At 39.0% G+C, this 57,671-nt stretch carries 45 protein-coding genes and 2 pseudogenes (1 of these 47 running past the window's edge); 29 read left to right on the forward strand and 18 right to left on the reverse strand.

Translation table 11 applies throughout. From position 1 onward, the window contains the following. Positions 1-126: 126 nt before the first annotated feature. The 7 genes and pseudogenes from HEQ36_RS18710 to purC form a co-directional block, all read right to left on the reverse strand. Positions 127-363, reverse strand: a pseudogene (locus HEQ36_RS18710) (hypothetical protein); the annotation flags it as partial. A gap of 191 nt (positions 364-554) precedes the next feature. Then, a complete protein-coding gene (gene lpxB, locus HEQ36_RS18715) occupies positions 555-1,721 on the reverse strand; it encodes a lipid-A-disaccharide synthase (protein ID WP_053540688.1) in 1,167 nt (388 codons plus the stop codon). A 229-nt stretch (positions 1,722-1,950) separates the two neighbouring features. Then, positions 1,951-2,766 carry an acyl-ACP--UDP-N-acetylglucosamine O-acyltransferase gene (lpxA, locus tag HEQ36_RS18720; RefSeq protein ID WP_053541378.1) on the reverse strand — a complete coding sequence of 272 codons (816 nt, stop codon included), beginning with the start codon at positions 2,764-2,766 and terminating at the stop codon, positions 1,951-1,953. Between the two features lie 132 nt (positions 2,767-2,898). Further along, positions 2,899-3,408, reverse strand: a complete 510-nt coding sequence (gene fabZ / locus HEQ36_RS18725) for a 3-hydroxyacyl-ACP dehydratase FabZ (protein ID WP_168636267.1) — start codon at positions 3,406-3,408, stop codon at positions 2,899-2,901. A gap of 163 nt (positions 3,409-3,571) precedes the next feature. Further along, positions 3,572-4,420: a UDP-3-O-acyl-N-acetylglucosamine deacetylase gene (lpxC, locus tag HEQ36_RS18730; RefSeq protein ID WP_053540689.1), complete on the reverse strand. Its 849-nt coding sequence runs from the start codon at positions 4,418-4,420 to the stop codon at positions 3,572-3,574. Between the two features lie 145 nt (positions 4,421-4,565). After that, positions 4,566-6,926: a BamA/TamA family outer membrane protein gene (locus HEQ36_RS18735; RefSeq protein ID WP_168636268.1), complete on the reverse strand. Its 2,361-nt coding sequence runs from the start codon at positions 6,924-6,926 to the stop codon at positions 4,566-4,568. 51 nt (positions 6,927-6,977) lie between these two features. Then, positions 6,978-7,721: a phosphoribosylaminoimidazolesuccinocarboxamide synthase gene (purC, locus tag HEQ36_RS18740; protein WP_053540691.1), complete on the reverse strand. Its 744-nt coding sequence runs from the start codon at positions 7,719-7,721 to the stop codon at positions 6,978-6,980. A 200-nt stretch (positions 7,722-7,921) separates the two neighbouring features. Between purC and metH the strand changes: the two genes are divergently transcribed. From metH to HEQ36_RS18760, 4 genes are all read left to right on the forward strand, one after another. After that, on the forward strand, positions 7,922-11,464 hold the full coding sequence (metH, locus tag HEQ36_RS18745; RefSeq protein WP_168636269.1) for a methionine synthase: 3,543 nt from the start codon (positions 7,922-7,924) through the stop codon (positions 11,462-11,464). An 85-nt stretch (positions 11,465-11,549) separates the two neighbouring features. Next, positions 11,550-12,026: a hypothetical protein gene (locus tag HEQ36_RS18750; RefSeq protein WP_053540693.1), complete on the forward strand. Its 477-nt coding sequence runs from the start codon at positions 11,550-11,552 to the stop codon at positions 12,024-12,026. Between the two features lie 55 nt (positions 12,027-12,081). Next, positions 12,082-12,720 carry a transaldolase family protein gene (locus tag HEQ36_RS18755; RefSeq protein WP_168636270.1) on the forward strand — a complete coding sequence of 213 codons (639 nt, stop codon included), beginning with the start codon at positions 12,082-12,084 and terminating at the stop codon, positions 12,718-12,720. A 130-nt stretch (positions 12,721-12,850) separates the two neighbouring features. Beyond that, on the forward strand, positions 12,851-13,105 hold the full coding sequence (locus HEQ36_RS18760; protein WP_205748548.1) for a hypothetical protein: 255 nt from the start codon (positions 12,851-12,853) through the stop codon (positions 13,103-13,105). 607 nt (positions 13,106-13,712) lie between these two features. Here the strand turns inward: HEQ36_RS18760 and HEQ36_RS18765 are convergent. Continuing rightward, positions 13,713-14,426, reverse strand: coding sequence for a rubrerythrin family protein (locus HEQ36_RS18765; protein WP_053540696.1), 714 nt, complete (start codon positions 14,424-14,426; stop codon positions 13,713-13,715). Positions 14,427-14,589: 163 nt separating this feature from the next. On the opposite strand from HEQ36_RS18765, the gene HEQ36_RS18770 reads away from it, so the two are divergent. Further along, positions 14,590-15,975: an aldehyde dehydrogenase gene (locus HEQ36_RS18770; RefSeq protein WP_027404837.1), complete on the forward strand. Its 1,386-nt coding sequence runs from the start codon at positions 14,590-14,592 to the stop codon at positions 15,973-15,975. A gap of 420 nt (positions 15,976-16,395) precedes the next feature. Here HEQ36_RS18770 and rpmF read toward each other — a convergent pair whose 3' ends face one another. After that, positions 16,396-16,572 (reverse strand): 50S ribosomal protein L32, encoded by a 177-nt coding sequence (gene rpmF, locus HEQ36_RS18775; RefSeq protein WP_039202630.1) that lies wholly within the window; start codon positions 16,570-16,572, stop codon positions 16,396-16,398. Positions 16,573-16,962: 390 nt separating this feature from the next. Next, a complete protein-coding gene (locus tag HEQ36_RS18780; protein ID WP_053540698.1) occupies positions 16,963-17,409 on the reverse strand; it encodes a hypothetical protein in 447 nt (148 codons plus the stop codon). A 443-nt stretch (positions 17,410-17,852) separates the two neighbouring features. On the opposite strand from HEQ36_RS18780, the gene HEQ36_RS18785 reads away from it, so the two are divergent. Both HEQ36_RS18785 and HEQ36_RS18790 read left to right on the forward strand, forming a co-directional pair. After that, positions 17,853-19,700 (forward strand): caspase family protein, encoded by a 1,848-nt coding sequence (locus HEQ36_RS18785; protein WP_168636271.1) that lies wholly within the window; start codon positions 17,853-17,855, stop codon positions 19,698-19,700. A 25-nt stretch (positions 19,701-19,725) separates the two neighbouring features. Further along, entirely contained in the window at positions 19,726-19,845 is a 120-nt protein-coding gene (locus tag HEQ36_RS18790) for an alpha/beta hydrolase (RefSeq protein ID WP_290708269.1), read from the forward strand. Here HEQ36_RS18790 and HEQ36_RS18795 read toward each other — a convergent pair. Further along, positions 19,842-20,219: a Mo-dependent nitrogenase C-terminal domain-containing protein gene (locus HEQ36_RS18795; RefSeq protein WP_168636273.1), complete on the reverse strand. Its 378-nt coding sequence runs from the start codon at positions 20,217-20,219 to the stop codon at positions 19,842-19,844. The two genes, HEQ36_RS18790 and HEQ36_RS18795, sit on opposite strands and share 4 nt — an antisense overlap. Before the next feature lie 1,655 nt (positions 20,220-21,874). Here HEQ36_RS18795 and HEQ36_RS18800 point away from each other — a divergent pair. Together HEQ36_RS18800 and HEQ36_RS18805 are read left to right on the forward strand one after the other, a co-directional pair. Then, on the forward strand, positions 21,875-22,762 hold the full coding sequence (locus HEQ36_RS18800) for an IS982 family transposase (RefSeq protein WP_053540817.1): 888 nt from the start codon (positions 21,875-21,877) through the stop codon (positions 22,760-22,762). A 162-nt stretch (positions 22,763-22,924) separates the two neighbouring features. Next, positions 22,925-23,080, forward strand: a pseudogene (locus tag HEQ36_RS18805) (ABC transporter substrate-binding protein); the annotation flags it as partial. A gap of 196 nt (positions 23,081-23,276) precedes the next feature. Here HEQ36_RS18805 and HEQ36_RS18810 read toward each other — a convergent pair. The 3 genes from HEQ36_RS18810 to HEQ36_RS18820 all read right to left on the reverse strand — a co-directional run bounded on the left by HEQ36_RS18810 (position 23,277) and on the right by HEQ36_RS18820 (position 27,317). Next, positions 23,277-25,043, reverse strand: coding sequence for a ribonuclease J (locus HEQ36_RS18810; protein WP_027404845.1), 1,767 nt, complete (start codon positions 25,041-25,043; stop codon positions 23,277-23,279). Positions 25,044-25,251: 208 nt separating this feature from the next. Next, complete coding sequence (dapA, locus tag HEQ36_RS18815; RefSeq protein WP_053540702.1) at positions 25,252-26,154, reverse strand: 4-hydroxy-tetrahydrodipicolinate synthase; 903 nt, start codon at positions 26,152-26,154, stop codon at positions 25,252-25,254. Positions 26,155-26,303: 149 nt separating this feature from the next. After that, positions 26,304-27,317, reverse strand: a complete 1,014-nt coding sequence (locus HEQ36_RS18820; protein ID WP_039202646.1) for an aspartate-semialdehyde dehydrogenase — start codon at positions 27,315-27,317, stop codon at positions 26,304-26,306. A gap of 1,139 nt (positions 27,318-28,456) precedes the next feature. On the opposite strand from HEQ36_RS18820, the gene tig reads away from it, so the two are divergent. The 9 genes from tig to HEQ36_RS18865 all read left to right on the forward strand — a co-directional run bounded on the left by tig (position 28,457) and on the right by HEQ36_RS18865 (position 37,866). After that, positions 28,457-29,854, forward strand: a complete 1,398-nt coding sequence (gene tig, locus HEQ36_RS18825) for a trigger factor (protein ID WP_168636274.1) — start codon at positions 28,457-28,459, stop codon at positions 29,852-29,854. A 318-nt stretch (positions 29,855-30,172) separates the two neighbouring features. Next, complete coding sequence (gene clpP / locus HEQ36_RS18830) at positions 30,173-30,850, forward strand: ATP-dependent Clp endopeptidase proteolytic subunit ClpP (RefSeq protein ID WP_039203649.1); 678 nt, start codon at positions 30,173-30,175, stop codon at positions 30,848-30,850. Between the two features lie 30 nt (positions 30,851-30,880). Further along, positions 30,881-32,224, forward strand: a complete 1,344-nt coding sequence (clpX, locus tag HEQ36_RS18835) for an ATP-dependent protease ATP-binding subunit ClpX (RefSeq protein WP_053540704.1) — start codon at positions 30,881-30,883, stop codon at positions 32,222-32,224. Between the two features lie 90 nt (positions 32,225-32,314). Then, positions 32,315-33,151 carry an alpha/beta hydrolase gene (locus tag HEQ36_RS18840; RefSeq protein ID WP_168636275.1) on the forward strand — a complete coding sequence of 279 codons (837 nt, stop codon included), beginning with the start codon at positions 32,315-32,317 and terminating at the stop codon, positions 33,149-33,151. A gap of 92 nt (positions 33,152-33,243) precedes the next feature. Continuing rightward, positions 33,244-33,705 (forward strand): DUF29 domain-containing protein, encoded by a 462-nt coding sequence (locus tag HEQ36_RS18845; protein ID WP_168636276.1) that lies wholly within the window; start codon positions 33,244-33,246, stop codon positions 33,703-33,705. 41 nt (positions 33,706-33,746) lie between these two features. After that, positions 33,747-34,193: a DUF29 domain-containing protein gene (locus HEQ36_RS18850; RefSeq protein ID WP_168636277.1), complete on the forward strand. Its 447-nt coding sequence runs from the start codon at positions 33,747-33,749 to the stop codon at positions 34,191-34,193. 79 nt (positions 34,194-34,272) lie between these two features. Then, a complete protein-coding gene (locus HEQ36_RS18855) occupies positions 34,273-36,024 on the forward strand; it encodes a DNA methyltransferase (protein ID WP_205748549.1) in 1,752 nt (583 codons plus the stop codon). A gap of 39 nt (positions 36,025-36,063) precedes the next feature. After that, the gene (locus HEQ36_RS18860; RefSeq protein WP_205748550.1) at positions 36,064-36,456 is read left to right on the forward strand and encodes a hypothetical protein; all 393 of its coding nucleotides are present in this window, start codon (positions 36,064-36,066) and stop codon (positions 36,454-36,456) included. A 9-nt stretch (positions 36,457-36,465) separates the two neighbouring features. After that, positions 36,466-37,866, forward strand: coding sequence for an Eco57I restriction-modification methylase domain-containing protein (locus HEQ36_RS18865; protein WP_205748551.1), 1,401 nt, complete (start codon positions 36,466-36,468; stop codon positions 37,864-37,866). A gap of 258 nt (positions 37,867-38,124) precedes the next feature. On the opposite strand, the gene HEQ36_RS26060 is transcribed toward HEQ36_RS18865, so the two are convergent. Then, positions 38,125-38,298, reverse strand: coding sequence for a hypothetical protein (locus tag HEQ36_RS26060; protein ID WP_367272415.1), 174 nt, complete (start codon positions 38,296-38,298; stop codon positions 38,125-38,127). Further along, the gene (locus HEQ36_RS18875) at positions 38,291-38,533 is read right to left on the reverse strand and encodes a hypothetical protein (protein WP_168636278.1); all 243 of its coding nucleotides are present in this window, start codon (positions 38,531-38,533) and stop codon (positions 38,291-38,293) included. The genes HEQ36_RS26060 and HEQ36_RS18875 overlap by 8 nt, the downstream gene beginning before the upstream one ends. A 172-nt stretch (positions 38,534-38,705) precedes the next feature. Here HEQ36_RS18875 and HEQ36_RS18880 point away from each other — a divergent pair, with 172 nt between their 5' ends. After that, a complete protein-coding gene (locus HEQ36_RS18880; protein WP_168636279.1) occupies positions 38,706-39,596 on the forward strand; it encodes an Rpn family recombination-promoting nuclease/putative transposase in 891 nt (296 codons plus the stop codon). Positions 39,597-39,711: 115 nt separating this feature from the next. Further along, positions 39,712-43,131: a helicase-related protein gene (locus tag HEQ36_RS18885; RefSeq protein WP_168636280.1), complete on the forward strand. Its 3,420-nt coding sequence runs from the start codon at positions 39,712-39,714 to the stop codon at positions 43,129-43,131. A 4-nt stretch (positions 43,132-43,135) separates the two neighbouring features. Here HEQ36_RS18885 and HEQ36_RS18890 read toward each other — a convergent pair whose 3' ends face one another. Then, positions 43,136-44,122 carry a GntR family transcriptional regulator gene (locus tag HEQ36_RS18890; RefSeq protein ID WP_053537876.1) on the reverse strand — a complete coding sequence of 329 codons (987 nt, stop codon included), beginning with the start codon at positions 44,120-44,122 and terminating at the stop codon, positions 43,136-43,138. 263 nt (positions 44,123-44,385) lie between these two features. Here HEQ36_RS18890 and HEQ36_RS18895 point away from each other — a divergent pair, with 263 nt between their 5' ends. From HEQ36_RS18895 to HEQ36_RS18910, 4 genes are all read left to right on the forward strand, one after another. Next, a complete protein-coding gene (locus tag HEQ36_RS18895) occupies positions 44,386-45,135 on the forward strand; it encodes a dienelactone hydrolase family protein (protein ID WP_168636281.1) in 750 nt (249 codons plus the stop codon). A 334-nt stretch (positions 45,136-45,469) separates the two neighbouring features. Next, positions 45,470-46,372 (forward strand): S1 RNA-binding domain-containing protein, encoded by a 903-nt coding sequence (locus HEQ36_RS18900; protein ID WP_039201540.1) that lies wholly within the window; start codon positions 45,470-45,472, stop codon positions 46,370-46,372. A 375-nt stretch (positions 46,373-46,747) separates the two neighbouring features. After that, positions 46,748-47,014: a type II toxin-antitoxin system Phd/YefM family antitoxin gene (locus tag HEQ36_RS18905; protein ID WP_039201541.1), complete on the forward strand. Its 267-nt coding sequence runs from the start codon at positions 46,748-46,750 to the stop codon at positions 47,012-47,014. Positions 47,015-47,159: 145 nt separating this feature from the next. After that, entirely contained in the window at positions 47,160-49,403 is a 2,244-nt protein-coding gene (locus HEQ36_RS18910) for an FdhF/YdeP family oxidoreductase (RefSeq protein WP_168636282.1), read from the forward strand. Positions 49,404-49,803: 400 nt separating this feature from the next. Here the strand turns inward: HEQ36_RS18910 and HEQ36_RS18915 are convergent, their stop codons facing one another. After that, complete coding sequence (locus tag HEQ36_RS18915; RefSeq protein WP_168636283.1) at positions 49,804-50,868, reverse strand: mannose-1-phosphate guanylyltransferase; 1,065 nt, start codon at positions 50,866-50,868, stop codon at positions 49,804-49,806. 369 nt (positions 50,869-51,237) lie between these two features. Between HEQ36_RS18915 and HEQ36_RS18920 the strand changes: the two genes are divergently transcribed. From HEQ36_RS18920 to HEQ36_RS18940, 5 genes are all read left to right on the forward strand, one after another. Beyond that, positions 51,238-52,743, forward strand: coding sequence for an LCP family protein (locus HEQ36_RS18920; protein ID WP_053537871.1), 1,506 nt, complete (start codon positions 51,238-51,240; stop codon positions 52,741-52,743). A gap of 86 nt (positions 52,744-52,829) precedes the next feature. Next, positions 52,830-53,336, forward strand: a complete 507-nt coding sequence (locus HEQ36_RS18925; protein ID WP_053537870.1) for a pentapeptide repeat-containing protein — start codon at positions 52,830-52,832, stop codon at positions 53,334-53,336. A 49-nt stretch (positions 53,337-53,385) separates the two neighbouring features. Then, on the forward strand, positions 53,386-54,999 hold the full coding sequence (gene murJ / locus HEQ36_RS18930; protein WP_053537869.1) for a murein biosynthesis integral membrane protein MurJ: 1,614 nt from the start codon (positions 53,386-53,388) through the stop codon (positions 54,997-54,999). Between the two features lie 397 nt (positions 55,000-55,396). Next, positions 55,397-56,746 (forward strand): magnesium transporter, encoded by a 1,350-nt coding sequence (gene mgtE, locus HEQ36_RS18935; RefSeq protein WP_027404869.1) that lies wholly within the window; start codon positions 55,397-55,399, stop codon positions 56,744-56,746. A gap of 92 nt (positions 56,747-56,838) precedes the next feature. Further along, positions 56,839-57,671, forward strand: the 5' portion of a protein-coding gene (locus tag HEQ36_RS18940) for an aspartate carbamoyltransferase catalytic subunit (RefSeq protein ID WP_053541164.1). 166 nt of this gene lie beyond the right edge of the window; only the first 833 of its 999 coding nucleotides appear in the window; its start codon is at positions 56,839-56,841; its stop codon lies beyond the right edge, outside the window.

A 57,671-nucleotide genomic window follows, 5' to 3' on the forward strand; every position in this document is an offset into this window, starting at 1 on the left:
AGCAATATCCATTCCTTTTTGCCAAATTATTAAGTCTTTAAAGTCATTAATATCTGACATTCTTCCTGTTCCCTGTTCCCTCTTCCCTGTTCCCTCCAGTTTAGCATACTAAGTCCGGTAGAGCCGTAATTTTAACAGACAATCACATATTTCTTCCTTTGATGCTGGATTACGGTATGGTTCAAATATAGCGGGTGTTGTGGCTAATTTTCCCAGTAATCCTCATGATTCTAAATTGGCGTTTTGTTCTGGGAATGGTGTAAATAATACATCTATTTCTCGGACTTCTCCAGCTACACGACTGGGTGCTTCAACTTTTCCATAAGAGGGTGTTTGAAAAGTTATGGTTGATGTATCAAATATTTTTACCCCTCCCTAACCCTCCCCTTGTAAAGGGGAGGGAACTGGATTTTTATTGTTTTTCTCCTTGTAAAGGGGGGGTAGCAATGTGATGAAAATTACGGAATACCACTTTTAAAACATCCTCTAAGCTTTTAGTAGTTCTTCTAGGTAATCTTTTGCGAATTGGTCATGGATAAAACGAGTCATTTTAATTAAATGTACATTTCTAGTATTTCTTTAGCTGTCCGATCGCACACTCCCAATTCTCCCAAACAATGGCGCATTTCTTGATAAGCTGTGAAAGTTTGTTGTCTTTTTTCAGGATTTAACAACAATTCCATTGCTGCTTTGGTAATATTCTCGGCTGTGGCTTGTTCTTGCAAGAATTCTGGGACAATTTCCCGCATGACAACTAAATTGACTGGAGAAGCAAAAGGAATTGAACCTTTAAGAATATGACGCGCAATCCAAGCTGTAAGAGGATGAAGCCGATAAACTACAACTTGGGGAACATTTAATAATGCTAATTCTAAATTCACTGTTCCCGACTTATTAATAGCAAAATCAGCCGCTGCTAAAATATCTTGAACGCCTTGTTGTTGACTTGATACTATTGTAGCTTTTAACCCATATTCTTGAATTGCGGCTGTAATTGGTTCTCTAAATGTTTCCAAGGATAGAGGAATCCAAAAATGGACATTTGGTAGTTTAGATTGGATGTTTTGGGCGGCTTGAAAAATTATTGGTAGAAGATATTTTAATTCTTGATGACGGGAAGCTGGTAAAAGTGCGATCGCTATTTCTTCTACTTTAACTCCTAATTTCTCCCTCGCAGTTGTCCGACTAGGCGCATTTGCCATTCTATCAATTAAAGGATGTCCTACCCAAGAAACATTTGCCCCATTTTGTTGATAATATCGAGCTTCTTCTGGGAAAATTGCTAATAGTTTATCTGTAAAACCAACAATGCGGTTAGTATTCTGAAAACTCATAGACCATACCCACTCTTGAGGAGCGATATAATAAGCCACAGGCACATCAGGCAAATTTTCCTTCATGAATGTACCAATGCCCAAATTTGGACCCATATAGTCAATGAGAACCACTAAATCCGGGGGATTTTTCTTCAAGTGAGCGATCGCTTGCCGTTGTACTCTTAAAGTAGGAATAACATAAGGCAAAGACTCAATCAAACCCATTGAACCAATACCGCTGGTATTACCCAAAATTCTTGCCCCGGCTTCCGCCATTTTATCTCCACCCAAGGCAATAATTTCTAATGTCAACCCCGCCGCAACAGCTTGGCGTTGAAGTGCCTTAATTAATAGCGAACCCTGTAGATCTCCAGAAACTTCGCCAGTGCTAATAAATATTCGCATTTTTAGATATTAGATATTAGATATTAGATTTTAGATTTTAGATTTTCATGTCCTTTCCTACCCCATTCCCCCTTACAAATTACCTATTTTCTTCTTCTTCTTCTTCTTCTTCCTTCGTGTTCTTCGCTTCTATCCCTTCGGGACGCTCCGCGAACGTGGTTCATTCAATTTATATTCTGGCGACAAAAACAGAGTAAAATTTGAGGACGGGTAAACCCCGCCCCTATATCTATTCATCACTGACGGATTTTTTACCTTTTCCGGGAATTAAACCTCGTCTTCCCGACATTTGGGAAAGTAACAAGAAACGGCGAAGATGTTTTAATTCTTCTGTATCTCCTAAATTTTCCAACTCCTGCAAAGCATCTTTAAATAAAAACTCAGAACGATAGAGAAGACGGAAAGCCTTTTTAATTAATTGAAAGTCACTCGCAGGCATTCCCGAACGTTTTAATCCTACCAAATTGAGCGATCGCACTTTTGCCGGATTTCCCTCCACCAACATATAAGGAGGTACATCTCTATCAATGCGTGTCATTCCTCCCACCATTGACATCCCCCCAATATGGACAAACTGATGTACACCTAAAACGCCGCTGAGTCTAGCCCGCGATTCAATATGTACATGACCTGCTAACGCCACAGAATTAGCAATAATGACAGAATCCTCAAGCACGCAATTATGACCTACATGAACATAAGCCATCAATAAATTGCCATTGCCGATTACTGTCGCTTCACCCCTACCAGTAGCGCGGTTAATCGTCACATACTCACGAATGGAATTATTATTACCAATTTTTACCCAAGTAGGTTCTCCCACATACTTGAGATCCTGCGGCTGCATACCGATAGCTGCACCGGGGAAAATCTGATTTCCCGTACCAATTTCACAAGGTCCCTCCAGAACAGCATGAGCGCCAATTACAGTGTCTGCGCCAACTCTGACGTTCTCTCCAATCACAGCATAAGCACCGACTTGCACTGTTGGGTGGAGTTCCGCACTAGTATGTATGACAGCAGTTGGATGAATAAGTGTTTTCAACATATCTTTAACTATGATTTTTTTGATTTTTTTGATTAAGATGATTATGGAAATCGCATGATTTTCAACTATGATTCTTTTGATTTAGATCATCATGGCAATCACATTAATCAAATAAATCATAGTTAGGACTTAACTAATCAAAGAAAACATTAGCTCTCCTTCAGCGGCTAGTTGTCCGTCAACTTCCGCTCGTCCTTGCATTTTCCCGAAACGACGCTGTTTTACCCACAACAGTTCCACCGTCATTACCAGTTGATCACCGGGAACAACTTGACGACGAAAACGAACTTTATCAATACCAGCAAATACAAACAGTCCTCCTTTTGATGCTGGCATTTGCGTCATCACAATGCCCCCAACTTGTGCCATTGCTTCAATAATTAACACACCGGGCATGAGCGATCGCCCCGGAAAATGCCCTTGAAATTGGGGTTCATTAAAAGTAACATTTTTAATACCCACAGCCTTTTTACCAGGTACATAATCAATAATCCGATCTACCAGTAAAAATGGATAGCGATGGGGCAAAAGTTCCTGAATTTCCTCAATAGTCAAGGTAGTTTTAATTGTCTGTGTATTGACATTATCCTCACTTGATGTATTCACTTCCTGGGAATTAGGTTCGGTAATAGTGGACATTAGTTGTAAGTTATTTGAATGATTAGACACTAGAAATAGGTATAGCAGGGAACAGGGAACAGAGAACAGGGAACAGGAAATAGAAATAAAAGTATAAATATTATCTTACTTTTTGATTACTGTTCCTCCTTTTCTCTCGGAAACTGCTATCAATTCAGATATTTTAGAACAACTCTAAAATTTTCCGTGCTAGTTGAATGTGTAAATTATGACTAGCTTTGTACGCCAAAAAATGAGCAACAGGGAAAGTTCCCAGTAAACTTAAATCTCCTACTAGATCCAAAATTTTATGACGGACTGGCTCATTTGCAAATCGTAATGGGGGATTTAGCCAACCTTGAACCCCACAAACCAGAGCATTATCCAAACTCCCACCTTTAATTAATCCCGACCTTTGCAGATATTCAATTTGATCCTGTAACCCAAAAGTCCGTGCTGGTGCAATTTCCACCGCAAAATCCGCAGCAGACTTTTCCAAACAGGTCATTAATAACCAACTGTGCCATTGATTACCAATTGCCGCCAAATTAAAATCTATACCATAGCTAAATCGAGTTTCCGGTGCAGGTAGAGCGCAAACAAAAGCATCACCTTCATAAATCCAAATCGGTTCAGTAATCACAACAGGTGCGGGTAAATTATTCGCCATTTGAGCAACTAAACCCACCTCAGCAATTCTTTCACACCAAATCCGCGCCGAACCATCTAAAAGTGGCACTTCCGGTCCATCAATTTCAATTCTGGCGTTATCCACCCCCATAGCCGCCAAAGCTGCCAGTAAATGCTCTACAGTGCGAACACAGACCTCATCCTTACCCAACTGAGTAGAAAGCACAGTCTTACTCACAGCCGCAACCTGAGCAGGAATCATAGGTGAATTTGGTAAATCTACCCGCACAAAAAAGCGGTTACTTCCCGGTAGCGCAGGTAATATTCTCACCTGAGTATTGACACCACTATGCAAACCCACACCAGTCTGAGTAATTTCCCCGCCTAACGTATGTTGTTGCATCGCCCAACAATCCCCATATTGTAGTTACTATTGCTTATTATTAAGGCACAGGAGTCAGGAGGTAGGGGCGCAGGGCCTGCGCCCAAAAAAGATTCAGGAGTCAGGAGTAAAATTCCTAGCCACTGACAACTGACCACCGACCAATTTAAAATCTTTCTCCAATCCCAAAATTGATCCGACTATCACCTTCATCAGTGACACCATAATCTATACGAATTGGTCCAAGTGGAGACTGTATCCGCAAACCCACACCATAGCCATAGCCATTACCATTTTTCTTTAACAATTGTGCAGATTGGGTACTACTTCCCAAATCACTACCATAATCAAAAAATAGTGCGCCACTGACCACAGAGAACACAGGGAAGCGATATTCAACCGCAGCTTGGATATACTTACTACCCGTACCTAATCTGCCTTCGTCATAACCCCGAACCGAGTTACTACCACCCAGAGTAAAGGTTTCATAAGGAGGTACATCGCCAAATATAGTTCCGCCTTGGAGGTTAAATGCTAAAGTTTGCGGTTTTTTGCTAAAGCTAATCAATTTAATCGGTAGATACTGACTATAGTTACCTCGTAACCTAGTCATAAAAATACTACCTGAACCCACAGGTACAGATTGATCAACTCCAAAGCTGAGGAAAGAACCTTTTGTGGGTTGTAAGGCATTATTGCGGAGATCCCTTTGTGCGCCCAGCTTGAATAGTAATAAATCATCTTCCCCAGAAGACGAAAGGGTGAGGGGAATTTTACCACTGATGATTTGACCATTATCATTAAATATTGCCCCTTCCTTCCTTAAATTGCCGTCAGCATCACGACCAGAAACCCGTTGATACTGTAGTCCCGCAGAAGCCAGCCACTCGGAATTTTTGAAAGGATTGGCAGAAAGGGGACGAGTAAAGGTAACACCACCACCTAACCGGGTAATCCGAGGGCGATCTTGTTGATTTGTATCCGTAATATTACCAGGATTAAAGGTTTCAATGTTGTTATCTTTGCCTTCAAAAATTAGAGAAATAGAGCGACGACGGAAAATATTGGTTGTATATGAAGTTCGATAAGGATCACCACCAATCCAGGGATCAGTAAAGCGGAGGTCAAATAGTAGTTCTCGTTCTCCTAACTGTACCTCTGTCCCTAATTTTTGGTTTCTTCCTCCCAAGTTTTGCTGCTGATAGCTGACAGTTCCAAATAAACCACTGGCGGAACTGATTCCCGCCCCGGCAGCAATAGAACCGCTGGTACGTTCAATTACATTGACTAGGACATTTACTTTGCTGGGGTCAGTACCAGGGGCAAGGGATATAGGTTCAGTATCTGGTGGTTCAAACAATCCTAATCCATATATCCGTGCTAAGTCTCTCTGCACTGTATTGCGATTGAATACCGTTCCTGGCTTTAATTCTAATTCTCGCGTCACAACATAATCCTTTGTCCGTCCCCGAATTGGGTTGCCTTTGTCGTCTACGTCCTCACCATCTTTGTTACGGAATCGGACTTTCACGCTTTCTACAACCCCTTCAGCAACTTGGAGGGTAACAACTCCATTGTCTGAGACTTTGGGTGCGCCAATTAAGTTGGCTAGTACATAACCTTGATCTTGATAGCGCTTAGTTAATTGCTTGATGCCTTCGCTTAGTTCCCGCAAGTTAAGAATTTTGCCATACTGATTACTAAATATTTCGTTGGCTGTCTCAGCAGGAAGGACAGAGGCTACACCCGTCCCAGGATTTGCTTCTAATTCTACTTTGGAGAGGATGGGATTGGGGGTAACAATAAAACTGACTCGCACACCAAGAGGGGTATCTTCTGGAAATGCTTGGACGTTGGAGAAAAACCCAGTTCTAAAAATCGCACTAATATCTTCTTGGAGTTGGGAACGGGTTGTTGTTTGTCCGGCTTGGGTACGAATTACTTTATAAACTTCGGTTTCTAGCGCGGGGGTGATTTGTCCTGTTTCTGATTTAATTGCTACCTCTGACACCAGTACACGGGCTTCCGTTGCTTCTGGACTAGATTCAGCCGCAGGAGGTTGGGTCGGTTTTGCTGGGGTAGTTACTGTGGGTTGTGGTGTAACTTCAGATTCCGTCTTGATTGTTGAGGGAGTTGAGTTTTTTTGAGTAGGTGTAGCCGCAGGGGGTCGAGTAGTTCCTGGTTGGGGGACTTGTGCGGTAATGGGAACTATTGTGGTTTTTGGCACAATAACAGATGCTTTGTTTACTGCTACCGAATTGGCTGTGATCACTTTGACAATGGGCGAAAATTGGTTAGATTCTTTTTCTCCAACTATTGGCACTATTAAGGCATGGGATGTCAGATTTTCACTAGCATCACTTTTGACAGGATGCTGTTTTTCTGGCTGGTTTGTTTCTGCTGTCAAAACTTCTGTGGTCTGTGGGTGACTATCAGTAGCTTGGGCGTTTGCTTTGACAGAAATTGCTAAAGGGACTGTAATGGCTACCATAGCCATTAATCCGGGTGTTAAATGTTTTTTAATCATATTTCTCTTCACTACCGCACACCATTATTTGTTAATCACTGGAAAAATTACTTACTCGGTTTTGTAACTTTCTACTACTTTTAATACTCTCTGTAAAACCTCCTGATAAGCATTTTCTACGTTTCCTAAGTCACGACGAAAACGGTCTTTATCCATAACTCGACGGTTAGTATCGGTTTCGGCTATGTCCCATAAACGACAGGTATCGGGACTAATTTCGTCAGCTAATAATACTTGCTGTTGGGAATCTACGCCAAATTCAAGTTTAAAGTCCACTAAGGTAATTTGACACTTTTCCCAAAACTGTTGCAGAAATTCGTTGATTTTCAAGGCAAGATGGGTAATTTGAGCAACTTGTTCCGGTGTGGCTAATTCTAGAAGAAATAGGCGATCGCTTGTCAGTAGAGGATCACCTAGACTATCATCTTTATAATAGAATTCCACCAAAGGCTGTGATAACACAGTTCCCAGTGCTAACCCAGTTTGCTGACACAGGCTACCAGCCGCAATATTTCTGACCACCACTTCTAAGGGGATAATTTTTACAGCCTTAACTCTCATCAAATTCGGGGCTGGACTATCAATAAAATGAGTTTTAATCCCCTGCATTGCCAATTGTTGGAACAGTTGACTAGAAATACTACAGTTAATCATGCCTTTGTTTTCAATGCTGCCCCGTTTTTGAGCATTAAAGGCTGTAGCATCATCTTTAAAATCAGCCAACAAAATCTCTGGATCATCTGTGGCGTAAAGAATTTTAGCTTTGCCTTCGTAAAGTTTAGAATTAACAGACATGGTAGTAGATACTGTTTTCGGTAATGGACTGCTTAAATCTGAAAGTTTCACTATTTTATCTTTGGTTAATCTGTTGTGGTTCTTGAGTAAGATCACATCACTGCATAATACGCAACAATTGAAGCTAGACTACCTCAGTTTGTAAACGGATAATAAATTAAGTCTAGTATTACAAAAATAACTCTATTCTTTCACACAATATGACCCATCCTTTTCTCAAACACCTCTATAGTCCAGAACGCCCCGTTATCGTCTTTGACGGCGCAATGGGAACCAACCTACAAACCCAAAACCTGACCGCTGAAGATTTTGGAGGCGCACAATATGAAGGCTGTAACGAGTATTTAGTTCACACTAAACCCGAAGCTGTCGCCAAAGTTCACCGTGATTTTCTCGCCGCTGGGGCTGATGTCATTGAAACTGATACCTTTGGCTCTATGTCCATCGTTCTCGCAGAATACGACCTAGCAGACCAAGCTTACTATCTCACGAAAAAAGCCGCCGAACTTGCCAAAAGTGTAGCTGCGGAATTTTCCACCCCGGAAAAACCCCGATTTGTGGCTGGTTCTATTGGTCCGACAACTAAACTCCCAACTTTGGGACATATTGACTTTGACACCATGAAAGCCTCTTTTGCTGAACAAGCAGAAGCCTTATTTGATGGTGGTGTGGATTTATTCCTCGTGGAAACCTGCCAAGACGTGCTACAAATTAAAGCCGCACTGAATGGAATTGAGGAAGTTTTTGCCAAAAAAGGCGAAAGACGAGCCTTAATGGTGTCTGTAACTATGGAAAGCATGGGGACAATGCTGGTAGGGACAGAAATCAACGCCGTAGTTACTATTCTCGAATCTTATCCCATTGATATTCTCGGCTTAAATTGCGCCACTGGTCCCGACTTGATGAAACCACACATCAAGTATTTATCAGAACATTCCCCATTCGTAGTTTCCTGTATTCCCAATGCGGGTTTACCGGAAAACGTTGGCGGTCAAGCACATTACAGACTTACGCCCATAGAATTACGCATGGCGTTAATGCACTTCATCGAAGATTTAGGTGTCCAAGTGATTGGGGGTTGCTGTGGGACACGACCAGCACATATTCAACAATTGGCGGAAATTGCTCACGAGTTAAAACCAAAAGTTAGACAACCAATTTTAGAACCATCAGCCGCATCAATTTATACGACTCAACCCTATGAACAAGAAAATTCTTTCTTGATTATCGGTGAACGTCTTAACGCCAGTGGTTCTAAAAAATGCCGTGATTTACTCAACGCTGAAGACTGGGATGGTTTAGTCTCAATGGCGCGGAGTCAGGTAAAAGAAGGCGCACACATCCTTGATATTAACGTTGATTATGTGGGACGTGACGGCGTACGTGATATGCACGAGTTAGTTTCTCGTGTTGTCAATAATGTAACTTTACCTTTAATGCTGGATTCCACCGAATGGGAAAAAATGGAAGCGGGGTTAAAGGTAGCTGGTGGTAAGTGTTTACTCAATTCTACCAACTATGAAGATGGCGAAGACCGATTTTTGAAAGTGCTAGAATTAGCTAAAAAATACGGTGCTGGTGTCATTATTGGGACAATTGACGAAGATGGTATGGCGCGGACAGCAGAGAAAAAGTTTCAAATTGCCCAACGGGCTTACCGTCAAGCTGTAGAATATGGGATTGCGCCTACAGAAATATTCTTTGATACTTTAGCTCTACCGATTTCTACGGGGATTGAAGAAGATCGAGCCAATGGTAAAGCTACCATTGAATCAATTCGCCGTATTCGCCAAGAATTGCCCGGATGTCATGTGATGTTGGGCGTTTCCAATATCTCTTTTGGCTTAAATCCCGCCTCGCGGATGGTACTAAACTCGATGTTTTTGCATGAAGCTATGCAAGCGGGCATGGATTCAGCAATTGTCAGCGCGAGTAAAATTTTACCCCTGGCTAAAATCGAACCGCAACATCAAGAAGTTTGTCGGCAATTAATTTATGATGAACGCAAATTTGATGGTAATGTCTGCGTTTATGATCCTTTGGGAGAACTAACCACAATTTTTGCCGGAGTCAAAACTAAACGGAATACGGGAATTGATGCCAGTTTACCCATTGAAGAACGTTTGAAACGTCATGTTATTGACGGTGAACGTATTGGTTTAGAAACCCAATTAACAAAAGCTTTAGAACAATATCCTCCTTTACAAATCATCAATACTTTCTTGTTAGACGGAATGAAAGTTGTCGGTGAATTGTTCGGTTCTGGACAAATGCAATTACCTTTTGTCTTACAATCTGCCGAAACCATGAAAGCTGCGGTTGCTTATTTAGAACCGTTCATGGAAAAGTCGGAATCTGGCAATAATGCGAAAGGAACTTTTGTCATTGCCACTGTTAAAGGTGACGTTCACGATATTGGTAAAAACCTCGTAGATATCATTTTATCTAACAATGGTTACAAGGTAATTAACCTGGGAATTAAGCAATCTGTAGAAAACATTATTCAAGCTTACGAACAGTATCAACCTGATTGTATTGCCATGAGTGGATTGTTAGTAAAATCTACCGCTTTCATGAAAGAGAATTTACAAACTTTTAATGAAAAGGGAATTACTGTGCCAGTAATTTTAGGTGGTGCAGCTTTAACTCCTAAATTTGTAAATCAAGATTGCCAAGGTACTTACAAGGGTAAGGTTGTCTATGGTAAAGATGCCTTTTCTGATTTGCATTTCATGGATAAGTTAATGCCTGCAAAAACAACAGGTAATTGGGATAATTTGCAGGGATTTTTGGATGAGGTTGTAGAAAATGGACATCAATCTTTTGAGGAAAATATCAGGCAAGATGCCCACCAGACAATAGATAATTCTGATGTTAAAAAAGAGGTTGATACTCGGCGTTCTGATGCTGTAGCTATAGATATTGAACGTCCGCAACCACCTTTTTGGGGAACGCAGTTTTTACAACCTGATGATATTTCTTTGGAGGAATTATTCTGGTATTTGGATTTGCAAGCTTTGGTCGCTGGACAATGGCAATTTCGTAAACCCAAGGAACAATCTAAGGAGGAATATCAGGCATTTTTAGCTGATAAGGTTTATCCAGTTTTGGAAGAATGGAAACAGCGCATTATTGAGGAGAATTTATTACATCCTCAAGTGATTTATGGATATTTCCCTTGTCAATCTGTGGGGAATAGTTTATTGATTTATGAAACGAACCACAGAGGCGCAGAGGACGCAGAGGTAAGAGCTAGTTTTGAGTTTCCGCGTCAGAGGTCTTTGAATAGGTTATGTATTGCGGATTTCTTTGCACCAAAAGAATCAGGAATTACTGATGTTTTCCCCATGCAAGCGGTGACTGTGGGGGAAGTCGCAACGGAGTTTGCCCAAAAGCTATTTGCGAATAATCAATACACTGATTATCTGTATTTTCATGGTATGGCTGTCCAGGTTGCGGAAGCTTTGGCAGAATGGACTCACGCCAGAATCCGCCGGGAGCTAGGTTTTGGTGATTCTGAACCGGACAATATTCGGGATATGTTGGCGCAGCGCTATCAAGGTTCTCGGTATAGTTTCGGCTATCCAGCTTGTCCGAATATCCAAGATCAGTATCAGCAGTTGGAGTTGTTGGGGGTTGATAGGATGAAGATGCACATGGATGAAAGTGAGCAATTATATCCTGAACAGTCGACAACGGCGATTATTACTTATCACCCTGCGGCGAAGTATTTCACGGCTTAATCTATCCCTCAGAATACAATTCTGGGAGTATACAAATAAAGTCCGCGCAGGCGGACTTTATCATAACCATAAGCATTTAGGAACAATGACAAAACTTAGTAGTATTTTTGTTTCTTTATTAGCAGCAGGAACAATTTCTCTGACAACACAAGTTCAAGCACAGACAAATTCAGGTCCCATAAGTGAACCAAATGTTAAGCTAAACGTACAACGCAGCAGTGGTAATTGTCCGCCAACAGTCGGGTTGTGGTGGATAACTCTGCCTTTTGAGGGTGGTGCAGAACATACAGTTGTTGCCAATACAACAGCTTTTGCAGATAGAGTTAAATTAGTTTCTGCTAGTAAGCAGTTCATAGAATTTGTTTCACCTTTACGCAGTAATTATGCTGCCTGTGTCGGTCAAACCCGTAATCAGGAATACAATTTTTACAATGTCCAATTTAAAGATAAAAAAGCTTATTTTCGGGTAGATTTGCGAAAAATCAACGCCCCAGCCCAGACAATTATTTACAACACCATAGCCGGTTCTCGTCCTTATGTCCGTTGGGCAATAGCAGATTAGGAAACATTGTTGAGGTGCTGTAAAGTGATCCAGGTAGGCATTTATCAGGATGATCATGGCGCTTTATTTAGATTCAGCTATTGCCGCAGAAGCCGAAATTGTTAAATATTGGGGTTGGGTGAAAGGTATTACCACCAACCCCACATTATTAGCGCAAGCTAACACCCCACCGGCAACCACCCTCAAAACCTTAGTTTCCTTAACTTCCGGTCCTGTATATTATCAACTCCTAGCTTCAGATCAGGAGAAAATGATCGCCGAAGGGAGAAAAGCCTTTGAAATTATTGGTTCTCAAACCATCTTGAAAATTCCCGCCACACCGCTAGGATTTAAGGTGGTAGCCATCCTTTCCTCGGAAATTACCTGTTCCGTCACCGGCATTTACAGCCCCGCACAAGCCGCTGTAGCTAAGGAAGCAGGGGCAAAAATTGCGATCGCCTATGTCAATCGGGCAGAACGCTTGCTAGGAGACGGTATTGCCTTAGTCCGCGATATGTCCAGTATCCTCAAAGGCAGTGATGTGGAAATTTTAGCAGCTAGTATCAAGTCACCAGCAGAAGCAGCCGCATCTCTCCAAGCCGGTGCAAATCATCTCACCTTACCCTTAACAATGTTGCAAGCGATCGCTACCCATGAATTTTCCCATCAAACCGTGATTGATTTTGCGGCTGGAGGAATTGGTTTAACAGTTTAACTTGATCTCACCTCAATCCTATATAGAGAAGACTGTTAGTGAATCAATGCAGGGTTTCACCCCTCATCCTGAAACCCTGCATTTTGCATAATTAGAATACTTAAAAATCGGGTTTATAGTCATAGACACAATGCCTTTAAAGCCAGTAAAATCAAGCTATGTCAAGGATGATGGGTGTGACCCCCTATTAATTATTCTCGAAAAATGTAGGTTAAAAACTGTTGGAGATGAACAAATAAAAAAGATAAAAATAAATGCCAAATTGGCAACCACGATGAAATTATCCAGGCTAAATTATATTAGACAAGCAAAAAACAAGAGGGTTGTTAAAAAGCTGAATCAATTAACAAAAGGCTCTTGTAGAGGTTGTCTAAAAAATAAATAGAATTAGTATTTGCTGCATAGGAATACCTGCTAAGTATAGACGTTATCGTTAACCTGCAAATTACCCCCCTAATTAGCGGTTCTCGTCTATATGAATAAAGTTCCTAATCGCTTCAGCAGCAAATGGTAGAGTGGGAGAGAAAGGCGCTTGGTAATGCCTCCTCCCACTCTCTTTTTTTGGGTACTTTTTGCCGATTTCTTAAGAATTAAGTAGGTTGGCGTTGAAAATTGTCGTTATAGCAAGGCAAGAGGCAAGAGGCAAGAGGCAAGAGTAAAGAAGCTTTCAGCGATTTTACGTTTCTTTACACAGTTTGGTTTTATTGTGTTCACCTACTTAGGAACTTCCAATTAAAAAAATACCCAAAAATTTCTTGTGGTGCGGGGCGAATTGCCCGCTAATCATCAAGGACGGGCAGGATGTCCATCCCACAAAATTGGGTAATTTATTTTTTGGTGTTCCCTAAATTCACGCCAGACAACAAGCCAGTTTTACCCCTGATTTCTGGCATACAGTACCCACTAGATAACTCCCTCTTCTATATTTTATACATTACTAGAGAAGAGGGAGCATCAATAGATGACGGGGAATTTACTTAGATTAATTTTTGTTAAGCGGCAACTTTTTCCTCAAGGGGTTTAAAAGTTTTCTTGGTTGCACCGCAAATAGGACAATGCCAATCTTCAGGAATATCTGCAAATGCTGTACCTGGTAAAATTCCTGAATCTGGATCACCTGTTACAGGATCATAAATCATGCTGCATTGTCTACAAATCCATTTTTGAGTTTGCGGATTTTCACTAGCAACTCTAGTTACAGCGTCTCCACCGTTCAAGATTTCTAAGGCTTCAGTATAGCGATCTGCGTGATAATTTTCAATGAATTTAAGCAACCCAAATCGGTGGGCGGCAGCACGAAATGTGTTAGCGTGATCACTAGATTCTTGAGCTTGTTGGAGAAATTCTGCTGCTGCGGGATGATCTCGATCATGTTCAGCAGCAGCAGCAAATTCAGGATACATGGTTGTGTATTCATAGGTTTCGCCTGCGATCGCTAAAGATAAACAACGAGAGATGATTTCCCGTTTTTGTTCATCAGTTAAAGCTGTTGCATCTTGAACAACAAGTTCTGGATGTAATAATTCAAAATGTGCAAAAGCGTGTTCGGTTTCTTGATCTGCTGTTTCTTTAAAGAGTTTTGCTAAATCGGAAAACCCTAGTTTACGTGCGACTGCTGCAAAAAATAGGTATTTACGATTAGCCATTGATTCCCCACCAAAGGCTGATTCTAAATTTTGTAGTGTAGTAAAGTTGGATAAATCCATAATTTGCGAATCTCGATGAGAGGTTGTTGCCTAATATTAAAACACATTCGTAAGAATTCAGAAGTTCATAATGAAGCATGAAGGATGAAGAACATTTTTCTTCTATCTTCCCCGGTCTCTGTTGCCTGAATCCTTACACACATTCTTTAAGATTTAATTAACAATGATTACTAACGAATTACCAAAACACGCTGAGATTATTGCTAAACAACGGCAGTTTTTCCAAAGTAGTAAAACGAAAGATGTTACTTTTCGGATTGCCCAACTCAAAGTCCTTAAACAGTTAGTAATTGAGAATAAAGCAGCAATTATTCAGGCATTAAAAGCTGATTTAAATAAACCAGAATTTGAGAGTTATGCTACGGAAATCGGTGTTAATAAAGAAATTGATTATGCCATCAAACATATCAATACTTGGACAAAACCCAAAAAAGCAGCCGTTCCTTTAGATTTATTTCCATACTCGGCTAAAATATGTCCAGAACCCTTAGGAGTAGTTTTAATTATTGGACCTTGGAATTATCCATTTCAGTTAATTATCTCACCTTTGGTTGGGGCGATCGCTGCGGGAAATTGTACTATTATTAAACCTTCAGAACTCGCACCGCGGACTTCGGATTTAATTACAAAACTTATTCATAAATACTTTTCTCCAGAATATATTACAGTTGTCCCTGGTGCAGTGGAAACGAGTCAAAAGTTACTAGCAGAAAAATTTGATCACATCTTTTTTACTGGTGGTACAGCCATTGGTAAAATAGTTATGGAAGCTGCTGCCAAACATCTCACTCCGGTAACTTTGGAATTGGGTGGAAAAAGTCCTTGCATCATTGATACGGACATTAATCTAGAACATACCGTCAAACGCATTATTTGGGGTAAATTTATTAATGCTGGACAAACTTGTATTGCCCCGGATTATTTGTTGGTAGATACGAAAATTAAACCAAATTTAGTCAATGCTTTGCAGAAATGTCTGCAAGAATTTTATGGGGAAAATCCAGCTAACAGTGCCGATTATGCCAGAATTATTCATCAAAAACATTTTGACAGATTAGCAAATTTACTCAAGTGTGGTGAAGTGATTATGGGGGGAGAAACTAAACCTGAAGAACTTTATATTGCCCCCACGCTACTGGAAAATGTTTCTTTAACAGATCCGGTAATGCAAGAGGAGATTTTTGGACCGATTTTACCAATTATTGAATATACAGATATCAATGAAGCTATTACTTTAATTAACTCTAGACCAAAACCCCTGGCTTTATATTTATTTTCCCAAAACAAAAACCTGCAAAAACGGATTTTACAGGAAACATCATCTGGGGGAGTATGTATTAATGACACAGTAATGCAGGTTGCTGTTTCTTCCTTACCATTTGGGGGTGTGGGTGATAGTGGGATGGGTAGCTATCACGGTAAAGCTGGTTTTGATACCTTTTCCCATTACAAAAGTGTCTTACAAAACTCATTTCCTTTGGATATAAACTGGCGATACGCACCCTATCTAGGTAAATTATCGCTGTTGAAAAAAATTATTGGTATTTAATAAAAATTCATTAGGGGCGCAGGGCTTGCGCCCAGTCACTCATACGCCCAGGAGTCAGTCGAAAGGGCTTAATTATTTGATCCTCCATGTGGGGGTCTAGCGCTGCTCATTGGTGTCAACTTAAGCTCAAATCCCTACCACATCTAGTTCCTAGTCTCTGACTAGGAATGCAGTTGATGAGGCTCTGCCTCTAATATTATTGAAGGCAGAGCCTTCTAGAATTCATTCCCAGTCAGAGACTGGGAGTGAGATGACTTGAGTTCTTTGCGGGATAGAGGTTTTACGTTAAGTTGACACCAATGAGCTTTTGCTTTACCCTTACACATTTAGGTTTTTAGTAATCTTGTAAAAATTCAAATCTCAGCCGTCACGAGTATAAATTTATTCTAACTCCTGAATTGGAGACTATTGAATTATTCTCTAAGATTCTTCTGTTTCTTCTTCCTCAATTGCTGGATAGACGAAGTTAGAACGACCACTTAAAATTGATTTACCAAGGGAGATAGCTTTTTGCGCTTCAACAGCAGCTTTGTGTCTCCAGGTGGCGCGGCGTTTATCTCGTTTAGATTTTGATGTTTTCTTCTTAGGAACAGCCATGACAGCGGTATATCGTGATTCTTGACAACCTTCCTATTGTAAGCGATTAATTGACTTTTGACCGGAAATTTTAGATTTTAGATTTTAGATTTTAGATTAAACAAGTTGGCATGGGTTCCCGTTCCTTGAGAACGGAAAAATACTCGCTGCGCTGCGTACGCTTCCCTAACGTAAATCCCAAACCCCAAATTTTCCAACTCTACACGTGGAGTCAATCCAAAATCGAGTGACTTGGGCAAAAGCGGTACGGAAGTAAGTAGGTGAACACAATAAAACCAAACTGTGTAAAGAAATGTAAAATCGCCTAAACCCTCTTCACTCTTGCCTCTTGCCTCTTGCCTTTTGCCTTGCCATAACGACAATTTTCAACGCTCACCTACTTATGTCACTCTACTGATCAATTAACAGTAATAAGCGGGCTGTTTTAAAATAAGTTGTCCAATTTTGGGGATCTGGCAGTTTTTGCCATTGAGGGCGACTGACTTCTAATGATAAGATTGGTGCGATCGCTCCCCGATTTTGTGCTGAAATAATAACAGATACTTCTGTCACCAAAATATCTTGGTCAAAGCTCCGTTGAGTTGCGGCTCTAGCGGTAAATTCTGCCCTTCGTAGCACGGTTTCGTAGCTTTCCTCTGGTAAACGGTCTATCAGCAAATCTACTCTAGCTGTGTAAGCTTGGACAGTCTGCGGAGCGATCGCTTCTGTCGTTAACCATAAAGGAACTGCTAATAACAGCCAGACTCCACTATGAATAATCTGGATTTTTTTGCCAACTTGGCTAATAATTGAAAAGGGGATCACTGAAAATGATTGTATTGTATCAATTCTGAACATAATCTTCTATCTCATGAATGACAGGTCATGGAAATCGAGTGCGAGTATTTTACGATTATTTATGTTGTATCCACTACAACTGATTTCAGCAATAGGTGAAAATTAATTAAACTATAGCAACGGACAAGGTGCAAAAGGACATGAATTAGCAATGAACCGCTGTCTAAAAGAGAGTTTTACTCGATGACTCGGTGACTCCTGCTATAAGTAATTGGACAAAAATATTTACAGTCATTGCGAGCGAAGGGAAGCAATCGCCAGGGTTGTGATTGCTTCATTTCACTTCGTTCCATATGGCTAACGCCACGCCACGCTTACGCAATGACATTGTGTAATTAATTCCGTCTCACTACTTATAAAAAATAAGTTAGCTTTGTGCTTAACGCCCCCGTGCTAAGGGCAATTTTCAGCAAACAACAAACAAACAACCGACTCATAGCGGGATGGTAAATTACTGGGCGATCGCCATCGGCATTGATCAATATCAATTCTTTCAACCTCTCAGTTGCGCTCAAGCCGATGCTGAGGCAATTAAGGATTTTTTGGTAACACAAGCAGGTTTTCTCCCCGAAAAATGCCTGTTAATGACAAATACCTCGCCCCCCATAGGAGAACAATCCTCCTATCCAACAAAAGAAAATATCCTCTTGTTGCTAGAAGAATTAGCAGCGACACTTTGGCAGCCAGGGGACTACCTATGGTTGTTATTTAGCGGCTATGGGGTTAACCACAAAGAACAAGATTATTTAATGCCAGTCGCCGGCAATCCCGATCAAGTTCCCGAAACTGGTATAGAAGTGCGATCGCTCATGCAGAGTCTACAAGTTAGCGGACTCAATGTCTTACTCATCTTAGATATTAACCGCGCTTTTGGGACTCAAGCAGATGCCCCCGTAGGACAAGAAATTATCGAATTAGCCCAAGAACTACAAATGGGCGCAATTATTTCCTGTCAACCCGAGGAATTTGCCCATGAAAGCACAGAATTAGGTCATGGTTTTTTCACAGCAGCATTATTAGAAGCTTTAGGTTCTGGACAAGGATACAACTTTGCTGATTTAGCTGCCTATGTAAGTTATCTTACCCCGAAACTTTGTCAACACCACTGGCGACCAGTCCAAAACCCCATGACTGTCATTCCCTCTCCAGAGCCAGCTATTTTACCCACGTTGACACTAGATGAAAACTCAGAAGCGCTAATTTTCCCAGCCGAAAGTTTTGCTATCACCCGCACCGCACCCCCCATAGAAAATAGCACCTTTAGCAGCATAAACAGAGCTTGGTGGGCAGAAAATGCCTCAGTCGAGACCACTTTAAGCCCCACAACAACCGAGGCAAATTTAGTCCCCCCACTCATATCAAAGTCACTTGTTAGCAACAATCACACCTTAACAACTTCCCCAGAATCCCAGCCCAGTGGCAGATTTATTCCCGCTATTACTACAGCCAATACCTATACTTCCCTGCAATCTGAACGACCAATTTGGCAACAATTTATCATCTGGGGTGGTGGTACTATGGTGATAGTAGGGCTAATCGCTACATTTTTACTCCGTAATCACGAGAGTTTTCGGTTTAAAAATTTCTCAAAAACAGTATCTAGTAATCAGACTAGCAAACTGCAATTTCCCCAAATATTTAAAACTTCTCAAAATCCTAGTAACGCCCAAATTAGTGCCAATACAGACTCTAAAAAACGTAATCAAGCGATTTTAGAGCTAGAAAAAATGTTGCTTGTCCCTACACAACCGAATCATTTAAGCATTGCGATCGCTAAAGCCCAGAGAATTCCCCCGGATGCACCACTATACGCCAAATCTCAGGAAAATATTCAGGTCTGGTGCCAAATGATTTTGGCATTAGCACAGGCACAAGCTCAACAAAAAAAATATCCAGCCGCCATCACAATTGCCAAGTTAATCACCACAAAAGATCCGCTTTATTCCCAATCTCAAACAGTCATTCAAAAATGGCAACTAGAAGCCAAGCAATACGTAAGTAATAAAACTCTCTTAGATGCAGCTAAAAATTTAATTATTCCTGAACAAGCATCAACCTATAATCGCGCCATCGAAGTTGCTAAAAAAATTCAAAAAGGACAACCTGGATTTGAAATTGCCCAAACATTAATTAATGAATGGAGTGAGAAAATTTTAGATTTAGCCAAAATCCGTGCCACTCAAGGAGATTTTCAAGCTGCTGTCGCCACCGCCGCATTAGTCCCACAAGTAACGATTGCCTACGAAGATGCTCAGGATGCTATCCAAAAGTGGCAACAGCAAAAGAATTAGTCAGTTGTCAGTGGTCAGTGGTCAGTTGTCAAACTATTACCCATTACCCATTACCCATTACCCATTACCCATTACCCATTACCCATTACCCATTACCCATTACCCATTACCCATTACCCATTACCTATTACCTATTACCCATTAGCAATACTGAGAAATGTCTTCGCCACAGGTATCAGCTAGATAGCACATTGCTTTAAATCGCAAACCTACTACTTCTTCGTATAAAGGATTAAGTTTACACATTGGCGGAATATGAAACAGTGTTTTACCAAATACTTTGACATCACGCTCAAATGGACACTGAGCCGGAATGTATTTACAGAGACGATGAGCTAATAGGCGATCGCGCACCTGAATATTATCCAACCAATTACGCAAAGGACGTAAAAAGTCCCAAGTCGGCTGGGCTGCAACATGGTGTAACGGAGTCATATTAGCTTCACTAGCGTCTACTGGATGTAGAGAAATCCAACTTGCTAGAAAAATGTTTTTGTTAGTATTTTTAGATACATTCATGGTAATTCCTCTTTTGTTGTGAGGGTATTCACCTCATAGATGAATATGTAATATGACAAGAACCTAAACCGAAAAACAGGATTATTACAGAAATTCCGTAAAAAGTCTAATTAACTGCTTCCTATGGTTGAATTTATTATGTTAATAAGTCACTCTGACCATAATTTCCCAAAAAGCAATACTGTGTTCATTCAATTTTACTAGTAACTTGGCACAGTTAAAATTTTAGTGAAGACATCTGCCTTTGGGTGTGATTTCTGTTAACTGCAACAAAACTTATTATAGCAATAATTATCAATAAATAGGATTAGGAAAAATACTCTCAAACAGCAAACTTTAGACAGTAATTTTTGCTAAATTTGCCACTTACAGCGCATTATCTTTAACCTAACCAGGTTTAGCTCTCAGTTACATCCCATACCTATGGATAAACTTTACCACTATTGCCTTAGTCGGTGCTGCTGTGTTGATAGCTTTGGGTGTCCTGAATTTGCAGGAAGCGTGGTATTCCATAGATGCCAACATCATTGTATTTTTGTATTGTATTTTTGTTAAGCATGATGGTGATTAACGCCAACCTATCCTATGTCGGCTTTTTCCACAAAGCACCGACATTGCTACTGAGATGTAACCGTAGTCCTCTAAGCTTATTGATAGTTATCACTTTCGGCTGTGGCATCTTCTTTGCTTTCTCAATGACACCATAGACCTAATTTTTACACCCCTCACTTTAAGTCTAACTCTATCTTTAGGCTTAAATCCCATTCCCTAGAACTTTTGCGTATTCTTGCTACAGAGACAGTCAATTAAAGAATAACACTTTTATAATTACTTACGGGTATCTAAACTCCAGTTAATACTGATACTTCAATATCTATCTTTAGATGGATTGACATTGATCTTAGTTTTTGCTTGCTTCAAATTTATACCATTTTAAAGAATTTTTTCTGAAATTGGCTGTTTTTGCCATTGCTTTTATCTGGTAATGTAATTTTTATTCAAAAACGGATCATACCTTTTTAGGGGGTGTTTGAAAAGTTTAGTTATTTTTTTGCATAAGGCTACAACCCATTTATACTATGACTTCCAAAATTGTTATTAACGAAATTTCCTTAACTTCGTTAAATTAGCACATACTGAATTACTGATCTGATATAACTTGGAAACAGCGAAACAACGTTATCCCATTAGAGAATGTTTTAAAAGTTGTATCCCGTAATTTTCATCACATTTTTACCCCCCTTTCCCCTTATGAAGGGGGGAAACAAGAAAAACAAGTTCCCTCCCCTTCACAAGGGGAGGGTTAGGGAGGGGTAGAACATTTGATACAGCAATCATGACTTTTCAAACACCCTCTTAGTAAAATTAGCATCTACTAAAATTATGACCATGAAACTTGTTACCACCTGAGTTCGATGTAAGAAAACCAGCTAAAAATGAGTATTCAAAAGGGTTAGAGGCTTTTCTGGAAAGAGCCTATATTCTCAATAAGCCTTAATTATTGAGAATTAATAGGAAACCAGCCTAGATTTAAGTAAATTTTCATAACAAAATCTAAATTTATATTACGAATACTATTTGAATACAAACTCAAAGTACCTCAGATTAGGGACAATAGAAGAGGTTTAATTAAAGAAAATTAATGATTATAACTCATGGAATTAGAAACTATTTTCTGTGAAATTGATGATTTTTGTACCTATTTTGAGCCAATGTTTCAAGCTCAACTTATCCCATCCCAAATAAAAAAAAGAATTAGACCCAGCCGATTATGTCTAAGTGAAATTATGACAATAATTGTGTATTTTCATCGCTCTAGTTACCGCAATTTTAAAGATTATTACCTGAAACATATCTTCAAATATTGCCAAGGTGAATTTCCCAATTTAGTGAGTTATCAAAGATTTGTTGAATTAATGCCAAATGCTTTAATTCCCTTGATGTATTATCTGAATACACGAAAAGGACTCAATACAGGTATAAGTTTTATTGATAGTACCTCTATTCCCATTTGTCATTCTAAAAGAGCCAAGACAAATAAGGTCTTTAAAGATTTAGCTGGCTGGGGGAAAAGTTCTATTTGTTGGTATTTTGGGTTTAAACTTCATTTGATTATTAATGATCAAGGAGAGTTACTTGCGTTTCAAATTACTCCTGGAAATACAGATGACCGAAAACCTGTTCCCACTTTGACTAAGAACTTATTTGGGAAAATATTTGGAGACAAAGGATATATTTCTCAAAAACTCTGGCTTGAACTTTGGTCTAATGGACTCAAATTAATCACTCCTTTCAAGAAAAATATGCGGAATAAGCTCTTGTCCCTGGAGGAGAAATTAATGCTCCGAAAACGCTCTTTAATTGAAACTGTTAATGACCAACTCAAAAATATTTCACAACTTGCTCATTCTCGACATCGAAGTGTTACTAATTTCATGGTTAATGTTGTTGCTGCAATAATAGCTTATACTTGGCAACCTAAAAAACCTTCTTTAAGATTTGATGAAAATGAAATTGAAACCTTACCAGTTTTATTAGCTTAATTACCAATTAAATATCAATATTACCTAATAGTAAATACATTTCAAAAAATTAATTTTTTGAGAACTTTTTGGCGTGGGCTTTAATTCTCAATAACCAATACTTATTGACAGAACTGTTGCTGTTACGTACTTTTAGACTTTTTATTTACATCGAACTCAGGTCAAAATAATTGGGCGCAGGATATAACTTTGGCAGAACTCAAAAAAATCTGGGAACCATCAGCCGAAGGTAAAATTACTACATGGAATCAGATTCGTCCTACTTGGCCGAATAAACCCTTGAACCTTTATGGTTCTGATAAAGATTCAGGCACTTTTGGGAACACCAAAAAATAAATTACCCAATTTTGTGGGATGGGCATCCTGCCCGTCCTTGATGATTAGCGGGCTTTTCGTCCCGCACCACAAGAAATTTTTGGGTATTTTTTTAATTGGAAGTCCCTAAGTTCGGCTGAAAAGCGCAAAGATGCCAAAAAACACCTTTGCGCCTTTGCGCCTTTGCGTGAGCTAACTCTTAAGAAGCAACCGCAGTAGAACGAGTGCGTCGTCTTCTACCATCAGAAACCTTCACAGCAGGTTCTTCAGGGACTTGCATCAACAACGTCAAAGAAGGTTGACATTGCAACTCTCTCCGCATAGAACGCGCCAACTCACGTTCTAGAGTTTCCTGCAATCCACCCCAATCAGTATCAGCGGGTTGTCCTTCTACGGGAGAAAACTCTGTCCAGCGGACGCTAAGAATTTCCTCAATGCGTTGTTGTACCCATTTTTGCAAGAGCGATCGCTCGATGCTTGTCACAACACCCTGCATATGAATTTCCGTTTTTGCCATTAGCTTACCACTCCAATCAATAGCAGCAGCAATAGTCACAGTCCCTTCAGAAGCCATGCGTTGGCGTTCTTGCAACACCTTAGAACTCACCATACCAGAACTAGAAGTATCCACCAATTCAATCCCCGCTGGCACTTTTCCAGCAACACGGATAGAATCTTCCGTTAACTCGATGACATCTCCATTCTGGATAATCACCATATTTTCTGCCGGAATCCCCATACTTTGAGCAGTTTCCGAATGCTTCACCAACATCCGATGTTCACCGTGAAATGGCACAAAGAACTTAGGACGAGTTAAAGCAATCATCAGCTTTTGTTCTTCTTGACAGCCGTGGCCAGAAACGTGAATCCCTTTATCCCGTCCATAGACCACTTTTGCCCCCTGAATCATCAATTTATCAATGGTGTTCACCACAGCAATTGTGTTACCAGGAATAGGGTTAGCGGAGAAGAGAACCGTATCTCCTTGGCGAATTTTGATATGGGGGTGTTCTTTATTGGCAATTCTTGTCATCGCTGCCATTGTTTCACCCTGAGAGCCAGTGGTTAAAATCAGCACTCTCTCATCTGGCATTCCCCGAACCGTATGCAGCGGTTGAAATAGGCTATCTTCGCATTTGATATAACCTAAATTTCGAGCATGGGCGATTAAATTCAGCATAGAACGCCCAACGATTGTCACCACACGATTATGTTTTCTTGCTAGTTGCAGAATCATGTTGATGCGATGGACGCTAGAAGAAAAGGTCGTGACAAATAAGCGTCCAGTAGCGTGAGAAAATTCTCGGTCAAGGTTAGGAAAAACAGCCCGTTCAGAAGGTGTAAATCCTGGCAATTCTGCGTTAGTGGAATCACTCAAAAGGCAAAGTACGCCTTTTTCACCATGTTCTGCCAGACGTTGTAAATCAAACTTTTCACCATCTACAGGAGTATGATCAATTTTAAAATCTCCTGTGTGGATAACTACGCCCAATGGTGTATGAATAGCAACGGTAAAGCTATCAGCAATGGAATGGGTGTTACGGATATATTCGACAAAGAAATGTTTACCAATTCTCACCACATCACGGGGGAGGACTGTTCTTAGTTCTGTGCGATCGCGTACCCCTGCTTCTTCTAATTTACCCTCTAGCATTGCCATTGCTAGTCTAGGTCCATGAATCACCGGAATATCAAATTGCTTTAAGTGAAAGGCAATTCCCCCGATATGGTCTTCGTGACCATGAGTAACGATCATGCCCTTAATTTTGTGGCGATTTTCTCGGAGATAAGTTGTATCTGGCAATACAATATTTACCCCGTGCATGGCTTCTGTGGGAAAGGCTAATCCTGCATCTAACAGGATAATTTCGTCCTCATACTCGAAAACGCAAGTATTTTTACCTATTTCGTGTAACCCGCCCAAAGGAATGATTTTGAGAGCGAGATTAGATTCGTTTTTAGACATTTTCTCCTGGAGATTTTGTTAGTTGTGAATCAGTTGATAGTTCGGTTTCTTGTATGAAAGAAAAGACCAAATTTTCTGTTTAAATTCAGCTTCTATAAAGTCCTATTTGATTTCATTGACATCAAACTGAATAATTTTTATATTGTTCAGTTGTAGCACAAGTGTTAAGACGATAATCTAGTCACCATTTGTACACATTATTTATAAATCACTCACCTATTGGGGCTGAGATTAAATTCAGCTTTTGCATTACTGACTCTAATTTTTTCGATACATCCGTATCAGCTTCATATAAGGGTAGACGAGTTGAACCTACTTCCCAACCTTGCAGTTTGAGTGCTTCTTTGACAGGAATGGGATTTGTAGTTAAAAATAGAGCTTTAAACAATGGAAACAATTGCAAATGAATGTCAGTAGCAAGTTGAGTATTTCCCACTTTCCATGCTTGAATCATTTTTTGGATGTGATTACCCACTAAATGAGAAGCTACACTGACTATCCCTTGAGATCCTATGGCTAACATTGGTAAAGTTAAAGAATCATCTCCAGCGTAAATCTGAAATTCTTTGGGTGTCAAGCGACGGATTTCACTCACTTGATCTAAGTTACCACTGGCTTCTTTAATGGCGACAATGTTATCAATTTCCGCTAATCTTACCACTGTTTCGGAACTGAGGTTTTGTCCCGTGCGCCCAGGAATGTTATACAACATCATTGGCAGGTCAGGACAGGACTGGGCTATTGCCTGAAAGTGTTTGTATAATCCAGCCTGTGGCGGTTTGTTGTAATAGGGAACTACTTGTAAAGAACCATATACTCCTATTTTAGCTGCTTTTTGGGTGGCGGCGATCGCTTCTTTGGTGTCATTAGAACCAGAACCAGCAATTACTTTAGCTTTACCTGATACAGTTTGCAATACCTCAACAAATAATTGATATTCTTCGTCCCAAGTCAGGGTTGGAGATTCGCCTGTTGTTCCACATACCACTATTGCATCTGTACCGTTGTTAACTAGATAATCTGCTAGTTTGGCAACTACATCATAATTAATACTACCGTCTGCCTTAAACGGCGTAATCATAGCAGTTACAATTGTTCCAAAATCTCCCACACTCTTTTCTCTCCTAATTTGTTAGTTGTCAGTTGTCAGTTGTTAGTTGTCAGTTGTTAGTTGTCAGTTGTCAGTTGTTAGTTGTCAGTTGTTGATTATCTAATGATTCATGACAAATGACTGAATTTAAACTTATACTGTAGTCAATTTCAGTAAATTTTTTCTAGTAATAATTCAGCAATTTGCACTGCATTTAAAGCTGCACCTTTACGGATTTGGTCGCCGCATAGCCATAAGTCTAAACCGCAAGCATGAGAAATATCCTGGCGAATTCTTCCCACCAAAACCTCATCTTTACCACTAGCATCTATAGGCATCGGAAAATAATTTGCTTGCCAATCTTCTACTAATTTCACCCCAGGGGATGTTCTTAAAATTTCTCTAGCCTCATCTGGATCAAAAGGTGTTTCAAATTCTAGATTAATGGCTTCAGAATGGGCGCGGAGTACGGGAACCCGTACACAAGTTGCGGTAATTCTGATTTCTTGATTACCAAAGATTTTGCGGGTTTCGTTCACCATCTTCATTTCTTCCTCACAATATCCCCAGGTTGTCATGGGAGAATTATGGGTAAATAAATTAAATGCCAATGGGTAAGGTAAAATCTCCGCTACTGGTTGCTTTCCTTGTAGTATAGCGTCACTTTGGATTTTTACTTCCTCCATTGCCTTCGCCCCAGCCCCACTAGCCGATTGATAGGTGGCAGCGACAATCCTTTTAACTGGTTTAACTTGATGTAATGGCCAAACTGCCAAGGACATGAGAATTGTCGTACAGTTGGGATTGGCAATAATTCCTTGGTGAGTAAATGCGGCTTGGGGATTTACTTCTGGAACTACCAAAGGGACATCCGGGTTCATGCGAAAGGCACTGGAATTATCAATTACCACTGCTCCTTTTTCTACCGCTACACTCGCCCAAGTTTTGGAGATGCTACCCCCAGCACTAGCTAAGACTATATCTAGATTTGCCAAACTGCGATCGCTCACCGCCTCAATTTGGATCTCTTCCCCCTTGAATCTGAGTGTTTTTCCTGCACTGCGTGGCGATGCCAACAATTTTAATTCAGCCAGAGGAAAATTTCGGCTTTCTAGTAATTCCAGCAACTCAGTACCTACAGCACCAGTTGCTCCCAAAATAGCTACACGATAGGACTTAGACAAACTCGACTCCTCCTTTAAGAGGTAACTAGCACTTTTTTTAGGACAACTTAAAAAATCAAATGTTTCTGTTGTTCCTGTCAACAGCAGATTTTCAATAGTAAAATTTGCATATTCTCGTGATTATATCCCAATTTTTGATGACTATTGAGAGATTTGAGACTTTGTTGCTTACAGCGGTCTCCGCTCTTATGAGTTACATCCTAGCCCCCTCATCGCTTGCGGGGAGGGGGTTGGGGGTGGGGTTCTTGTACCTCATAACACCAGGAAGTGCTGTATATTGCAGTTAAAATTAATTTATATCGCACTCTACAGCTATGGAAGTCATAGCAAATCAAATTGTCATAAGAATACTCAGTAAGTGGGAAACTTAGTGTCTTCAAACCTGAGGGGGAAGCGACTCGTGCGGTTTTAACCCCCTTAAATATTTTCTCATTACCGCCTTGGAGTTGGCAAATTCGGGGTACTCTTGTGATGTACTTTCAACGGGACAATTACCGATTCAAATTTCCCAACTCTGTACGCATAATGTGTTGCTCCGAAGAGCCTCCCATTTCTGGGGTAATGTTAGCTTCGTCAATGTTTTAAGAGCTTTTTAGACTTGCAACACTGTTTCAGTGACTTTAAAACTGTTTAATTGCAAATGACAGAGCAGGGAACTAGCTTCGCATTCCGGGGTGTCGTGACTCAAAAAACGTAGTCAGTGAAGACTTAGACTGGTCAGTACAGTTTGCAATTTCTTACAAGCTCATTCCCTTTATGGCTGAGTTACTGACACTACATTATCGTATAATATCCCATTATACAGCAAACTGCAAAAAAGAAAACCAAGGGCAATTAACATTTGGGTATTTGCTAGAAGCCCTGCCTGTAAAGTTATGTTACCGGAACTATGGCTGCTATGTTGAAAGAATATCATAAAGTGTTCAGTCCTTTACTTTTTGCAGTAAAATGGATCTCTGCTGAAAGACATTCACACGCATTTGTGTCTGAATGATATCTATTCAGAATATGATCGCGTCTAGAAGACAGCGAGTGAACTTAGGTCGGGATAACCGATCCTATACCCCGTAGAAGTAAATGTCTAGACTTGTCTAGTATTTAGATAGCAGATTAAAATACCAGAAAAATAGAAACAACGCATGAAAGTTACCCAGGAAAAACTTCCCGCCAGTCAAATTGGTTTACAAATAGAAATTACACCGGAAATTACCAAACAAAAATACGAGCAAGCTATTAGAAAATTAACTAATACCGCCAATATTCCTGGGTTTCGCAAAGGCAAAGTACCCCGGCAAATATTATTACAACGTATTGGTCAGGTTCGCGTCAAGGCAACTGCCCTAGAAGAAATGCTGCAAGAAGGCATTGACCAAGCAATTAAACAAGAAGCGATTACCGCTCTTGGTCAGCCCCAATTAAGTTCTTCCTTTGATGAATTAATTGTCAATTATGAACCAGGAAAACCCCTGACTTTTACCGCTTCTGTGGATGTCTTCCCAGAAGTCAAGTTAAACCAATACACTGGTTTAGAAGTTAAAGCGGAGGAAATTAAGTATGATCCTACCCAAGTAGATACAGTTATTGAAGCCCAAAGAGAAAAATCAGCAACTTTAGTCCCCGTAGAAGGACGTGCCGCCCAAATCGGTGATATGGCAGTAATTGACTTTAAGGGTGTAATTGCCAAAAATGAAGGGGATGATCCTGATAGTGAAGCCAAACCAATTCCCGGTGGAGAAGGAACTGATTTTCAAGTTGAGTTACAAGAAGATAAGTTCATTCCCGGTTTTGTCTTGGGTATAGTGGGCATGAACCCTGGAGAAACCAAAGAAGTATCTGCTCAATTCCCAGATCCTTATGGTAATGAGGAGTTATCTGGTAAAGCGGCTCTGTTTACCATTACCCTCAAAGAAATTAAAACCAAAGAACTACCCGAATTGGACGACGATTTTGCCCAATCAGTCAGCGATTTCGAGACCTTAGAACAATTGCGGGCATCCTTAGAAGAACGGTATCAAAAAGAAGCTGCCGATAAAACCAAAGACAATCAGCAAGAAGCGTTAGTCAAAGAACTACTCAACCATGTCGAAATAGATTTGCCGACAACACTGATTGATCAAGAAATTGATGCTATGCTGTCACAGACGGCCATGAAATTGTCCGAGCAAGGAATAGATGTCAGAAAGCTATTCACTCAAGAAATTATTCCCCAATTACGTGATAGATCCAAACCTGAAGCTATAGAACGTCTCAAGCGGACGCTATCTTTACAAGAAATTGGCAAACGTGAATCTATTGAAGTGGCAACAGCAGAAGTGCAAGCTAGAGTCGCCCTATTGATGGCAGAATATCCTGATCAAGATTTGGATGAAAATAGATTGCGTGGAGTGGTTAAAGAAGAACTTTTAACCAAAAAAATCGTTGATTGGTTGCTAGAACGTTCATCTGTGGAACTAGTAGCGGAAGGTTCTCTAAGTGCGGCGGAAGCAACCGAAAGCACTGAAGCAGTTCAGGAAGCAGAAACCAGTAATCCTGAGTAATTGGTAATTGGTAATTGGTAATTGGTAATTGGTAATTGGTAATGGGTAATGGGTAATTGGTAATGGGTAATTGGTAATTGGTAATTGGTAATTGGTAGTTAGGAAATATCTACCCCCAACTCCCCCTACCCCCCCTACCTCCCCTACCTCCCCTACCTCCCCTACCCCCCCCTACCTCCCCTACCTCCCCTACCCCCCCAACTCCCCCAACTCCCCCAACTCCCCTACCTCTTAGGGACTACCTCCTGAATTCTGCCATATAGGGCATAATGGTTAACAGTTCACAATTTCATGCCATTTATTTTTAAATATTCTAGTATGCTTGTATCGCAGTCGGGAAATTACCCAATCAACAGCTTGAGTCCTATTGGTACTAGTGGCAGTTCTAGCAGCCCTAGTAATATTGTGCCAATGGTGGTAGAACAGTCTGGGATGGGAGAAAGGGCATTTGATATCTACTCCCGCTTACTCCGCGAGCGGATTATTTTTTTGGGAACTCCCATAGATGATGTTGTAGCTAATTCCATTGTTGCCCAATTGCTTTTCCTCGATTCTGAAGACGCGGAAAAAGATATTCAATTGTACATTAATTCTCCTGGTGGCTCTGTCTACGCGGGTATGGCAATCTATGATACAATTCAACAAATACGTCCCGATGTTGTAACTATCTGTTTTGGGCTGGCAGCGAGCATGGGGGCTTTTTTATTAACATCTGGAACTGCCGGAAAGCGGATGTCTTTACCTGACTCCCGGATTATGATTCACCAACCCCTGGGTGGCGCTCAAGGACAAGCTATTGACATTGAAATTCAAGCGCGAGAAATTCTTTACATTAAGGGCGAATTAAATCAATTAATGGCCAAGCATACTGGTCAACCCTTGGAGAGAATTGAGGCTGATACCGAGCGCGACTTTTTCATGTCAGCAGAAGAGGCGAAGAATTATGGTTTGATCGATCAGGTCATTTCTAGACAAAATCTTCCCACAGCAGGGTAAATCGTCGTCATTCTGAAATAAGAGGCTGATATGTCTAAGTACGACTCCCATTTAAAATGTTCATTTTGTGGCAAGTCTCAAGAGCAGGTACGTAAATTAATCGCAGGTCCGGGAGTCTACATCTGCGATGAATGCGTTGACTTGTGTAATGAAATCCTCGATGAGGAATTGCTGGATACCAGTGCTGCGGCTGCATCACCACCGGCGCAAAAGTCAGAACCAACTGAAAAACGTCGTACCAGTTCGTCTAATCTCTCGTTTAATCAAATCCCTAAACCGAGAGAGATTAAAAATTATTTAGACGAACACGTTATCGGCCAAGATGAAGCCAAAAAGGTGCTATCTGTGGCTGTTTACAATCATTATAAGCGATTGGCTATTCTTCAGTCTAAGGGTAATGCCAATGCTGGGACAGATGATGCGATCGAACTACAAAAGTCCAATATTTTACTGATTGGACCGACTGGTTGCGGTAAGACTCTCTTGGCACAAACTCTGGCGAAAATTCTCGATGTTCCCTTTGCTGTTGCTGATGCTACAACCCTGACGGAAGCTGGGTATGTGGGTGAGGATGTGGAAAATATCCTGTTGCGTCTGTTGCAGGTGGCAGATTTGGATGTGGAGGAGGCTCAACGGGGTATTATCTACATTGATGAAATTGATAAAATCGCCCGGAAGAGTGAGAATCCCTCAATTACCAGAGATGTTTCTGGGGAAGGGGTACAGCAAGCTTTATTGAAAATGTTGGAGGGGACTATTGCTAATGTTCCACCCCAGGGGGGACGTAAGCACCCATATCAAGATTGTATCCAAATTGATACGAGCAATATTTTGTTTGTCTGTGGTGGCGCTTTTGTCGGTTTAGAAAAAGTTGTAGATCAGAGGGTTGGGAAAAAGTCAATTGGCTTTGTGCAACCTGGAGATTTGCAAACTAAGGAAAAACGGGCTGCTGATACATTACGTCATCTGCAACCAGATGATTTGGTGAAATTTGGCATGATTCCTGAGTTTATTGGTCGGATTCCCATGGTGGCTGTGGTTGATCCTTTGGATGAGGATGCGCTGATGGCAATTCTAACTGAACCACAGAGTGCTTTGGTGAAACAGTACCAAAAACTGCTGAATATGGATAATGTCCAGTTGGATTTTAAACCAGAGGCGTTAAAGGCGATCGCTCAAGAGGCTTATCGGCGCAAAACTGGAGCGCGGGCTTTACGCGGTATTGTGGAAGAGTTGATGCTGGATGTAATGTATGAGTTACCCTCTCGCAAGGATGTGACTCGCTGTACAATTACTAAGGAAATGGTGGAAAAACGTTCTACTGCTGAACTAATAGTACATCCTTCTTCTTTACCTAAACCAGAGTCGGCTTAAAAGTCATTAGTCACTAGTCATTAGTCATTTGGATTTTGACTCTTGACTCTTGATTTTTTAATTTTTAATTCTTAGTTTTTAATTCTTGCAATGACTTATATAAATGTTCGGGGTGTAGACCATTATTACGAGTGGATGAAAAAACCATCAAATGTTATGAAACCGGTGATGGTTTTTTTGCATGGTTGGGCTGGTTCAGCGAGATATTGGCAAAGTACGGCTGAGGCTTTATTAGATAATTTTGATTGTTTATTATATGATTTACGGGGTTTTGGTCGTTCTCAATGTCAACCCCAAAATAATGGGAATTTAAGTTATGAATTAACAGAATACGCGGAAGATTTGGCGGTTTTATTAAATGAGTTAAATCTTGATCGTGTTTATGTTAATGCCCATTCTATGGGTGCTTCTATTGCAACTTTATTTTTTAATCGTTATCCCGAAAGAGTTGCTAAGGGAATTTTAACTTGTAGCGGCATTTTTGAATATGATGAAAAAGCTTTTTCTGCTTTTCATAAATTTGGTGGTTATATAGTGAAATTCCGCCCGCAGTGGTTAAGTAAAATTCCTTTGGCTGATAAGATGTTTATGGCTAGATTTTTACATCGTCCTATTCCTAAAGCGGAAAGTCAGGCTTTTTTAGAAGATTTTGTTAATGCCCATTATGAAGCGGCTTTAGGGACTATCTATACCTCTGTGAGTAAGGAACAAGCGGAAACAATGCCGGGAGAATTTGCGAAGTTAACTATACCAACTTTGCTGATTGCTGGGGAACATGACATTATTATTCCGGCTGAATTGGGGAAAACGGCGGCGGCTTTAAGTGATAAGGTTCAATTAAATATTATTCCCAATACGGCGCATTTTCCGATGTTGGAAGACTCAGAAACTTATTTAGCAATAGTCAAAGAGTTTTTGAATAATTGATATAGCGGTTATTGGCAGGGGAAGGGCGCAAGCCCTGCGCCCCTACGGTTTTGAGATGTGTGTTATTTTAGAGGTAAATAGGGGGTAAGTTTATGACAATTACCAGTAATTTTACTACTAAGTTACAAGGACTCTATGAAACTGATGATTATTTATGGTTATTAGAAACTATTAATTTATTGAAACAAGGTCGTTTTGATGAGGTGGATTTAGAGAATTTAATTGAGGAGTTGGAAGATTTGGGAAGTGAAAAGAAAAATGCTGTAGAAAGTTTATTACAGCAAATTATTAGACATTTATTACTGTATCAGTATTGGACTATTGAAGTTGAGAGAAATTCTGGTCATTGGCAAGCTGAGATTTATAGTTTTCGAGATCAACTTAATGCTAAATTAACCACAAATTTACGCAATCATTTAGTTGAACAAAGATTAAAAATTTACCAAAGGGCATTAGGATATGTGCAAAGAAAAACTAATTTTCAGGTTGATTTTCCTGAACAATGTCCTTATTCGCTGGAACAATTTTTAGATATTGATTATTTACCTAATTGAGTTAGAGAAATAATTAATTAAATAAATTAGGAGGTAAAAATATGAATGTTTTGACTAATTTACAGCAACTCTATGAAACTGATGATTATTTATGGTTATTAGCAACTATTAATTTATTGAAACAAGGTCGTTTTGATGAGATGGATTTAGAGAATTTAATTGAGGAGTTGGAAGATTTGGGAAGTGAAAAGAAAAATGCAGTTAAAAGTCTATTAGAACAAGTAATTAGACATCTTTTATTACTACAATTTTGGACAGAGGAATCTGAAAGAAATTATTATCATTGGCAATCAGAAATTTTAGGTTTTCGTTATCAACTTGAGGATAGATTAACAACCAATTTACGTAATTATCTAGCTGAAGAGATGAATAATATTTATAATCGGGCTTTGAAATATGTGCAGATAAAAACTAAGTTTAAAGTTGATTTTCCCGCAGAATGTCCTTATACTCTTGAACAATTGTTAGATATTAATGATTTAGGTTAATATTCAGATCCCCGACTTCTCTAAGAAGTCGGGGATCTTTGAGTGGGATCTTTGAGTACATATACCAGGAGTGCATTTTATGAAGTTCAATCGCAATCAAGTTAAAACATATCTCCAATCATCTGATTTTACATCTTTATTTATTGAAGAGTTGGGTTGGGATTATGCAGATGGTTCTCCTCTTTATTTAACTGTAGATGAGGAAAATTATACTATAGAAGCTGCTGCCCAAAAACGCGGAATGATGGTTTATCATTGTGTGTCTGATAATGGCATTTTACCCAATTCTAAAGTTAGAAAAAAGATGGATACGGAAGTTACAAGTTATAGTCAAGAACATTTAATTATTTATACTGATAAAAAGCAAGAAAAGCAGGTTTGGCAATGGGTAAAAAGAGAATCTGCAAATAAAACTAAAGCCAAGGAAACTACTTTTAATATTACTCAATCTGGAGAGTTATTAACTCAAAAGTTGGAATCTTTATTTATTGATTTTGCTGAGGAAGAAAATTTAACTTTAACTGATGTTACTCAACGCACTCAAAAGGCTTTTGATATTGAAAAGATTACTAAAAAGTTTTTTGATGATTTCCAGTTAGAACATCGGAAATTTGTTACCTTTATTAAAGGTATAGATAATATCAAAGATGCTAATTGGTATGCTTCGGTGATTTTGAATCGGTTGATGTTTATTTATTTTCTCCAGAAAAAGGGGTTTTTAGATCATGGAAATACTGATTATTTACAAGATAAGTTGAAGGTTAGTCAAACCAAAGGTAAAGATTTATATTATCAAGAGTTTTTACAAACTTTGTTTTTTGATGGTTTTGGTAAAGCTGAAAAGTTCCGTAAAGATGGAACTGCGGCTTTAATTGGTAGAATTAAATATATTAATGGTGGGTTATTTTTACCCCATATTATTGAAGAGAAATATCGCGGAAAAATTAGAATTAGTGATGGTGGTTTTGAGGATATATTTAAGTTATTTTCTGGTTATACTTGGCATTTAGATGATACTCCCAGTGGTAAAGATGATGAAATTAATCCTGATGTTTTAGGGTATATTTTTGAGAAGTATATTAACCAAAAGGAGTTTGGCTCTTATTATACTAAACCGGAAATTACTAATTATCTTTGTGAACGGACTATTAATAAGTTTATTCGTGAGAAGATTGGTAATGTACCCTCGTTCCCATGCTCTGCGTGGGAATGTGAACCCAGAGGCTCTGCCTCGAAAATAGAGGAGGTAGAACCTCTAAGAGGGCATTCCCAGTCTGGAGACTGGGAACGAGAAAATAATCAATTGTGTCAGCAATTATTAGATGAGATATTACCTCAGCTTTCAATTTTAGATCCTGCTTGTGGTAGTGGGGCTTTTTTGGTGGCTGCTTTACAACATTTAATTAAGATTTATACTGCCATTTTTGACTTTATTCAAGTTTCGGGAAATGAGTCAAATCAAGCTAGATTAAGTAAGATTAAACAAGATCATCCTTCTTTGGATTATTATATCAAAAAGCGGGTAATTACTGACAATCTCTATGGTGTGGATATCATGGAGGAAGCGGTAGAAATTGCTAAGTTACGGTTATTTTTAAGTTTGGTTGCTTCTGCGAAAACTGTTGATGATTTAGAACCTTTACCTAATGTTGATTTTAACATTATGGCAGGTAATTCTTTAATTGGTTTGATTCGGGTTGATGATAAACGTTTTGATATTGTGGGAAACCCTGATATTTTACAACAATTAAAAGCCCAGGATTATCAAACTATTTTAAATGAGAAAAATGAAAGTATTAGAAAGTATAAAGAACACGCTTTTATTGCGTGAAAAGTTGAAGATACGGAACAAGAAGATCGTTTACAATTTTTGAGACATCATATTAATGATGTTAACCGGGAATCTTTGGTTAAGTTAAATCAATTGTTGTTAGATGAGTTTGGGAATTTAAAGATTAAATATGAGGAAGTGCAGTTAAAGGGGAAAGCTAGTAAACGGGTTTTAAATATTGCTGATATGGAAGCATTAAAACCTTTTCATTGGGGCTATCATTTTGATCAAATTATTGCTAAGGGTGGTTTTGATATTATTTTAGGTAATCCTCCTTGGGAGATTTTTAAACCGCAAGCTAAGGAGTTTTTTGCAGAATATAGCGATTTAGTGACTAAGAATAAGATGGATATTAAGACTTTTGAGAAGGAACAAAAGCAGTTATTAGAAAATCCTGAAGTTGCTACTGCTTGGTTAAAATATCAAAGTTAATATCCTCATGTGAGTTTATATTTTAGAAGTGCTGAACAATATCTTAATCAGATTTCTGTGGTTAATGGAAAGAAACAGGGAACTGATATTAATTTATATAAGTTGTTTGTGGAACAATGTTTGAATTTACTTTCTCCACATGGTGAATGCGGTTTAGTGATTCCTAGCGGGATTTATACAGATTTGGGAACTAAGCAATTACGAGAAATGTTATTTTCGCAAACTAAGATCACTGGTTTATTCTGTTTTGAAAATAAAAAGGCTATTTTTGAAGGAGTACACAAAAGTTTTAAGTTTGTGGTTTTGACTTTTCAAAACCTTGTAGGGGCGAATGGCCATTCGCCCCTACCATTACAGGGTACAATATCATTTCCTGCTAAGTTTATGCGTCATGATGTGGGAGAGTTGAATAGTTTTCCTGATGATGATTGTCTTCATATTTCTGTGGATTTAATTAAACAGTTATCTCCTGATTCTATTTCAATTATGGAGTTTAAATCTGATTTAGATATTTTAATAGCTGAAAAAATGAGTCGCTTTCCTTTGTTGGGGGAGGAAATTCAGGATAAGTGGAATTTAAAGTTAACTCGTGAATTTGATATGACTAATGATAGTCATTTGTTTAAAACTGAACCAGGAAAGGGAAGATTACCTTTATATGAAGGAAAAATATTTAATCAATTTAATCATAATTGGGGAAAACCTAAATATTGGTTAGATGAACAAGAAGCAGCGCAGGATTTATTATCACCAAGAAGTAAAGAAATTGCTAATTTTGTTAAAAAAAATAATTTATCTATTCCTGAAAAGACTACTATTTTATTAGATTATCAATCTTATAGATTAGCCTTTCGTGATGTAACAGCAACTACCAATGAAAGATCAGTTATTATGACAGTTTTACCTCCTAATGTTTTCTGTCCTCATACCGTATCTCTTGAGAAAGTATATGATGTTAGTTGCGAAAATGGCATAGTTAATCCAAATTCTTTAAGAATCAATTCTAAACAAAGGTTATTTATTTGTGCTTTAGTAAACTCTTTCATTGTTGATTATTTCTTGAGAAAAAGTATTACTAATCATGTTTCATTTTTTTATGTTTATCAAACACCAGTTCCCAGATTAACAGAAAAAGACGCATATTTTCAAGAAATAGTAGAACGTGCAGCCAAGCTAATTTGTACAACACCAGAATATGATGAATTAGCGAAAGAAGTAGGTTTAGGAAGTCATAAAAACGGAATTACAGACGAGAGGGAAAGAGGGAAAATCCGCGCCGAATTAGATGGAATAATTGCCCATTTATATGGGTTAACAGAAGGGGAATTTAGTCATATATTGAGTACGTTTCCTATTGTTGCGGAAACCGTGAAAGATGCGGCTTTAAAGGCTTATCGGGATTTGGTTTGATGGTTAATAACGTCAACGTAGGGGTTTAGCAATGTGCTTTACCCCTACAATATATAATAAAAACGGATGAGGATTAAAACTAAGATCATGCTTGAAACAGTTCTATAACTGACTTAATTTCATCCATTGTTACATCTGTTTGTTCCAGTTTAGAATAAATTAACAGTAAAAGGACATTTGTAGGTGATTCAATTTGATAAATAATTCGATAACCACTACTTTTCCCTTTTTGAATGTCACTGTTGCGAACTCTTACCTTCAAAACTGTATACCCTGTTCCTGCAATTGATCACCTAAAAAATTACCACTTTGTAATTCTTCAATTATTGGTTGAATATCATTACGAATGTGGCGATATTTTTTTGACAAACTGCGTATTTTTTGTTTAAAATTATCGGTAAAATTAACGATAACAAATGGTGTTTCACTCAACATCAATACCTTCCCAAAGTTCTGAAATTGGATGAACTTTACCTGCTTTAGCTTCTTGTAATGAGGTTTTCAAACTTTCTAAAACAGCTTCTTTTGATTCATCATCTTCATCTAATTCATCTTCAATAAACAAAACAATTAATTTAACCCGACTTGGTTTATTAACCATTAAAGGAGTTTCTAAAGAGATGTTACCATTTTCGTCAATTTTTGCCATTATTTCTTGGGCTATCATATTCACTCACCTGTAATTACTACAACTATTTTACTATATTATAGTAAACATTGATCAAGATCCCAGACTTCTGTTTTAATTGTGTCAATAAATCATAAATTGTATGGTGCATCAGATTGCATAAATCCTGTTAGAATAAAATAGTAACTACATCCTAGAAAATATTTATGTTATGCGTCGAGACACAATCTTTTACAAACTATTTCAACAATATCCATCTTTATTATTTCAACTGTTGGAAAATCCTCCAGAAAATGCCGATAGTTATAAATTTGATTCCGTAGCAATTAAAGAACCAAAATTTGAAATTGATGGCGTATTTTTACCACCAGAAAATGAAAACCCAGGAATTGTATATTTCTGTGAGGTGCAATTTCAAAAAGATGAAATATTGTATGAAAGAGTAGTAGCTGAATCTTCCTTATATTTCTATCGTAATCGGACTAGATTTAGTGATTGGGAAGCAGTAATAATTTATCCATCTCGTAACATCGAACAAAGCAATATTTATCCACTGCGGGCATTTTTGAACAGTGATCAAGTACATAGAGTATACTTAGATGAATTGGGGGATATTCATCAATTACCAACATGGGTAGGAGTGATGATATTAACCACTTTAGAAGAAAGTCAAGCACCAGAAGCAGCTAGGTATTTATTAACAAAAACTAAGGAAGAAATACCATCATCATCAAATAGCGTCATAATAGAAATGATCACAACTATCATGATGTACAAGTTTGAAAATCTCAACCGTCAAGAGGTAGAATCTATGTTAGGAATCACACTCAAACAAACACGAGTTTATCAAGAAATTAAAGAAGAAGGCCGGGAACAAGGAAAAGAAGAAGGAAGGAAAGAAGGACGAGAAGAAGGACTAGAAGAAGCAACTTTTAATTTAGTCATGCGACTGTTGAGTAAGCGGTTTGGTAAAATATCGCCGAAAATACGCGGTTCTGTTGCTGGTTTATCCTTACATATTTTAGAAGATTTGAGTGAAGCATTATTAGATTTTAATAATGTGGAGGATTTACTTGCTTGGTTAGCAAAAGTTGAAGATTAAGATATAATATCCCCGACTTCTATCATCAATTTATCATTTATTCACAAGATTTATCAAAGAAGTCGGGGATATGGAAATATGCTATAATTCAGACAATTAACTAATATAAACAACTATGCCTCGGATTTTTGATAATATTAATGATCAACTATTACCTATACTCAAGAAAAGCCTCCAATCTGCAAATAGGGCTGATTTTTGTGTCGGCTATTTTAACTTGCGAGGATGGAAATTAATACAGGAAGAAATTGAACAATTTACCGGAGGAGAAAATAACTGTTGTCGCTTATTAATTGGAATGCAAAAACTTCCAAAAGATGAACTTCAGGAACTATTAGGTTTAGGAATATCCCAAAAACCCATAGATAGAAATAAATCTTCTCAACTGCAAAAACGCATTGTTCAGGAATTTCGACAACAGTTAATGATCGGAAAACCAAATAATGCTGATGAATTGGGTTTAAAAAGACTTAAATCACAATTAAAAGCTAAAAAAGTAGTTGTGAAACTCTATTTACGTCATCCCCTCCACGCGAAACTATATTTAGTTCCTCAAAATCATGCTAATTTACCTGCAATCGGTTTTTTAGGGAGTAGTAATTTAACCTTTTCAGGATTATCAGCACAGGGAGAATTAAATGTTGATATTTTAGATCATGATGCTACCCATAAATTACAAACTTGGTTTAATGAACGTTGGGAAGATAATTTTTGTTTAGATATTTCTGAACAATTAGCAAAAATTATAGATGAAAGTTGGGCTACAGACAAGTTAATTGATCCTTATTATGTGTATCTGAAAATGGCTTATCATCTATCGCAAGAAGCGCGAGATGGTTTAAGTCAATATCAAATACCTTCAGACTTTCAATTATTTCCTTTTCAAGCAGCAGCAGTGAAAATAGCCGCGCATTATGTTAACCGTCGTGGTGGTGTGATGATTGGGGATGTGGTAGGATTAGGAAAGACTTTAGTTGGAACAGCTATAGCGAAAATTATTGAAGATGAACTGGGGATTAGTACCTTGATTATTTGTCCTAAAAATCTCGTTTCTATGTGGGAAAAATATCGAGAAGAATATGGTTTAAGAGGTGCAGTAATTTCTATTAGTCAAGTCACGAAAATATTACCCACAATTCCCGCTCGTTTTCGCTTAGTCTTAATAGATGAAAGTCATAATTTAAGAAATCGAGATGGACAACGTTATGCAGCTATTAAAGAATATATAGAACAAAGCGGAAGTCGGTGTATTTTACTGACTGCAACTCCTTATAATAAAAGCTATTTTGACTTATCTGCACAGTTACGGTTATTCGTTCCTGAATCAAAATATTTAGGGATTAAACCAGACAATTTAATTACAAAATTAGGTGGTGAACATGAATTTAAACGTAAATATCCACAAACTGATGTAAAAACTTTAGCAGCATTTGAAAAAAGCGAATATTTTGAAGATTGGCAACAATTAATGAATCGTTATATGATTAGGAGAACTCGCAGTTTTATTAAAAATAATTATGCTGATACAGATCCTTTAAATGGACGTAAATATTTACAATTTACTGATGGTACTCGTTCTTATTTTCCTGTGCGGATTCCCAAAACTGCTAAATTTACGATTAATAATGATGATAATTATGGAAAATTATACTCTAGTGAAGTTGTCGAAATTATTAATTCTCTATCTTTACCCCGTTACGGTTTGGGAAATTACACTTTAGATAAATATAAACAACCTCCCACAGCAACAGAACAACAGATTTTAAATGGTTTATCTCGTGCGGGAAGACGGTTAATGGGTTTTTGTCGCACGAATTTATTTAAAAGATTAGAAAGTAGTGGTATTGCTTTTTTAGAATCTTTAGAACGGCACATTTTACGGAATTATGTTTATCTTTATGCTTTAGAAAATAAGTTAGATATTCCGATTGGTACACAAGATGCAGAATTTTTAGATACTACCAATAATGATGAAGATGCTGATACGGTTAATTCTACAGCTTTAGATTTTGAAATAGCTGATGATGAAAATGATGATAATGATGAAATTAGTTTGGCAAGTTTAACCAGTAAAGATACGGAATATAAACGTCAAGCAAAAGCTATTTATGAACTTTATCAAACCAAATATCAAAAACGCTTTAAATGGTTAGATTCTCGATTGTTCAAATCTGAATTAAAAAAAGATTTACGCGAAGATGCTTTATTGTTATTGAAGTTGTTAAATAATTGCGGAGAATGGAGTTATAAATTAGATCAAAAGTTTCAAACTTTGCAAGGGTTATTAACGGAAACTCATGCATATGAGAAGGTTTTGATTTTCACTCAATTTGCAGATACAGCGCGTTATTTACAAGAATCTTTAGAAAAAGAGAATATTCAACAAGCTGCATTAGTAACAGGAAAAATAAATGATCCGACATCAATAGCATATCGGTTTAGTCCAGAAAGTAATAAACAAAATATTCCCCAAGAACAACAAGTGAGAATTTTAATTGCTACTGATGTTTTAAGTGAGGGTCAAAATTTACAAGATTGTCGGATTATTATTAATTATGATTTACCTTGGGCAATTATTCGTTTAATTCAAAGAACAGGAAGAGTAGATAGAATTGGACAAAAAGCGTCAGAAATTTTCTGCTATTCCTTTTTACCTGCGGAGGGAGTAGAGGAATTAATCAATCTGCGCGGAAGATTAGGGGAAAGGTTACAAGAAAATGCTAATGTGGTGGGAACAGATGAGGCATTTTTTGAAGATACTCTTTCCTATCAAGAAATTCTTGATCTTTATCATGAAAAGTCTGGTATTTTAGATGAAGCAGAAGATGGAGAGGTTGATTTAACATCGGAAGCTTTTCAAATTTGGAAAAATGCCATAGATGCTGATCCTGATTTAGAGAAGATTATTAAAAATCTGCCTAATGTTATCTATTCTACCCGCGAATATCAAGGAACAAATTTAGATCCTGAAGGTGTATTAATGTATCTTCGCACTGCTGATGGTACAGATGCTTTAGCTTGGATAAATAGGGAAGGAGAAAGTGTAACTCAATCGCAAATGCGAATTTTGAGAATGGCTAGATGTAACCGGAATACACCCCCTTTAGAAAAGCATCCCCAACATCATGAAATTGTCTCGCAAGGGGCTGATTTGGTATTAGAACAGCACAAAACGACTGGAGGACAATTAGGAAGCTCTAAAGGGGCAAGATATCGAACATATTATAGATTAGATGCTTATATTAAGAAGACAGAAACCCCGTTATTTTCATCGTTATTTTCATCAGGTGAAGATTGGCAAACTTTGAAAAAAGCCGTTGAAGAAATCTATCTTTATCCATTAAAAGAAACGACGATTGTTAAACTTAATCGGCAGTTGAAAAGTGGGATTAGTGATGAACAATTAGCCACAATGATTATTTCTTTACGTGATAATAATTCCCTGTGTGTGATTCATCCTGAAGACGGACAACAGGAAGCGCAAATTATTTGTTCATTAGGGTTATTTCCGGGACAAATGACCACTGACAACTGACAAATTAAATTAATCCCAGTTCGCGTTTTAGTAAGTTGATGGACTGAGTGCCGATGTAGTTTTCACAGCGAATCAGTTTGGGTGGACGGATGAGGTCTTCTAAGACTGTTTGCATAGCTGCTTGGGTTGTGGCATAGCTGACTTGATCTGTACAAAAGATTATTTCTGAGCGTTTAACGATCGCGTGTAGTTTATAAGCATCCTTTGGTTGAGCAGTCATGACTAATATTTCGTCTCCTCGTAAACCGTGGAGAATGACTTCTGTCGCTCTGAGAATACCAGGACTGAGGCTAACTATACCAATACAACTGGATTTGGGTAGGCTTTTCACGACAGTCATTTCTTTGCCATAGTCGTGAATATCTAGGGGAATCACGCGAACTGCTTTGGGTGCAGCGATCGCTTCCACTTCTCCGATAAAATAACGACTGGTGACTAATGTGGCTGAAGTGGTTTGGTCTAATACTCCAATCAGTTGTTCCATTGCGACTAGCTGGAGGGGGATTTGCAGGGATTCTTCTAACTCATCAACCATTAATTCCCCAGCCCCAATATCTTGAGATGGTGTCACCACTAATACTCTGGTACTACAACGCAAGCGCCAGTCAACTTCTGCTAAAAATAGTTCTCGTGATTGATTGAGAGAACAACCTTGACCCAGTAACTCATCTAGGGCTTGTTGCACCACCTTATAGGCTTGAGGATTTTGTTTGAGCATGGGAGACTGGGATCTGCTTCCGCCTTCATGACCTTGAGCGCGGACATAGATGCCTGAACCTGCTAAACTTTCGACAAATCCTTCTTCCTCCAATTGGCGGTAAACTTTACTGATGGTGTTGCGATGTAATCCAGTTTGCATGGCTAAAGCCCTGGTACTGGGTAGTTTATATGCGGGTGAATATTGCCCAGAGGCGATCGCAAATCTGATCTGATTAAACAGTTGATTAGATGCAGGAATTTCACTATCTGGCTGAATACGGAATTGAATCATTACCAATTCTGCTCCATAAGACTTATACAAATAGCCATAATTTACCTGTTTAATATATGATTAATGGGTTAGTTTGCTATGGAAAATATTATCACAGAAGAATACACCAAATCAGAAGGTAAGGGTCAAAATGAATGTAAGTCCGATCAGTAAATAAATCGTAATTCACAACGCCATTAGTGGTTACTAATTGCTGATAGATATAACTATTATTAACTTGTGCTTCGTACCTCTTACCTATTTCCCTACTCACAACTCATATTATGACAGAGTCAGCAATACAGACTACAACAATTCAAATTCCTCAAGACAATTTGCAAATAGCCGCCTATTTAGCTCAACCAACTGCACCCGGTTCTTATCCGGGAATTGTCGTTCTCCAGGAGATTTTTGGGGTTAACGCCCATATTCGGGATGTCACCGAACGGATTGCTAAACTAGGATATGTGGCGATCGCTCCAGCCCTGTTTCAACGTCAAGCCCCTGGATTTGAAACTGGTTACACGCCCGAAGACGTGGAAATAGGCAAAAAATACGCTTGGTCACAAACCACAGCATCAGAACTTTTAAGCGATATTCAAGCAGCCATTGACTACTTAAAAACTTTACCCAATGTTAGACCAGATGGATTTGGTTGTATTGGCTTTTGTTTTGGTGGTCACGTCGCCTATCTAGCTGCAACACTCTCTGATATTAAAGCCACTGCTTCCTTTTACGGTGCGGGTATCACTACTCGTACTCCCGGAGGTGGAAATCCCAGTATTACCCGGACATCAGCAATTAAAGGCACTATCTACACCTTTTTTGGTAAGGAAGATGCGAGTATTCCTCCAGAACAAGTAGACGAGATTACCGCCGAACTTGCAAAATATCACATTTCTCATCGTCTGTTTCGTTACGATGGATCTGGTCATGGATTTTTTTGTGACCGTCGTGCCAGTTATAATTCTAAAGCTGCGGCAGATGCTTGGGAGCAAGTTCAACAACTTTTTAGCCAACTAGTAGTCTGTTAACCCGAAAATGACGGGTGAAGGCAAGTAGGGGAGGTAGGGGAGGTGGGGGAGGTAGGGGAGGTGGGGGAGGTAGGGGAGGTGGGGGAGGGAAGAACAGAAGTTTTTTCCGATCATTACCCGTCAAAATAAATTTGACGAACTACTACTACCGCAGGGCAGAAGTCAAAAGTCAATACTTCGACAAGCTCAGTAACCAGTTAAAAGTCAAAACTAAGACGTTATAGGCTTCTTAACGATTTAGAATAGTTGGTTTATTTCCGCCAATCTGTACTAGCCTAACCACTGACAAATGACCACTGACAACTAAACAAATAACAATTTATCTTCAAACGTCATGAATTCCGAATCTAAACTTTCTCAAACAGCCAACTCGTCTTTTTCAATGGATGATTTTGCCAAAGCCTTGGAAAAACACGATTACCAATTTCAAAAAGGACAAGTTGTTCGTGGTAAAGTTTTCCAAGTTGACCACGATGGCGCTTATGTTGATATTGGTGGGAAATCCTCCGCGTTTCTTCCCCAAGAAGAGGCTTCCTTGAGAGCAGTAGCTGATTTGTCGGAAGTATTACCGATGAATGAGGAACTGGAGTTTTTGATTATTCGGGATCAGGATGCTGAAGGTCAAGTTACCATTTCCCGCAAGCAATTGGAAGTGAAACAAATTTGGGAAAAACTGTTAGAAATGCAGGAGAATTCCCAAAGTGTGCAAGTACGGGTAACAGGTGTCAATAAAGGTGGTGTCACTGTTGATCTTCTAGGTGTCCGGGGTTTTATTCCGCGATCGCACATCGCCGAACGTGATAACCTAGAAGCACTCAAAGGTCAAACTCTCACCGTAGGCTTTTTAGAAATCAATCGGGAAACCAATAAACTCGTTCTCTCTCAACGTTTAGCCGCTCGTTCTAGCAACTTCAGTTTATTAGAAATCGGTCAATTAATCGAAGGAAAAATTACTGGCATCAAACCTTTTGGTGTATTCGTAGATTTTAACGGTGTCAGCGCCTTACTACACATCAAACAAGTGAGCCAAAAATTCATTGACTCTTTAGAAAAAATCTTTCAAATCGGTCAACCCATTAAGGCTGTAATTATTGATTTAGATGAAGGTAAAGGTCGAGTTGCTATTTCTACCAGAATCCTAGAAAACTTCCCCGGTGAAGTTGTGGAAAACTTTGCAGAAGTCATGGATTCCGCCGAAGCTCGTGCTAATCGTGCAGCTAATAAAACGGCTGAATAGGTAATTGCTAATTGACCCAGATCCCCGACTTCTTGCAGAGGCAAGAGGCAAGAGGCAAGAGGCAAGAGGCAAGAGGCAAGAGGCAAGAGTAAGAGGATGTTTTAAAAGTAGTATTCCGTAATTTTCATCACATTGCTACCCCCCTTTCCCCTTGTAAGGGGGGTAACAATAAAAATCCAGTTCCCTCCCCTTTACAAGGGGAGGGTTAGGGAGGGGTAAAAAATATCTGATACATCAACCATAACTTTTCAAACACCCCCTAAAGAAGTTTTCAGCGATTTTACGTTTCTTTACACAGTTTGGTTTTATTGTGTTCACCTACTTAACTCTATTTATATCAGCTAAAATAATCAATATCATCATAGTGAAATTATCATGAATCAAGTAAATGCTACTGAAGTACAAGAACATTTGAGTGATTTTTTGGATAGTCTTACTCAAGGGGAAACATCAATTGTTATTGAAAAAGCTGGACAAGCGATCGCTACTCTAATTAGTTATGAAGAATGGAAACGTTTAAAACAATTAGAAAGTTATTTGGTTTTAGAAGACGATGAAGAATCTTTTAGTCCCGAAGCAGTAATTAAAGCATATAATCAACTTCATAGCACGGAATTTACTATAGAGAATATTATCAATTGAACGCAGATGAACGCAGATGAACGCAGATGAAGAGGGATAAATTAATTAATGGATTTCATGTTTCTGTGCAGCCTTATATAAAATTGGTATAAGCTAAATATTAAAAAATCGGTCTGTAAAAAAATAAGATAGGAAACTTCTATTTATGAATAATTTACCTGAAAACAAATCTAATTCCCAAGCCGGTGGTGGTTTACCTGTCATCCAATATTGGGTAGAAAAAACTCTCTCACCCCAAGGATTACAATTATGGCAAACTCTCAATCATAAAAGTGCTTGTTTATCCTGTGCTTGGGGTACAGGTGGACAAAAGGGAGGGTTTGTTAATGAAGCAGGAGAATACTTACAACGTTGTGCTAAAAGTGTAGAAGCCATTGCTGCGGAATTGCAACCAGGAATTAAACCAGATTTTTTCCAACAATATAATATTAATGAATTACAACAACTGACCTCTCAAGAATGCGATGATTTAGGTAGACTGACTTATCCTCTCATCCTCAAATCAGGTTCATCTCATTATCAACGCATTAGCTGGGAAGAAGTTTACCAAATCGCCACAACAGCTTTTCAACAACCAGCGGAAAAGATTGCTAGTTATAGTTCTGGACGTTCATCTAATGAAGCTGCATATTTATTACAATTGTTAATGCGATCGCTTGGTAGTAATAATCTAGCAGATTGTTCAGATTTATGTCACGTCCCCTCAACCATCGGCTTAAAAAAAGTTTTCGGTTCAGGCACATCAATGGTAAGTTTAGAAGGCTTACAACATAGTGATTGTCTAGTTTTAATTGGTTCTAACGCACCCGCAAATCATCCCCGCTTAATGAACGAATTGATCAAATTGCGAGCAAGAGGGGGTAAAGTAATTATTATTAACCCCCAAATAGAAATCGGTTTAGTCAAATTTGCTTCGCCAGCATTTCCCATTAAATCATTACTCACAGGTGGTTCAGATATCTCTTCTTTATATTTACAACCCATTCCTGGTAGTGATGTCGCATTATTTGTCGGGTTGCAAAAATCCCTCATTGCCCAAAATTTAATCAAAACAGAATATCTCCAATCCTACACTCAAAACTGGCAACAAATTTTAGATTACGCAGAAAATATATCCTGGGATTACATCACTAAAACCTGCGGATTATCCCAAGAAGAAATTACAGCCACAGCTTATATCATTGGTAAATCAGAAAGTGTAGTATTTGCTTGGGCTATGGGCATAACTCAACAAGCCAACGGCGTAGAAAATGTTTTTAGTATAGCAAATACAGCTTTAATTACAGGTAACGCCGGTAAAATTGGCGCGGGAACAATGCCCATTCGAGGACATTCTAACGTGCAAGGATTTGGTTCAATGGGTGTAACCATCAATTTGCGAGAAGAAATCAAACAAGCACTATCTAAGCTGTTAGGAAAACCCCTCAATGAAACTCCTGGTTATCATACCCGTGATTTAATAGCAGCAGCAGAATTAGGAAAGATCAATACTCTCTTTTGTTTAGGAGGAAACTTATATGCAGCTAACCCAGATTTACAACAAGCAAAACAGGCTTTATCACAAATAGAAACCATTTTTTATGTAGCAACAAAACCGAATCTAGGACATTTTCATGGATTAGGAAAACAGCAAACTTTAATATTACCTGTTTTCAATCGGTTTGAAAATCCCCATAAGACTACAACAGAATCAGGTAATAATTTTGTGAGGTTAAATGATGCAGGTAAAAGTCATTTACACCCAGGCAATTCTGATTTAATTTCTGAAGTAGAATTAATTACAGAAATTGCCCATCGTCTACATGATGAAAATCCGATTAATTGGCGTAAATTACAAGATACTATTTATGTTAGAGAATTAATTGCTAAAACCATTCCTGGCTATGAAAAAATAGGTGAAATTGATCAAACTCAGGCAGAATTTACCATTGCAGGGCGGATTTTTGATGAACCGAAATTTCCCACTTTTAATGGTAAAGCGCAGATGTTTGTTACACCTTTACCACAGTTAACTCTACCTCATAAATCAGCTTTTGGGGTTGAGGAAAATCAGCCAGGAATTGTAGTCATATTGGGAACAGGACGCAGCTATGGACAACATAACACGGTAGTTTATCGCAGTGAAGATAAATATCGCAAAATGCCCCATCGTTATTGTATTTTAATGAATAGTCTGGATGTACAAAAAGCAGGATTTCAGGAACATCAACAAGTTACAGTTAAAGGAAATGCAGGGGAATTAGAAAATATTGAAATTATTTGTGGTGCAATTCGTGAAGGGGTAGCTTTTATGTTTTATCCTGAAGCTAACGTTTTATCTAAAGCAGATATTGACCCCAAAAGTGGGATACCTGCTTATAAAAGAGTTCCAGTTTTTGTTTATCAATAAAATCTCGTTCCCAGTCTCCAGACCTACGGTGTACACACAAGTTATCGAATCACCATTATTCCTCAAATTACCCCACCCTAACCCTCCCCGATGCTTTGGGGAGGGAACTGGATTTTCTTGTTTCCCCCAAGTTAAAACTGTTCCCTGTTCCCTGTTCCCTGTTCCCTGTTCCCTGTTCCCTGTTCCCTGTTCCCTTGTCCTCACAGACAACCTATTCAGCAAACCCCAAGTATGAATTCACGAGTCTTTGACTCCACTTGACAAAAAAGCAGAGTCTTCGGAAATTTATGCCAAAAAAGGCTCAAATCCGTTATTTGATATATACTGTCACAAAATACTATTAACAGTCTAGTTATAATAAACAGCAAGACTTTGAGCCATCTACCAAGGAGTTTAAATTTTACAACAAGCCTGTAAATCTCTCATCATTTTGCAGAATTTTCAAAATCTGCTTAATTTCTTGGGTGCGGTCTTTCTTCACTACCAGAGTAACATTGCGATCGCGCACAATCACCACATCCTCTAAACCAATCGTGACAATGACATCATCAGCATTGGAGGCATAAACAATCGCTCCCTGAGTATCTAAACCCACATGAGTAGCAAGTTCTACATTAGGATTATCATCCTGCTTCAGCAAGCGTTCAATAGCATTCCAGTCACCCAGATCATCCCAACCAAATGCTACTGGCAAAACATAAGCTAGACTGGTTTTTTCCATTAAAGCATAATCTATACTTTTCTTAGGTAACTGGGGATAAATATCAACACCATGTTGTTCCAAAGGTTTCATAATTTCCGGTGCATGGGTGCGTAATTCTGACAAAACAACACCGGCTCGAAAAACGAACATCCCGCTATTCCAGCTAAACCGTCCCGTTGACAAAAAAGTTTCCGCCGTTTCCCGGTCGGGCTTTTCAGTAAATCGGTTTACATGATACGCTGGTAACTCATTGAAACTACTTATTTTTTCGCCTTGTTCAATATAACCATAGGCAGTTGATGGAAAATTAGGTTTAATACCCAAAGTCACAATCGCTGCTTTCTTAGTCGCCAAATCCTTAGCAGCCGCTAAAGTTTCGGCAAATAGCTCCGGGTCAGCAATCCAGTGGTCAGCAGGAAAAAAGCCAATAATAGCATCTTCCCCGTAACGCTTTTTAATTTCTAAACTTGTCCAAGCAACAGCAGCAGCAGTGTCTCGACCCTGGGACTCAATCAGTAAATTCGACTCTGGCAAATCAGGAAGTTGTTCTCGCACCCCTTGAGCAATGGGACTAGAAGTAATCACCCACAAATTTTCCCAACCACCAGCCAGAACTAATAATCTATCAGCAGTTGCTTGTAGTAAACTTCTTGAGCTACCATCAAGGCTTAAAAATTGCTTAGGTCGGTCTAGTCTGCTCAAAGGCCAAAAACGCTCACCTTTACCACCCGCCAGAATCACAGGAAAAAATAAATTATTCATATCGGCATACATCGGTAATTCAGAACAATATACAGCAGAATTTACCGAATCAGGAGTCACCGGGTCAGGAGTCACCGGGTAAAAATGGCTTTGTATATAGGTTTCAACTTAGATTTCGTACCTCCTAACCCCGCCACCTGCTGTATCTGATATAAATGTTTACGCATTCACTTTGAGATGATCTTCACTGATGAATTTTTCTGGTTGAGTATGTTGTAATTATCACTGATTGAAACTGTGAGGACAGCAATAAAAAAATATCCGATTAACTTTTCACAAAATCTAAAATTTCCACAGCGAGTTTTAACTCGCAATATTTGTAGCTTGTATTAACATACCTTTGAGGAGTGGTTGAGTGGGGAGAAAATTATGATTAAACAAATTCAATGGTCAGAAAATCAGATAGTACCTCAACAAGTCCCAACTTCAGAACTGGAGGTAAAACAGCCACCAGTTCAAATGTCGGAAAATCAGGTAGCAACCCAACCAGCACCAGCCCCAACTTCGCCGGTGAAGCCAAAATCATCAGTCAACTCTTCTCGGAACGTCCTTGAATCCGCTGGCACTATTCCCAACGAACTCTATGACCGTTTAGGCTTAACAGTTCCCCGCTGGTTATTGTGGGTCTTAACAATTGTTTTAGGGATAATTCTATCTGGATTACTAGCATCAAGTTTGGCACTATGGACTCCCCTCTGGAGCAATCTCGACCAAGCGAAAGATGATGAATTCAGTCCTAATAAACAAGACCAAATCAAAGTACCTGGGGACTTATGGACTAAACTTTCTCAGTACAAACTATCAAAACCCATGAATATTTTAATTATGGGCATTGAACCAGTTCCAGGTACTGTAGACGGTTCACCAGAAAGTTTTGCTGGTACAAGCGACACCATGATGTTGGTGCGGCTCAATCCCAGTGATAAATCTATTCGCCTACTGTCAATTCCCAGAGGGACAATGATAGCCATTCCCGAACAGGGATTAACCAAGGTATCGGAAGCTAACGCCAAAGGTGGCCCAGTTTTAGCCGCCAGAGTAGTTAGTCGGAGTTTAGGTAATGCTCCCATAGATAGGTATATCCGCATTTCTACTAGCGGTTTTCGGGAATTAGTGGAACAGTTAGGTGGTGTGGATGTATTTGTCCCTCAAGCCATGAATTATCAAGATCAGGCTAGTGGCTTTGCCGTGAATTTGGTCGGCGGTTGGCAAAACCTCAACGGTGAACAGGCAGAACAGTTTGCCCGTTTTCATGAAGAAGGTAAAGGAGATTTACCCAGAGTCCAGCGACAACAAGCACTAATAAATGCTTTAATGCAACGACTCAACAGTCCCACTGTTTTACCCAGGTTGCCCCAATTAACTCGCGTCATGCGAAAGTATTTTGATACCAACCTGAAAATGGAAGAAATGATGGCATTAGCGAATTTTTCCGTCAATGTAGACCGGGATAATTTCCAAATGTCCATGTTACCTGGTACATTTAGCAAATTCAGTCAAGATGCCAATAGCTATTGGTTAAACATGACTGGACAACAAACCTTATTAAATGATTATGTTGGGGTAGATATAACTGGCATTAAATCAGATACCAGACCGGTCTCTATTCAAAGAATTGCTGTGCAAAATACTACTAACCAACCCCAGTTAACGGAAAAAGTAGTTACCTATCTTAAACAGAAAGGTTTTACTAATGTTTATGTAGTTCCCGACTGGCCAGATACTCAACGCCAAACTCAGATTATTGTCCAAAAGGGCAACCGACAACCAGGAATTGACTTGCGACAAGTTTTAGGTTTAGGACAAATCGAAGTTTCTGGAAATGGTGATTTGGAATCTGACCTCACAATTCGCATTGGTAAGGATTGGAAATAGGTAATTGGTAATTGGTAATTGGTAATATTTACTCTTGCCTCTTGCCTCTTACCTCTTGCCTCTTACCTTCTACAAATTTAAAATTTATGAACAAGATTTTTTGCCGATTTTTGAGTTTAATATTGGTTTCTATTTTGGCAGGATTTTCGGTAATTACGAATCCTCAACCAACTTTTGCTCAAATTAACACCATTAATTACAATAATGCCAGTTTGGAAAACCGTGACTTTTCTTATACTGATTTAGTTGGTGGAACTTTTGTGGCAGCGGAAATGCGGGGAACAAATTTCCAAGGTGCAAATTTAACTAACGCAATTTTTACCAAAGGCGTTTTATTAAAAGCAAATTTAGAAGCTGCAAATTTAACAGGTGCTTTGGTTGATCGTGTTACCTTGGATAGTGCTAATCTAAGAAACGCTATTTTCACAGAAGCAACTTTAACCCGTAGCCGTTTTTATGATGCTGATATCACTGGTGCTGATTTTACAGACGCACTTATTGACCGTTATCAAGTATCCTTACTCTGTCAAAGGGCGGATGGTGTGAATCCTGTAACTGGTGTTTCTACAAGAGATAGTTTGGGTTGTCGGTAAAAAATTGACAACTGACAACTAACAACTGACAACGGACTAATAAATATTCGTGACACAACAAGATCAAAAACCTGCTCGTTCCTTCGCTGGCATTGCTGGGATTGTTGCCGCAGCAACATTAATTAGTAAAGTGTTTGGTTTAATTAGGCAGCAAATAATCGCTGCGGCTTTTGGTGTGGGTGCAGCAGCTACAGCTTATAGTTATGCCTATATTATCCCTGGTTTTCTTTTAATCTTACTTGGTGGTGTCAACGGACCTTTACATAGTGCCATTGTCAGTGTTTTGGCTAAACATAAAAAAGAGGAAGCTGCACCGATAGTAGAAACAATCACAACTCTTGTGGGTGGGTTGTTATTAGTGGTGACATTTGCTCAGATTTTCTGCGCTGAGTATATTGTTGATTTTGTGGGTCATGGCTTAGAAGCAACTACAAGAGCGATCGCTATCCGTCAAATCCAAATCATGGCACCTTTAGCCTTATTTGCTGGTTTAATTGGGATTGGGTTTGGAACTTTAAATGCAGCTAATCAATATTGGTTATTATCAATTAGTCCATTATTATCTAGTATTACTGTTATTATCGGTATTGCTATTTTAGGGTTACAACACGGTAAAGAAATTATTCGTCCCGAATATGCTTTAATCGGTGGCATGGTATTAGCTTGGGGAACTTTAGCAGGGGGAATTCTCCAATGGTTAGTACAGCTAATTGTGCAATGGCGGTTAGGACTAGGAACATTACGCCTGAGATTTGATTTTAAATCCCCCGGTGTACAAGAAGTAATTAAAATCATGACTCCCGCGACAATATCATCAGGAATGATGCCAATTAATGTCGCTACTGATCTTTATTTTGCTAGTCCTATTGTTGGTGCAGCGGCAGGTTTTAACTATGCTAATCTTTTAGTCCAAACTCCATTAGGAATTATTTCTAATATTATTTTACTGCCTTTATTACCGACATTTGCTAAACTTTCCCACCCAGACAACTGGGAAGAATTAAAATTACGCATTCGGCAAGGACTTTTATTAACTGCCGTTACCATGCTACCTTTAGGGGCATTAATGGTATCCTTATCTGTGCCAATTGTCCAGATAGTTTATCAACGGGGAGCATTTAAACAAGAAGCAACTCAGTTAGTATCTTCTCTATTAATTGCCTATGGAATTGGAATGTTTGTCTATCTAGGGCGTGATGTTTTAGTTAGAGTATTTTATGCTTTAGGTGATGGACAAACACCTTTTAAAATTAGTATATTTAATATTGTTCTTAATGCTGTATTAGATTTAATATTAGTTGAGCCTTTTGGTGCGCCTGGATTAGTTTTAGCTACAGTTGGAGTTAATTGTAGTTCCATGTTGATGTTGTTATTTTTGCTCAATCGCAAACTTAATGGCTTACCTTGGCAAGAATGGTGTTTACCAATTTTGGGGTTAACGGTTGGGAGTATAATTGCAGGTTTAGCCAGTTTTGGAACTTTGGTTGCTTCCCGACAGGTGTTAGGTAAACTAGATTTAATTAGTTTACTAGTAGAATTATCCATATCTGCTTTTGTGGGAATTGGAGTATTTGCGATAATTGCTTCTAGAATGAATATCCCCGAAGTGAATATTTTTGTAATCAAGATGCAGCAAAAGTTTTTGAAGAAAAATATCAGGTGACAAACCACGAATAATCTTCCGAAAAATCCCTCAAAAACACACAAAGTCAACAGCCTACATTCTTCCTGTTCCCTGTTCCCTGTTCCCTGTTCCCTGTTCCCTGTTCCCTGTTCCCTGTTCCCTGTTCCCTGTTCCTAGGTAAGGGGTTAAAATATCTTTGACCTAATTTTCTGTCAATAGTTGTATACATGACAAATTCAGCTTAGAATATCGCACAGTATCGGAAAACTGGATTCCGAGCTAAAATCTTTAATTAGCGGTGCTATTTTTAATTTTCACGTTGATATTCAATTTTACGAGAGGTTATGGACAAAAGTCCAACAGATGGCAGTAGTATCCTCCTCTAAGCTGGCGAGACAGTCTTCCAGCGCGGGGGAGACTTTAGGAGATTTCTATTATGCTTACACAGGAAATTCGCAAGTCCTTAGATATTGCTGACTTAAATCAGCTTAAATGTGACTTGAATTGTTTACAGCCAGTAGATGTGGGTGAGTATATCACTCAATTGCCCGAAAAACAAAGAGCGATCGCCTTCCGATTACTCAACAAAGATCAAGCCATAGATGTCTTTGAGTATTTACCCACAGAAGTACAGGAAGACTTGATTAACTCCCTCCACGATGCCCAGGTAGTAGACCTCGTTGAAGAAATGAGTCCTGATGAACGGGCATATTTATTTGATGAACTACCAGCAGGAGTAGTCAAACGCTTATTACAACAACTCAGTCCCGAACAAAGACAAGCTACAGCCACAATTCTCGGCTATCCAGAAGGGACTGCGGGGCGGGTAATGACAACGGAATATGTTCGCTTGCGACGAGGTTTAACTGTTGGTGAAGCCCTCAGTAAAATCCGCTTGCAAGATCAAGATAAGGAAACAATTTACTATGCCTATGTCACTGATGATAATCGCAAATTAGTTAGTGTTGTTTCTTTGCGTCAGCTATTATTTACCTTTCCCGATGTCTTAATTAAAGATATTGCCAGTTCCCACGTTGTCAAAGTTAGGACAGAAACCTCTCAGGAAGAAGTCGCTCGCATCATGCAGCGATACGATTTAATCGCTATACCTGTGGTTGATAGAGAAGATAGATTAGTCGGTATTATTACAATTGATGATGTCGTAGATATTTTAGAAGAAGAAGCTACAGAAGATATCCAAAAATTGGCAGGGGTCAGTGGTGATGAAGAAGCCTTATCTCCCGCACATATTACCATTCGGAAACGGTTGCCTTGGTTATTGGGAATTATGGGATTATATATTGGTGCTGCTAGTGCGATCGCTCCTTTTCAACAAGTTATCGCCGCTGTACCCGTTCTCGCCGTGATCATGCCCATATTTTCTAACACAGGGGGGACTGTGGGTATACAAGCCCTGACTGTCACTATTCGCGGTTTAGGTGTAGGAGAAGTCACGCCGGAAGATACTGGTAAAATTCTCCGCAAAGAACTTTTAGCTGGGTTAGGAACAGCCGTAGCTTTAGGGCTGACAATGGTTGCCCTTTCCCTAATTTGGGCTAAACCCCAAGAAAGATGGGTAGCTTTAATAGCTGGGGCAGTTATGGCTACCAATACAATGGTAGCGGTGACTTTAGGAACTTTGCTACCAATGGGTTTAAAGCATTTAAAACTAGATCCAGCCTTAATGAGTGGTCCGTTAGTGACAACAATGCTAGATACCATCGGATTTTTAACCTTCCTCAGTATGATTTCTATCGCTTTAAAGGTATTTCATTTAGAAAGTTAATCGGTTGGTAATTGGTAATTATGCTTTTCTCATTATTACCAATAAACAATTATCTAAAATCTAAAATCTCAAATCTAAAATCTAAAATCCCAATGCCTACTACTACCTGGAATCGTCATCACATTCTCACACTCGCTGACTTCACAACCGCTGAATATAACGCCGTTTTACAAACTGCGGCTTCTTTTCAAGAGGTACTATCACGACGGACAAAGAAAGTCCCCACATTACAGGGACAGGTAGTAGCAAATTTATTTTTTGAACCCTCTACCCGCACCCGCAGTAGTTTTGAAATTGCGGCTAAAAGGCTAAGTGCAGATACTCTCAACTTTGCCGCAGCTACATCTTCCATGACCAAAGGTGAAACAATTCTTGACACCGCCAAGACTTATTTAGCAATGGGAACTGATATTATGGTAGTTCGCCATAAGGATGCAGGAGTGCCACAAGCGATCGCTCAAGAAATGGATCGTCTAGGTGTAAAAGTTAGCGTCCTCAATGCCGGTGATGGACAACATGAACATCCATCCCAAGGATTACTAGATTTATTCACAATTTGTAGTTTAATTGACCCTGCACAACCCAAAATTGAATCATTGCAAGGTAAAAAAATTGCTATTGTCGGCGATATCTTACATTCTCGCGTAGCCCGTTCTAATATTTGGAGTCTCATCGCTAGTGGTGCCGAAGTTCACCTGGCCGCACCTCCCACATTATTACCTAAATTCTTTGCAGAATATTTAGGATGTCCAGCAGAATCTAGCCGATTATTTACCCATTGGCAACTAGAACCAGCTTTAGAAAATGCTGATTTTGTGATGACATTGCGGTTACAAAAAGAACGGATGACAGCCCATTTATTACCTAGTTTACGAGAATATCATCAACTATTCGGCATTACTCGCACCAAGTTAAAACTTTGTCA

The sequence above is a fragment of the Anabaena sp. 54 genome, from assembly GCF_017355725.1.
Taxonomy (GTDB): domain Bacteria; phylum Cyanobacteriota; class Cyanobacteriia; order Cyanobacteriales; family Nostocaceae; genus Dolichospermum; species Dolichospermum heterosporum.

What these genes read in the sequence shown, in the direction of transcription:
- HEQ36_RS18905 (WP_039201541.1), top strand. Translation starts at nt 46,748, where the DNA reads ATGAATCAAGTAAATGCTACTGAAGTACAAGAACATTTGAGTGATTTT.
- HEQ36_RS18890 (WP_053537876.1), bottom strand. Translation starts at nt 44,122, where the DNA reads ATGATTCAATTCCGTATTCAGCCAGATAGTGAAATTCCTGCATCTAAT.
- clpX (WP_053540704.1), top strand. Translation starts at nt 30,881, where the DNA reads ATGTCTAAGTACGACTCCCATTTAAAATGTTCATTTTGTGGCAAGTCT.
- HEQ36_RS18800 (WP_053540817.1), top strand. Translation starts at nt 21,875, where the DNA reads ATGGAATTAGAAACTATTTTCTGTGAAATTGATGATTTTTGTACCTAT.
- HEQ36_RS18795 (WP_168636273.1), bottom strand. Translation starts at nt 20,219, where the DNA reads ATGAATGTATCTAAAAATACTAACAAAAACATTTTTCTAGCAAGTTGG.
- lpxC (WP_053540689.1), bottom strand. Translation starts at nt 4,420, where the DNA reads ATGCAACAACATACGTTAGGCGGGGAAATTACTCAGACTGGTGTGGGT.
- mgtE (WP_027404869.1), top strand. Translation starts at nt 55,397, where the DNA reads ATGCTTACACAGGAAATTCGCAAGTCCTTAGATATTGCTGACTTAAAT.
- HEQ36_RS18900 (WP_039201540.1), top strand. Translation starts at nt 45,470, where the DNA reads ATGAATTCCGAATCTAAACTTTCTCAAACAGCCAACTCGTCTTTTTCA.
- HEQ36_RS18920 (WP_053537871.1), top strand. Translation starts at nt 51,238, where the DNA reads ATGATTAAACAAATTCAATGGTCAGAAAATCAGATAGTACCTCAACAA.
- purC (WP_053540691.1), bottom strand. Translation starts at nt 7,721, where the DNA reads ATGTCTGTTAATTCTAAACTTTACGAAGGCAAAGCTAAAATTCTTTAC.
- HEQ36_RS18880 (WP_168636279.1), top strand. Translation starts at nt 38,706, where the DNA reads ATGCGTCGAGACACAATCTTTTACAAACTATTTCAACAATATCCATCT.
- HEQ36_RS18850 (WP_168636277.1), top strand. Translation starts at nt 33,747, where the DNA reads ATGAATGTTTTGACTAATTTACAGCAACTCTATGAAACTGATGATTAT.
- HEQ36_RS18765 (WP_053540696.1), bottom strand. Translation starts at nt 14,426, where the DNA reads ATGGATTTATCCAACTTTACTACACTACAAAATTTAGAATCAGCCTTT.
- HEQ36_RS18770 (WP_027404837.1), top strand. Translation starts at nt 14,590, where the DNA reads ATGATTACTAACGAATTACCAAAACACGCTGAGATTATTGCTAAACAA.
- tig (WP_168636274.1), top strand. Translation starts at nt 28,457, where the DNA reads ATGAAAGTTACCCAGGAAAAACTTCCCGCCAGTCAAATTGGTTTACAA.
- HEQ36_RS18755 (WP_168636270.1), top strand. Translation starts at nt 12,082, where the DNA reads ATGGCGCTTTATTTAGATTCAGCTATTGCCGCAGAAGCCGAAATTGTT.
- HEQ36_RS18875 (WP_168636278.1), bottom strand. Translation starts at nt 38,533, where the DNA reads ATGATAGCCCAAGAAATAATGGCAAAAATTGACGAAAATGGTAACATC.
- HEQ36_RS18925 (WP_053537870.1), top strand. Translation starts at nt 52,830, where the DNA reads ATGAACAAGATTTTTTGCCGATTTTTGAGTTTAATATTGGTTTCTATT.
- HEQ36_RS18810 (WP_027404845.1), bottom strand. Translation starts at nt 25,043, where the DNA reads ATGTCTAAAAACGAATCTAATCTCGCTCTCAAAATCATTCCTTTGGGC.
- fabZ (WP_168636267.1), bottom strand. Translation starts at nt 3,408, where the DNA reads ATGTCCACTATTACCGAACCTAATTCCCAGGAAGTGAATACATCAAGT.
- HEQ36_RS18910 (WP_168636282.1), top strand. Translation starts at nt 47,160, where the DNA reads ATGAATAATTTACCTGAAAACAAATCTAATTCCCAAGCCGGTGGTGGT.
- HEQ36_RS18840 (WP_168636275.1), top strand. Translation starts at nt 32,315, where the DNA reads ATGACTTATATAAATGTTCGGGGTGTAGACCATTATTACGAGTGGATG.
- HEQ36_RS18915 (WP_168636283.1), bottom strand. Translation starts at nt 50,868, where the DNA reads ATGAATAATTTATTTTTTCCTGTGATTCTGGCGGGTGGTAAAGGTGAG.
- clpP (WP_039203649.1), top strand. Translation starts at nt 30,173, where the DNA reads ATGCTTGTATCGCAGTCGGGAAATTACCCAATCAACAGCTTGAGTCCT.
- HEQ36_RS18785 (WP_168636271.1), top strand. Translation starts at nt 17,853, where the DNA reads ATGGTAAATTACTGGGCGATCGCCATCGGCATTGATCAATATCAATTC.
- metH (WP_168636269.1), top strand. Translation starts at nt 7,922, where the DNA reads ATGACCCATCCTTTTCTCAAACACCTCTATAGTCCAGAACGCCCCGTT.
- HEQ36_RS18855 (WP_205748549.1), top strand. Translation starts at nt 34,273, where the DNA reads ATGAAGTTCAATCGCAATCAAGTTAAAACATATCTCCAATCATCTGAT.
- HEQ36_RS18780 (WP_053540698.1), bottom strand. Translation starts at nt 17,409, where the DNA reads ATGTTCAGAATTGATACAATACAATCATTTTCAGTGATCCCCTTTTCA.
- HEQ36_RS18885 (WP_168636280.1), top strand. Translation starts at nt 39,712, where the DNA reads ATGCCTCGGATTTTTGATAATATTAATGATCAACTATTACCTATACTC.
- HEQ36_RS18750 (WP_053540693.1), top strand. Translation starts at nt 11,550, where the DNA reads ATGACAAAACTTAGTAGTATTTTTGTTTCTTTATTAGCAGCAGGAACA.
- HEQ36_RS18760 (WP_205748548.1), top strand. Translation starts at nt 12,851, where the DNA reads ATGCCTTTAAAGCCAGTAAAATCAAGCTATGTCAAGGATGATGGGTGT.
- HEQ36_RS18895 (WP_168636281.1), top strand. Translation starts at nt 44,386, where the DNA reads ATGACAGAGTCAGCAATACAGACTACAACAATTCAAATTCCTCAAGAC.
- lpxB (WP_053540688.1), bottom strand. Translation starts at nt 1,721, where the DNA reads ATGCGAATATTTATTAGCACTGGCGAAGTTTCTGGAGATCTACAGGGT.
- rpmF (WP_039202630.1), bottom strand. Translation starts at nt 16,572, where the DNA reads ATGGCTGTTCCTAAGAAGAAAACATCAAAATCTAAACGAGATAAACGC.
- HEQ36_RS18735 (WP_168636268.1), bottom strand. Translation starts at nt 6,926, where the DNA reads ATGATTAAAAAACATTTAACACCCGGATTAATGGCTATGGTAGCCATT.
- HEQ36_RS18845 (WP_168636276.1), top strand. Translation starts at nt 33,244, where the DNA reads ATGACAATTACCAGTAATTTTACTACTAAGTTACAAGGACTCTATGAA.